At 60.1% G+C, this 57,671-nt stretch carries 49 protein-coding genes (2 of these 49 running past the window's edge); 39 read left to right on the top strand and 10 right to left on the bottom strand.

Going from position 1 to position 57,671, the window contains the following annotated elements; translation table 11 throughout:
• From vasI to KW824_RS02185, 13 genes are all read left to right on the top strand, one after another.
• Positions 1 to 279 carry the 3' end of a type VI secretion system-associated protein VasI gene (gene vasI, locus KW824_RS02245; RefSeq protein WP_218408770.1) on the top strand. It extends 327 nt beyond the left edge of the window, so 279 of the gene's 606 nt are visible here — the last part of the coding sequence; its start codon lies beyond the left edge, outside the window; it ends in the stop codon at positions 277 to 279.
• Positions 280 to 287: 8 nt separating this feature from the next.
• Positions 288 to 1,733, top strand: coding sequence for a type VI secretion system protein TssA (gene tssA / locus KW824_RS02240; protein ID WP_218408769.1), 1,446 nt, complete (start codon positions 288 to 290; stop codon positions 1,731 to 1,733).
• A gap of 41 nt (positions 1,734 to 1,774) precedes the next feature.
• Positions 1,775 to 5,260 carry a type VI secretion system membrane subunit TssM gene (tssM, locus tag KW824_RS02235; protein WP_218408768.1) on the top strand — a complete coding sequence of 1,162 codons (3,486 nt, stop codon included), beginning with the start codon at positions 1,775 to 1,777 and terminating at the stop codon, positions 5,258 to 5,260.
• A gap of 46 nt (positions 5,261 to 5,306) precedes the next feature.
• A complete protein-coding gene (locus KW824_RS02230) occupies positions 5,307 to 6,737 on the top strand; it encodes a VasL domain-containing protein (RefSeq protein WP_218408767.1) in 1,431 nt (476 codons plus the stop codon).
• Between the two features lie 257 nt (positions 6,738 to 6,994).
• Complete coding sequence (locus KW824_RS02225; RefSeq protein ID WP_017411057.1) at positions 6,995 to 7,282, top strand: type VI secretion system PAAR protein; 288 nt, start codon at positions 6,995 to 6,997, stop codon at positions 7,280 to 7,282.
• Positions 7,283 to 7,292: 10 nt separating this feature from the next.
• Positions 7,293 to 9,341: a type VI secretion system tip protein TssI/VgrG gene (tssI, locus tag KW824_RS02220; RefSeq protein WP_218408766.1), complete on the top strand. Its 2,049-nt coding sequence runs from the start codon at positions 7,293 to 7,295 to the stop codon at positions 9,339 to 9,341.
• A 38-nt stretch (positions 9,342 to 9,379) separates the two neighbouring features.
• Positions 9,380 to 11,815 (top strand): pesticin C-terminus-like muramidase, encoded by a 2,436-nt coding sequence (locus tag KW824_RS02215; RefSeq protein WP_218408765.1) that lies wholly within the window; start codon positions 9,380 to 9,382, stop codon positions 11,813 to 11,815.
• Complete coding sequence (locus tag KW824_RS02210; protein ID WP_218408764.1) at positions 11,812 to 12,222, top strand: hypothetical protein; 411 nt, start codon at positions 11,812 to 11,814, stop codon at positions 12,220 to 12,222. Before KW824_RS02215 ends, KW824_RS02210 begins: the two co-directional genes overlap by 4 nt.
• A 415-nt stretch (positions 12,223 to 12,637) precedes the next feature.
• Complete coding sequence (locus KW824_RS02205) at positions 12,638 to 13,852, top strand: hypothetical protein (RefSeq protein ID WP_218408763.1); 1,215 nt, start codon at positions 12,638 to 12,640, stop codon at positions 13,850 to 13,852.
• Entirely contained in the window at positions 13,849 to 14,313 is a 465-nt protein-coding gene (locus tag KW824_RS02200; RefSeq protein ID WP_218408762.1) for a hypothetical protein, read from the top strand. The genes KW824_RS02205 and KW824_RS02200 overlap by 4 nt, the downstream gene beginning before the upstream one ends.
• Positions 14,314 to 14,488: 175 nt before the next feature.
• Positions 14,489 to 15,562 carry an N-acetylmuramidase family protein gene (locus KW824_RS02195; protein ID WP_218408761.1) on the top strand — a complete coding sequence of 358 codons (1,074 nt, stop codon included), beginning with the start codon at positions 14,489 to 14,491 and terminating at the stop codon, positions 15,560 to 15,562.
• A complete protein-coding gene (locus KW824_RS02190; protein ID WP_218408760.1) occupies positions 15,552 to 16,001 on the top strand; it encodes a hypothetical protein in 450 nt (149 codons plus the stop codon). Before KW824_RS02195 ends, KW824_RS02190 begins: the two co-directional genes overlap by 11 nt.
• Before the next feature lie 198 nt (positions 16,002 to 16,199).
• Entirely contained in the window at positions 16,200 to 16,847 is a 648-nt protein-coding gene (locus KW824_RS02185; RefSeq protein WP_218408759.1) for a hypothetical protein, read from the top strand.
• Between the two features lie 5 nt (positions 16,848 to 16,852).
• On the opposite strand, the gene KW824_RS02180 is transcribed toward KW824_RS02185, so the two are convergent.
• Positions 16,853 to 17,182, bottom strand: coding sequence for a hypothetical protein (locus KW824_RS02180; RefSeq protein WP_218408758.1), 330 nt, complete (start codon positions 17,180 to 17,182; stop codon positions 16,853 to 16,855).
• A 308-nt stretch (positions 17,183 to 17,490) separates the two neighbouring features.
• On the opposite strand from KW824_RS02180, the gene hybO reads away from it, so the two are divergent.
• The 11 genes from hybO (at position 17,491) to KW824_RS02125 (ending at position 28,532) form a co-directional block, all read left to right on the top strand.
• Entirely contained in the window at positions 17,491 to 18,624 is a 1,134-nt protein-coding gene (hybO, locus tag KW824_RS02175) for a hydrogenase 2 small subunit (protein WP_218408757.1), read from the top strand.
• Between the two features lie 2 nt (positions 18,625 to 18,626).
• Entirely contained in the window at positions 18,627 to 19,676 is a 1,050-nt protein-coding gene (gene hybA / locus KW824_RS02170) for a hydrogenase 2 operon protein HybA (RefSeq protein WP_218408756.1), read from the top strand.
• Positions 19,669 to 20,856, top strand: a complete 1,188-nt coding sequence (hybB, locus tag KW824_RS02165; RefSeq protein WP_218408755.1) for a Ni/Fe-hydrogenase cytochrome b subunit — start codon at positions 19,669 to 19,671, stop codon at positions 20,854 to 20,856. Before hybA ends, hybB begins: the two co-directional genes overlap by 8 nt.
• A complete protein-coding gene (gene hybC / locus KW824_RS02160; protein WP_218408754.1) occupies positions 20,853 to 22,556 on the top strand; it encodes a hydrogenase 2 large subunit in 1,704 nt (567 codons plus the stop codon). The genes hybB and hybC overlap by 4 nt, the downstream gene beginning before the upstream one ends.
• On the top strand, positions 22,556 to 23,086 hold the full coding sequence (locus tag KW824_RS02155) for a HyaD/HybD family hydrogenase maturation endopeptidase (RefSeq protein ID WP_182785669.1): 531 nt from the start codon (positions 22,556 to 22,558) through the stop codon (positions 23,084 to 23,086). The genes hybC and KW824_RS02155 overlap by 1 nt, the downstream gene beginning before the upstream one ends.
• Entirely contained in the window at positions 23,068 to 23,586 is a 519-nt protein-coding gene (gene hybE / locus KW824_RS02150) for a hydrogenase-2 assembly chaperone (RefSeq protein WP_218408753.1), read from the top strand. Before KW824_RS02155 ends, hybE begins: the two co-directional genes overlap by 19 nt.
• 115 nt (positions 23,587 to 23,701) lie before the next feature.
• Complete coding sequence (locus KW824_RS02145; RefSeq protein ID WP_218408752.1) at positions 23,702 to 25,318, top strand: ABC transporter substrate-binding protein; 1,617 nt, start codon at positions 23,702 to 23,704, stop codon at positions 25,316 to 25,318.
• On the top strand, positions 25,303 to 26,307 hold the full coding sequence (locus tag KW824_RS02140) for an ABC transporter permease (RefSeq protein WP_371316569.1): 1,005 nt from the start codon (positions 25,303 to 25,305) through the stop codon (positions 26,305 to 26,307). Before KW824_RS02145 ends, KW824_RS02140 begins: the two co-directional genes overlap by 16 nt.
• Entirely contained in the window at positions 26,297 to 27,109 is an 813-nt protein-coding gene (locus tag KW824_RS02135; protein WP_218408750.1) for an ABC transporter permease, read from the top strand. The genes KW824_RS02140 and KW824_RS02135 overlap by 11 nt, the downstream gene beginning before the upstream one ends.
• Positions 27,103 to 27,891, top strand: coding sequence for an ATP-binding cassette domain-containing protein (locus KW824_RS02130; RefSeq protein WP_218408749.1), 789 nt, complete (start codon positions 27,103 to 27,105; stop codon positions 27,889 to 27,891). Before KW824_RS02135 ends, KW824_RS02130 begins: the two co-directional genes overlap by 7 nt.
• Entirely contained in the window at positions 27,891 to 28,532 is a 642-nt protein-coding gene (locus tag KW824_RS02125; protein WP_218408748.1) for an ATP-binding cassette domain-containing protein, read from the top strand. The genes KW824_RS02130 and KW824_RS02125 overlap by 1 nt, the downstream gene beginning before the upstream one ends.
• 384 nt (positions 28,533 to 28,916) lie before the next feature.
• Here KW824_RS02125 and hypB read toward each other — a convergent pair whose 3' ends face one another.
• Entirely contained in the window at positions 28,917 to 29,789 is an 873-nt protein-coding gene (gene hypB / locus KW824_RS02120) for a hydrogenase nickel incorporation protein HypB (protein ID WP_218408747.1), read from the bottom strand.
• On the opposite strand from hypB, the gene KW824_RS20925 reads away from it, so the two are divergent.
• Positions 29,676 to 30,050: a hypothetical protein gene (locus tag KW824_RS20925; RefSeq protein ID WP_256351226.1), complete on the top strand. Its 375-nt coding sequence runs from the start codon at positions 29,676 to 29,678 to the stop codon at positions 30,048 to 30,050. The genes hypB and KW824_RS20925 overlap by 114 nt on opposite strands.
• Here KW824_RS20925 and hypA read toward each other — a convergent pair.
• The 5 genes from hypA to hypF form a co-directional block, all read right to left on the bottom strand.
• Positions 30,028 to 30,369: a hydrogenase maturation nickel metallochaperone HypA gene (gene hypA / locus KW824_RS02110; protein WP_005301911.1), complete on the bottom strand. Its 342-nt coding sequence runs from the start codon at positions 30,367 to 30,369 to the stop codon at positions 30,028 to 30,030. The genes KW824_RS20925 and hypA overlap by 23 nt on opposite strands.
• Positions 30,370 to 30,453: 84 nt before the next feature.
• The gene (gene hypE, locus KW824_RS02105; RefSeq protein ID WP_218408745.1) at positions 30,454 to 31,458 is read right to left on the bottom strand and encodes a hydrogenase expression/formation protein HypE; all 1,005 of its coding nucleotides are present in this window, start codon (positions 31,456 to 31,458) and stop codon (positions 30,454 to 30,456) included.
• Between the two features lie 85 nt (positions 31,459 to 31,543).
• Positions 31,544 to 32,656, bottom strand: a complete 1,113-nt coding sequence (gene hypD / locus KW824_RS02100) for a hydrogenase formation protein HypD (protein ID WP_218408744.1) — start codon at positions 32,654 to 32,656, stop codon at positions 31,544 to 31,546.
• A complete protein-coding gene (locus KW824_RS02095; RefSeq protein ID WP_043133618.1) occupies positions 32,650 to 32,901 on the bottom strand; it encodes a HypC/HybG/HupF family hydrogenase formation chaperone in 252 nt (83 codons plus the stop codon). The genes hypD and KW824_RS02095 overlap by 7 nt, the downstream gene beginning before the upstream one ends.
• 5 nt (positions 32,902 to 32,906) lie before the next feature.
• On the bottom strand, positions 32,907 to 35,324 hold the full coding sequence (gene hypF / locus KW824_RS02090; RefSeq protein WP_218408743.1) for a carbamoyltransferase HypF: 2,418 nt from the start codon (positions 35,322 to 35,324) through the stop codon (positions 32,907 to 32,909).
• 798 nt (positions 35,325 to 36,122) lie between these two features.
• On the opposite strand from hypF, the gene recR reads away from it, so the two are divergent.
• The 9 genes from recR (at position 36,123) to KW824_RS02045 (ending at position 45,797) form a co-directional block, all read left to right on the top strand.
• Complete coding sequence (gene recR / locus KW824_RS02085) at positions 36,123 to 36,722, top strand: recombination mediator RecR (RefSeq protein ID WP_025326665.1); 600 nt, start codon at positions 36,123 to 36,125, stop codon at positions 36,720 to 36,722.
• A gap of 294 nt (positions 36,723 to 37,016) precedes the next feature.
• Positions 37,017 to 38,930, top strand: a complete 1,914-nt coding sequence (gene htpG, locus KW824_RS02080) for a molecular chaperone HtpG (RefSeq protein WP_218408742.1) — start codon at positions 37,017 to 37,019, stop codon at positions 38,928 to 38,930.
• 253 nt (positions 38,931 to 39,183) lie between these two features.
• The gene (adk, locus tag KW824_RS02075; RefSeq protein ID WP_042648493.1) at positions 39,184 to 39,828 is read left to right on the top strand and encodes an adenylate kinase; all 645 of its coding nucleotides are present in this window, start codon (positions 39,184 to 39,186) and stop codon (positions 39,826 to 39,828) included.
• Between the two features lie 114 nt (positions 39,829 to 39,942).
• Positions 39,943 to 40,917, top strand: coding sequence for a ferrochelatase (gene hemH / locus KW824_RS02070; RefSeq protein WP_171269675.1), 975 nt, complete (start codon positions 39,943 to 39,945; stop codon positions 40,915 to 40,917).
• 64 nt (positions 40,918 to 40,981) lie between these two features.
• Positions 40,982 to 41,374 carry an MAPEG family protein gene (locus KW824_RS02065; RefSeq protein WP_171269676.1) on the top strand — a complete coding sequence of 131 codons (393 nt, stop codon included), beginning with the start codon at positions 40,982 to 40,984 and terminating at the stop codon, positions 41,372 to 41,374.
• Positions 41,375 to 41,560: 186 nt separating this feature from the next.
• The gene (locus KW824_RS02060; protein ID WP_043132330.1) at positions 41,561 to 42,865 is read left to right on the top strand and encodes an inosine/guanosine kinase; all 1,305 of its coding nucleotides are present in this window, start codon (positions 41,561 to 41,563) and stop codon (positions 42,863 to 42,865) included.
• A 161-nt stretch (positions 42,866 to 43,026) separates the two neighbouring features.
• Positions 43,027 to 44,655, top strand: a complete 1,629-nt coding sequence (locus KW824_RS02055; RefSeq protein WP_256351224.1) for a methyl-accepting chemotaxis protein — start codon at positions 43,027 to 43,029, stop codon at positions 44,653 to 44,655.
• A gap of 113 nt (positions 44,656 to 44,768) precedes the next feature.
• Positions 44,769 to 45,131: a DUF2750 domain-containing protein gene (locus KW824_RS02050; protein ID WP_010674427.1), complete on the top strand. Its 363-nt coding sequence runs from the start codon at positions 44,769 to 44,771 to the stop codon at positions 45,129 to 45,131.
• A gap of 171 nt (positions 45,132 to 45,302) precedes the next feature.
• Positions 45,303 to 45,797, top strand: coding sequence for a hypothetical protein (locus KW824_RS02045; RefSeq protein ID WP_041205505.1), 495 nt, complete (start codon positions 45,303 to 45,305; stop codon positions 45,795 to 45,797).
• Here the strand turns inward: KW824_RS02045 and KW824_RS02040 are convergent.
• Positions 45,760 to 47,397 carry an EAL domain-containing protein gene (locus KW824_RS02040; RefSeq protein ID WP_161507309.1) on the bottom strand — a complete coding sequence of 546 codons (1,638 nt, stop codon included), beginning with the start codon at positions 47,395 to 47,397 and terminating at the stop codon, positions 45,760 to 45,762. The genes KW824_RS02045 and KW824_RS02040 overlap by 38 nt on opposite strands.
• A 187-nt stretch (positions 47,398 to 47,584) precedes the next feature.
• Between KW824_RS02040 and glgC the strand changes: the two genes are divergently transcribed.
• Complete coding sequence (glgC, locus tag KW824_RS02035; RefSeq protein ID WP_042648499.1) at positions 47,585 to 48,859, top strand: glucose-1-phosphate adenylyltransferase; 1,275 nt, start codon at positions 47,585 to 47,587, stop codon at positions 48,857 to 48,859.
• A gap of 78 nt (positions 48,860 to 48,937) precedes the next feature.
• Here glgC and KW824_RS02030 read toward each other — a convergent pair whose 3' ends face one another.
• Both KW824_RS02030 and KW824_RS02025 read right to left on the bottom strand, forming a co-directional pair.
• On the bottom strand, positions 48,938 to 50,938 hold the full coding sequence (locus KW824_RS02030; protein ID WP_218408741.1) for a hypothetical protein: 2,001 nt from the start codon (positions 50,936 to 50,938) through the stop codon (positions 48,938 to 48,940).
• Positions 50,939 to 51,073: 135 nt separating this feature from the next.
• Entirely contained in the window at positions 51,074 to 51,625 is a 552-nt protein-coding gene (locus KW824_RS02025; protein WP_042648500.1) for a lipoprotein, read from the bottom strand.
• 322 nt (positions 51,626 to 51,947) lie between these two features.
• Here KW824_RS02025 and KW824_RS02020 point away from each other — a divergent pair, with 322 nt between their 5' ends.
• The 4 genes in view from KW824_RS02020 to amoF are tightly spaced (at most 17 nt apart) and all read left to right on the top strand, a layout consistent with a single transcriptional unit that may run on beyond the window.
• Positions 51,948 to 53,141, top strand: coding sequence for an isochorismate synthase (locus KW824_RS02020; protein ID WP_218408740.1), 1,194 nt, complete (start codon positions 51,948 to 51,950; stop codon positions 53,139 to 53,141).
• Positions 53,138 to 54,802: an amonabactin biosynthesis (2,3-dihydroxybenzoyl)adenylate synthase AmoE gene (gene amoE, locus KW824_RS02015; protein ID WP_218408739.1), complete on the top strand. Its 1,665-nt coding sequence runs from the start codon at positions 53,138 to 53,140 to the stop codon at positions 54,800 to 54,802. The genes KW824_RS02020 and amoE overlap by 4 nt, the downstream gene beginning before the upstream one ends.
• 17 nt (positions 54,803 to 54,819) lie before the next feature.
• A complete protein-coding gene (amoB, locus tag KW824_RS02010; RefSeq protein ID WP_218408738.1) occupies positions 54,820 to 55,752 on the top strand; it encodes an amonabactin biosynthesis bifunctional protein AmoB in 933 nt (310 codons plus the stop codon).
• A protein-coding gene (gene amoF, locus KW824_RS02005) for an amonabactin biosynthesis non-ribosomal peptide synthetase AmoF (RefSeq protein ID WP_218408737.1) crosses the window boundary here: on the top strand, positions 55,749 to 57,671 show its 5' portion. Its footprint extends 1,191 nt past the window's final position; the window shows 1,923 of its 3,114 coding nt (coding positions 1-1,923); its start codon is at positions 55,749 to 55,751; its stop codon lies beyond the right edge, outside the window. The genes amoB and amoF overlap by 4 nt, the downstream gene beginning before the upstream one ends.

Below are 57,671 nucleotides of genomic sequence, written 5' to 3'. Positions count from 1 at the left end.
ATCACCCATATCCGGCTGCGGCTGGATCAGCCCTGGAGCGGCGAAAAAGTGCAGGTCGAGCTAGATGGTCAGCCGAGTGCCGGCTCCCAGAGCTGGTTTATCCGGGATCAGGGGCTGTTGCTGGAATATGGCCGCGGTCTGCCCGCCATCGAGGAGCTAAAGCGCTGGCAGGGCTATCGCGAGCTGCAGGTGCGGGCCGACAACGGCGCCCTCTTGCGGGTTGACTTGAGTGGCCTGAAAGAGGCGCTGGCACCGCTGCGTCAGCAGTGCCGCTGGTAGGAGGGGCGATGAGCTATCAACACCCCTGGTGTGCACGCCTGCTCACCAGCCTGCCGGATGAACAGATAAGAGGCGCCGTGCTGGCCGACGAGCCGCGCTGGGACTACGTGGAGACCGAGCTGGTCAAGCTGGGATCCCTCGCTCACAGCCAGGTGGATCTCAATGCGGTGGCCGAGGCCTGCCTCGGCTTGCTGGAGAGCCGCACCAAGGACATGCGGGTGCTGGCCCAGCTGCTGCGTTGTCTGCAGCACCCGGCCAAGGCGACCCCGCTGGGGGCGGCGATCAGTCTGCTGGAGGCCTGGATCCAGGCTTACTGGCTGCTGGCCTGGCCTAGCAATGCCAGCCAGAAGCAGCGGCTGATGGTGCAAATCGTCAAGCGCTTCGAGGGGGCTCTGCCGCGCATTTGCGAGAGCGCTTCGGCGGCCGAACTGGCCCAGTTGCTGGCCCAGGCCGAGCAGCTGGAGCGGGTCTGGCTGGCGCAGTGTCCCGACAAGGGGGAGCTGCTCGACCCGTTGGTGATGGGGCTGAAGCGGGCCCAGCGCCAGCAGGTGGCACAGGCCGAGGCCAATGCCGCAGGGCAGCCCCAGAGCAGCGGCGCGGCGGCAGCGGGCTCCCCGGCCTCGGTGGCATCGACCGCCAGCGGTGCCGGCGCCATGGTGCTCAGCGGCGGTGGCGGCAGTGTCGGCGTCGACGTCGACAGTTCCAACGATCGTGCCTGGCGTCAGGCCCAGCTCAAGGTGGCGGAGCTCCTGATCGAGCGCCAACCGGAGGCGGCGGTGGGCTATCGACTGCGCCGTCACGCCGTCTGGGCCGGGATCACGGCGGTCCCCATGAGCGGGGCGGGTAATAAAACCCCGCTGGCGCCCATGTCGGCGGACATGGTGGATGAGTACCGCGCTGCCATGAATGCCCCTGATCAGGGGCTCTGGCAGCGTATCGAGCAGAGTCTGACCTTGGCGCCCTATTGGTTCGAGGGACACAGGCTCTCGGCCGAGGTGGCCCAGAAGCTCGGCTTTGGGGCGGTGGCCCAGGCGATCGCCGAGGAACTCGGGACTTTTCTGCAGCGCCTGCCGGCCCTGCGGGAGCTCGCCTTTAGCGACGGCTCGCCATTTCTCTCCCCCGAGTGCAGCCGCTGGCTGCAACCGGCCAAGGGCGGCAGTACGGGCAGTGGCGAAGCTGGGCTGGCCGAGGAGGTCGCCCAGCGCCACGGCGAGCAGGGGGTCGCGGCGGCGCTCGCCCTGCTCGATGAGCGGATTGCGCAGTTGAAAGAGCCAAGAGATCGCTTCCACGCCTTGCTGGTGCAGGCGGAGCTGTTGGCGCAGGAAGGCATGGAGGCGCTTGCGCGCCAGCACTATCAACACTTGTGGCAAGAGGCCAGTCGCCTCGGGTTGTCGCACTGGGAGCCCGGGCTGGTCAACCGCCTGGAGAGCCTGGCAGCGCCGTTGTCGAAATGAATGCCGAAATGAGTCATTGAGTCGGAGTTGGATCACATTTTATGTTCAAAACCATATTTACCTGGTCAAGGCAGCAACTGCCGAAACTGAAACCCTCCTGGCCCCTGCTCGGTGCTGTGCTCTGGGTGCTCGCCCTCATCCTGGTGTGGTGGCTGGGGCCTCGTCTCGAGATCCGTGACGCCAAGCCGTTGGCGCCGCTGTGGGGGCGGGTGGTGTTCACCCTGCTCTGGCTCTGGCTGCTGCTGGGGGTTCTCTCCTGGCGGGTGTGGCGCAAGATGCAGCAGCTCAAGGCCGAGCGCCAGCATGAGGTGGTGCTGGAGCAGGATCCGGTCAAGGGGCTGCTCGACCGGCAGGCGCTGTTCCTCGATCGCTGGCTGCAGGCGTTGAATACCCATCTGGGCAAGGGGGCGCTCTACGCCATGCCCTGGTATCTGGTGCTGGGCCTGCCCGGCAGCGGTAAGAGCAGCCTCATTCACCGCGCCAACCCGGCCAACAAGCTCAACCCGAGACTCGACACCGAGCTGCGCGACGTGGCGCAGGATCAGCTGGTGGATTGCTGGCTGGGGGAACAGGCAGTAATGTTGGATCCCGCCGGGGTGCTGCTCTCCCAGAGCGAAGCCGAACTGGATCCGCAGGCGCGCAAGCATGAGCGGCTCTGGCTGCACCTGCTCGGCTGGCTCAATGAACACCGCCGTCGCCAGCCCCTCAACGGCCTGGTGCTGACCGTGGATCTGGCCTGGCTCTCCCACGCCAGCGTGGCCGAGCGCAAGGCTTATGCCCAGCTGATGCGCTCGCGCCTACAGGAGGTGTCGGCCACCATGAATACCCGGTTGCCGCTCTATGTCACCTTTACCAAGCTCGATCTGCTGCGCGGCTTTGACGTGATCTACCAGCAGCTCGACAAGGAGGCCCGCGAGGCCGTGCTGGGAGTGACCTTCAAGCCGGGCGCCGACTGGCAGCAGGATCTGGCCCTGTTCTGGGATCAGTGGGTGGACAACCTCAACCAGAATCTGCCCGAACTGATGCTGAGCCGGCTCGATGCCGCCCAGCGCAACGCGCTGTTCTCGTTCGTGCGCCAGCTGGCGGGCCTCAAGGATTACGTGACCAGCCTGCTGGCCGAGACCCTGGCCATCGAGGAGAGCAAGCCGCTGCTGGTGCGCGGGGTCTATGTCAGCTCCGTCTATCAGCAGGGGGTGCCGTTCGATGCGTTTGCCCAGGCGGCCTCCCGCCGCTACAACTTGCCAGAGCCCATCCACTCGGCCCTGCGCGGGGAGTCCAACACCTATTTCGTGCGCCAGCTCTTCTCCTCCATCATCTTCCCGGAGGCCCATCTGGCTGGCGAAAACCGGCTGCACACCCTCTATCGCCGTCGCCGCATGGCCATCGGCCTCAGCTGCCTGTCACTCTTCTCGGCCGCCCTCATCGGTGGCTGGCACTACTTCTACCGGGTCAACGAGGAGGCGGGTCGCAACGTATTGACCAAGGCTCAGGCCTTCATGGAGACCAACGAGGTGGCGGATGCCCACGCCTTTGGCGTGAGCCAGCTGCCGCGCCTGAACCTCATTCGCGAGGCGACCCTCTCCTTTGGCAACTACCGTGAGCGGATGCCGCTGGTGGCGGATCTCGGCCTCTACCAGGGCGACGAGATTGGCCCTTATGTGGAGGGCTCCTACCTGCAGTTGCTGAGCCTGCGCTTCCTGCCGGCCCAGATGCAGGGATTGCTGGCGGATCTCAACCAGGCACCTGCCGGCAGCGAGGAGAAGCTCGCCATCCTGCGGGTGATGCGGATGTTGGACGATGCGTCCGGTCGCAACAAGGAGCTGGTGGCGCAGTACATGGCGAGCCGCTGGCAGAAGGCCTTCCCGGGGCAGGGGGCGGTACAGGAGCAGCTGATGGGGCACCTGGATTATGCCCTCGATCACACCAACTGGTATGGCGCCAGAGCCGAGCGGGATCAGGCCGCCATCACCGCCTTTGTGCCGTTCAAGGAGCCGGTCTACGGTGCCCAGCGCGAGCTCGGCAAGCTGCCCATGTATCAGCGGGTCTACCAGAACCTGGTGGTGAAGGCGGGCGATGTGCTGCCGCCGGATCTCAACGTGCGCGACGAAGTGGGCCCCACCTTCGACACCGTGTTTGTCCTGCGCAGCGACAACGCAGGCCAGGTGCCGCGGTTGCTCACCTGGCCCGGTTTCAACGACTTCTTCCTGAAACAAGACAAGGCGCTCATCGATCTCACCGCGATGGATGCCTGGGTGCTGGGCCAGCGCAAGCTGAGTCAGTTGAGCGAGGCGGATCGCAAGGAGATCACCCGTCAGGTCAACGACCGTTACGTCACCGATTACGTCAACCAGTGGCAAAAACTGCTGACCAATCTGGACGTGCAGACCCTGGAGAGCCCGGAGCAGGCGCTGGACGTGCTCGCTGCCATCACCGGCAACGATCAGCCGTTCCAGCGGGTACTGGCCTCGCTGGATGACAACACCCGCATTCGCAAGATCTCCGATGTGGAAGGGGACCCGGCCCAGGCCATCAGCGCCCGCATCGGTCGTCCCTTCATGGCCACCAATGCGGCGCTCAGCGGTCGCGGTGAACAGGGGCCGCTCATCTCCGAGGTCAACCAGAAGCTGGTGGAACTGCAGCACTACCTGGAGCTCATCGTCAACGCCACCGAGCCGGGCCAGTCCGCCTTGAAAGCGGTGCAGCTGCGCATGACCAACAAGTACGCCGATCCGGTGTTCGCCCTGCAGCAATATGCCCGCAGCCTGCCGGCCCCGCTCGATCGCTGGGTGGGTCAGCTCTCCGAGCAGAGCTCGCGGCTGGTGATCGACCTGGCCATGTCTTCCCTCAATCAGGAGTGGCAGGACAAGGTGCTGGCTCCCTTCAACAGCCAGCTGGCCGGTCGTTATCCGTTTGATCCGAGCTCGAGCAAGGATGTGCCCCTCTCCGAGATGGAGCGCTTCTTCGCGCCGGGCGGGACGCTGGACAGCTTCTATCAGGTCAACCTCAAACCCATGGTGGAGAGTGGCCTGATGGAAGGGGAGTTCAGCTCGCCCATCCAGGCCGAGCTGGTCAAGCAGCTGGACCGTGCGGCCCGCATCCGTCAGATCTTCTTCAGTCAGCAGGGCAACCTGGAGGTGCAGTTCGCCCTCGAGCCCATCGAGCTCACCGCCAACAAGCGGCGCAGCGTGCTGAACCTGGACGGTCAGCTGCTGGAATACGCCCATGGCCGTCGTACCAAGATCCCGTTGGTGTGGCCCAACACCATGCGCGACGGGGCCGAGAGCAAGATCACCCTGGTGCCGGCCGCCCGCGAGCGCTCACCGCGCAGCGAAGGCTTCGTCGGCCCCTGGGCCATGTTCCGCCTGATGGACAAGGGGGAGCTGACCCAGGTCAATGACGCCACCTTCGATGTGCGCTTCCCGGTGGATCAGGGGGCCATGACCTATCGCGTCTACACCGACAGCGCGCAAAACCCCTTCACCGGCGGCCTGTTCAGCCAGTTCAGACTGCCCGAATCCCTCTATTGATCGCGTCGGGGGCACGTTGTGCCCCCTTCCTGCGTTGGAAGTTCATATGTCACAGAATCAGCAAGGTCAGCAGGCCCTGAAAGTGGGGCGCGACCCCAGGATGTTGCCGGAGTACGAGGCGCTGCGGGCCGAGATCAACAAGCTCAGCCACGCTTCGCGCCCCGAGGTGGACTGGCAGCGGATCCATCAGCTCGCCAGTCTTATCTTCGAAAAACACGGGGTGGATCTGCAGACCGCCATCTACTTCACCCTGGCCCGTTCGCGCCTGCAGGGGCTGAGCGGTTTTACCGAAGGGTGCGAGTTTCTCGCCAATCTCATCGTCACCCAGTGGGAGAGCTTCTGGCCGCCTGTCCATCAGGAGCGGGCCCGCATCGAGATGCTCGACTGGTTCATTGCACGCATCAGCGACGTCATTCGCCAGTACCAGATCAGCCACGAGGACAAGCGGCTGATCTATCGCTGCGAGCGGGCGCTGCAGCTCATCAGCGAGAAGCTGCACAATGCGGGTCTGAGCCGCATTCCCCGGGTCGAGAATCTGGTGCACTTCATCGAGGGGTATACCCACCTGTTCGATGAGACCGAGATCGTCATCGTCTCCGACGAGCCGGGCCTCAAGGAGGATCTGCAGATCCCGCCCATGGTGTTCTTCAAGTCCGACATGGAGAGTGATCACGGCGGCACGGTCTCGGCATCGACCCCGTACCTGCCCCAGGGCAGCATTCTGGTGGGGCGCGAGAAGGGGCAGGTCAAGCCCACCGTGCTCAAGATAGAGCAGCACCGCCGGCAGCGTCCGGCCTGGTTCTGGTTTGGTTGCGGCCTGCTCAGCTGCGCCCTGCCGGTGATGGGGTGGCTCGGCTGGCAGCAGCATCAGCAGGAGAAAACCGTGGCGGCCCAGCGTCTGGTGCAGCCGGCCGCCGAGCTGCCTCGAGCCCTCAGCTATGACGACATTCGCCAGGCGCGCATCGTGCTGGGGGAGCAGACCCTGCAGAACATGGAGAGCGATCTGGTGGCCCGCTACCAGAACCAGTTGACCCGGCTCGAGCAGACGTCGCCGCTCTACTGGTATCGCTACGGCGAGGGGCTGCGCAACTCGCTCTTGATGCTCTATCCCGACTCGCTGGCGGTCAAGGCGCTGGACAAGCAGTGGCAGGCGCAGCTTGGTAGCCAGCAGGGGGACGTCATCAGCGTGCCCACCTATCTGGATGCCCGCGCCGGGGTGGATGCCCTGCTCGATCAGCTGTTGGAGCTGGAGCGCCAGCGCAAGACGGTGACCATCTCCTACCTCAAATCCCAGCTCTACGAAGTACAGAAGAACCTGATGCAGAACATCCCGTTCAGTCTGCGCCTCGGTGAACTGGAGGCGAGAAAAGCCTCCCAGGAGCCCATCACGGCTGCCGAGCTCAAGAGCCTGGAAAATGATCTGAAAGCGCTCAACATCCGCCTCTATCAGCTGCAACAGGGCACTTCTGGTAGCTGAAAGTACTGCCTTGAGCAAAGAGTTGCGCAAGGTGTGGTGGGTTTGACTGGCAAGGCAAGGTTTGCCGGGAAACTTGCCCTGTCTTGCGCAATGGATTGCAGCAGATTGGTCAGATGCAGCGAGCTTGAATCGTAATTGACTGATTTTTAATGTGATTGTGGGCGACTTTGCCATGGCATGGAGGCTGCTGGGTCGCCGTTCCAACTGTCTCTGCACCAGGCTGCGCTTGCACCATGGTTGCCCCACGGAGAATCCAGATGTGTCCTTCTATTGCATTGCTCGGTGATATCGGCACCGACCACGATGGTTTCCACCCATCCCCCGTGATTGCCGCCAGCCCCGATGTGTTCCTCGATGGCAAGCCGGTGGCCCGCCAGGGCGATCCGCTGGCCCCTCATGATAAACCCAACAATCCACCCCATCCGCGCAGCATCTCGGGCGGGGTCGGCTCTGTGCTGGTCAACGGCAAGCCCATCGCCGTGACCGGCACTGCCGTCGGCTGCGGCGGCGTGGTGATTGGTTCAGGCAGCGGACAAGCAGGTTAAGGAGCGCTTCATGGCAGACAGCACAGGATTACAATTTACCGTCAAGGTGGGGGCCCTGCCCGAGGGCACCTTGGTGGTGGCCGAGTTTGCGCTGGAAGAGGCGCTGAACGGGCCGTTCCAGCTGCGCTTGGAATTGGCGAGCCCAGAGCCCGACGTCGACTTCGGTGCCGTGCTGGACCAGCCGTGCGAGCTGCTGGTGTGGTACAACGGCGAGCTGCAGCGGCGGGTGTGCGGGGTCGTGAGTGATTTTGCGCAGGGTGACAGCGGTTTTCGCCGCACCCGCTATCAGCTCATGGTGCAGCCGGCGCTGTGGCGGCTCTCCCTTCGCCAGAATTCGCGCATCTTCCAGGCACAAAAGCCCGATGAAATCCTCAGCATCCTGTTGCAAGAGCACGGCATCACCGATTACGCCTTTGCGCTCAAGAACGAGCACGCCAAGCGGGAATACTGCGTTCAGTACCGGGAGACTGACCTCGATTTCGTGAACCGGCTCGCCGCCGAAGAGGGGATGTTCTATTTCCACGAGTTTGAAACGGGCAAGCACCGCATCGTGTTTGCCGACGACGCGGCCGCCCTGACCGCCGGCCCCGAGCTCTTCTTCAACCTCGGCAACCGTTCCCTTGAGCAAGGCCCCTATGTGCGCCAGTTCCACTACCGCGAGGCCGTGCGCCCCTCGGATGTGGAGCTCAAGGATTACAGCTTCAAGACCCCGGCTTATGGCCTCTCCCACAAGAAGGTGGGGGCGGAGCTCGAGCACCAGCGCGACACCTACCAGCACTTCGACTATCCGGGTCGCTACAAAGCGGACCCGAGCGGCAAGGCCTTTGCCCAGCACCGGCTCGATGCGCTGCGCAGTGATGCGGTGGCGGGCCAGGCTAAGTCCAACTGCGCCGCCTTGCAGCCGGGGCAGAGCTTCTCGCTCACTGAACACCCCAACGGCAACCTCAACACCGACTGGCAAATCGTGCGCATCCAGCATACCGGCTTGCAGCCGCAGGCGCTGGAAGAGGAGGGGGGCAGCGGCCCCACCGTCTATCACAACGAATTCGGGGTGGTGAAAGCCAGCACCACCTGGCGGGCGCGCATCGGCAGCCCGGAGGCTCCTCACAAGCCGATGGTGGATGGCCCGCAAATCGCCATGGTGGTGGGTCCCGAAGGGGAGGAGATTTACTGCGACGAGCATGGTCGGGTCAAGCTGCAGTTTCCGTGGGACAGGTATGGCAGCTCCAACGACCAGAGCTCCTGCTGGGTGCGGGTTAGCCAGGGCTGGGCGGGCGGTCAATACGGCATGATGGCCATCCCGCGCATCGGCCACGAGGTCATCGTCTCGTTTCTGGAAGGGGACCCAGACCAGCCCATCGTCACCGGTCGCACCTATCACGCCACCAACCGGCCGCCGTACGAGTTGCCGGCCAACAAGACCCGCACTGTGCTGCGCACCGAGACCCATCAGGGCGAGGGCTTCAACGAGCTGCGCTTTGAAGACCAGGCTGGCAAGGAAGAGATTTACATCCACGGTCAGAAAGACCTGAACGTGCTTATCGAGAACGATGCCGCCTGGCACATCAAACACGACCAGCACACCGATATCGACAACGAGCGGGTGACCCGCATCAAGGCCAACGACCACCTGACGGTGGAGGGTGAGAAGCGCGACCAGGTAAAAGCCGATTACTCGCTGACGGTGGATGCCAGTTTGCACCAGAAGCTGGGGCAGTCCCTGCTGGTGGAAGCCGGTCAGGAAGTGCATATCAAGGTGGGCGACAAGCTGGTGCTGGAGGCGGGTTCTGAAATAACCCTCAAGGGAGGCGGCAGCTTTGTGAAAGTTGATCCTAGCGGCATCAAGCTGGTGGGCCCCGCCATCAAACTCAATGCCGGTGGCAGCGCTGGGTCTGGCTCTGGCTGGGCAGGTCAGCCTCCCATCATCCCCAAAGGCGTAGAAGTGGTGAAAGCTCCTGACTTGGTTGAACTGGTCAAGGCCATCCCCACCGAGAAGGCGATGGAGGCACTGCTCAAGGAGCAAGGGCCTGCGCAGACCTTCTTTGTGCCATCCCGCTAAGGGCCATAGTTCGTACGATTACGAGTGAAAAGAAGAAGATGAAAATCTTATATCCAATGCAAGTGGGCGGCGGTGATGCTCCCAAAGAAGCTGCCTCACTTGAAGAGTTCATCGGCATGCTCAATGGTGAGCCGGGCGGCACTTTCCTGCTAGGTGGCAACCGTATCTGGCATGGCGGTATTCATTTAAGCGACAAGGGAGGTTGGCATCCAGGGGGCGCAGTGCGAGCTATTGCCGATGGAGAGATAGTGGCCTACCGCATCGCGTCCGATCCCGTTGCCGTGACGTTGGAGCCGGAAGAGGGAAAGCCAGGTGAGCCAATTACTCTGCATACCTCCCCTTCATTTTGCTTGGTCCGGCATCGTTATGAGGCTACCGAAGAAGTTTCCGGACAGCAGCAGCCAAAGCGCAATACCCTTACCTTCTACTGCCTCTATATGCATATTGCTTGCAAAAACGCTTATCAGGGTGAGCCTGAACGTCATGTGCTGACAGGGAGCGGTGTCGCTATATACAAGGCCACTGCAAGTCTACAGTTTCAGAAAGAGGACAAACTGGGTACGGCTCGCAAGGGGGCCGAAGTTATCTTGATTGGGGCGCCATCAGAGCGGATGAATCTGAATAATGAACCTTATTCTTACCAGCTAGTCAGCTATGCGACTTCAAAGGACGATGATCCGTCAGCGTTTTATGTGGCTTCACAATTTATCAAGGAAGAACGCAAGATTGAGTCCGATTGGATGATGGCCAAGCAAGATATTCCTTCTCTCTATCCGATCAGTCGCAACAGCTATCTGCGTAAAAGTAAAGATCAGGGTGAAGCTGTGACAGCGGGATTGCCAAAAACAAGCAAAGTAGCACGAACCACAACTCAGCCAGTCGTATTTTCCAATATGAAAGAGTATCTCGAGATTGAGGTCTGGGAGGTTGCCCAAGGCAAGCTGACCGATGGTAAAGGGAATGTTGTCCCCAATGCCTCAAAGGGTGATCGTTATTGGGTTGCTAAAGAGATGCTGGGTCAACCCAGCGATGCCGTTCGGCATACCCCCATTGTTTACGACAAAGTGGAGCTGCGACATACCAATCCCATTCCGGTCAAGGGTGGTGAGGTGGTCGGGCATTGGGGGGAGCATGAGACACCGAAACCAATGGCCAATGGCTTTGTGCTCAATGAAGATCGTAAAGCCATACATATGGAAATATTTGTCGCAGAGAGTGACAAGGAGGCTCTCGGTAAATGCATCAGCAATGAAGGAAAGTTAACCAAGGGACAAGAGTATTTGCTGCTCAAAGAGGGGGAGCAGGCAGATACTTATAAGTTGACCAAGGAGAATAATAAAATCGGTTTCAGCAAGGTGGGAGCCTTTGGCCCGCTGGAGGCTCCCAAACCGATAAACACTCAGGATATCGTGACCCATGGTGCCGACAAATTTGTGAAGGTGGCCGAGGATCAGCATGTGCTTATCAGTGGTGACACTCGCTTGGTGAGCCAACATGAGTGGGCCAGACTGGGTGTGACATTGGTTGATGGCGGCTCTGATCCCGACGGATTTCTGGACAAGGCTGACACTGACGGCAAAGAAGGAGGAGACTTTTTCAGCGCTGTCTACGAAGAGCTGGTGACAGATCGGGATGGTGATGGCAGTATCAGTGCCGATGAAATCAAGGCTGCGATGGCGAAGGAAATGGTCGCAGACAAAGTGCGTAACCTCTTTATCAAGCACGAAAGCGAATGGGTAAAGCGCGATACGTGGCCAAGGCTAGAGCAAGAGCTGAAAAACATGCCCAACCTGTACAAATACGTGCTGGAAGTCACCAATAAGATGGCCTGGATAGAGCAGGCTGCTGCTGTGGTGGGGGATGCTAAACCTTGGTTTATTCATCCGGCAGGGATGATGGAATTGATAGGGGAGAGCGAGAATGAGTCATCACTAAAAATAGATTATGACTTCATTCATAGCCTAGAGGGGGGGATGATTTTAAATGGCTATGTACCTGAGCCAGAAACTAGCCAAAGTGGTGTGACAATATCTGTTGGTTTTGACTTAGGTGCTAGAAATTTGTCTGACCTTAATCGACTTGGTTTAAATACTTCTTTGGTATCTAAGTTGACACCCTATTTAGGGAAGAAAAAATCTGAGGCGGATCGTTTTGTTAGAAACAATCCATTATCAGTTACTTTAGATGAAGCAAATGAAATTTATTTGGCCGTTAAAAAACAAAGCACAGAGGAGTTGATTAGAAAATATAATGCTGAAAGCTCAGTTGATTTTGAATCACTGCCTAAGGAAGCTCAGACAGTTATTGCCTCTGTTGAGTATCAGTACGGCTCTCTAAAAGTTAGTACACCAGCACTTTGGGAACAAGTTGTAAATCAAGAATGGCAGGATGCATATGAAAATCTCTTGGATTTTGGAGATGCTTACATTACAAGAAGACGCAAAGAAGCTGAATATTTAAAGGGTATGCTATGAAAGTCTTTATTGTTATTTTTTTGTTTTTTTCATTCTCTGTCGTGGCTAACGTTCAGACATTTACGCAATCAGAACTGCAAGTTATATATGATAAATTAAATATATCAACATTCCGAAGTTCTTTGATGCCAAAAAGAACAAAGGATAAAATTTATCTAAGTCAAATGGGGTTTTCTAAACCTGGCTATTTCAAGGATGGTTTTTTGATAGATAATAAGGACTGGGTTTATACATTTACCGTTATAGAAAAAAAAGATAAAAATAGAGATGGGACGACTGATTACACCATATGTTTTTCGGATAAATCGAAAGCAGGGACATATAGCTCAGTCCAACCAATGTTGATTTCACCATTAGGTGTTGATGGTCAATATATAGCTCTGTCATTCACTGTTGATGGATGCTGACTTTAAGTAGGGTGCTAGGTCTTGATCTAGCACCCCCCCTTTAGTGTTCAGTAAATCATAGCCATTCATTATTTTGATAATTTATTTTCATGCATCATCTTTTTCTCCTTTTGATGTAAGCCAATGTAATAAGATTGTATAATCTCTATCAGGAGAGGATAGGCTACAAGGTGTGTGACTTCACCAAGATGACCATCTATGTGACGCCGAGTGTGGTGCTACTTGGGTGTGCGTTGAAGACGATATATCAAGGCCAATACGCTTCCCCCTCCCATCTCGGTGAACTCTATGTGTTGCTATCCCCCGTGGCTATCGCGGCCTAGTAGAAACGCCGGGTTCCCTTATCGGGGGCAAGAAGAGCAAGCATCAAGTCCATCTTGAAGTCTTCACCCAGGATCCCAGACTGGATGATGTATTGGCCAACAAGGCGGGGACTAAAGGCGGTGCTATTTATGCCAAGGTGCCGGCCGATCTCGTCTTGCATGAGAAGAAAAAGCAGGATGGTAAATATTTCTGGGTCGCGACGGGTGACAAGAGTCTGGAAGAGCTGGTTGAATTACCCAAGCTGGAAAAAGACGCAGCCAAGCAGGAATGGGTTTGCATCTCGTCAGAAAAATATGTCAAGAAAGAGCAAGTCGAGCTGCTGAGTCAACATGACTGGCTCAAGATCGGTTTTATAAAGATCGATGGCTCTGGATCCGATGGCTATCTGGATCCCGATGCACCGCCTGCATTCTTTACGAATCTGGTAAAAAGTTTTGATACGGATGGCGATGGTGAGCTTAGCAGTGAAGAGATTCAAGTTGCCCTGCAAAATAGCGGTAATGCCGATCAACTTCATAAGCTAATCGTCAAGCATCCCAGCGAGTGGTATGAAAAATCTTCGGCCAGCAGTTACATATGGCTTGATAAATTGATGGCCAAGGTTGGTCTGCCCGACTTTGACAAGTTGGTGGATCACGAAAAGCAGCGGATCGATAAGCTGGAGTGGATGCAGAGTGCTACCAAGTTAAAGCTTGGGAAGGCGATTTGGCATTTCTACCCATTACATTTTAAATTTAAAGAATCGCGTACGACAGTGGGTATCAACTGGGCAAGAAGTGTCTTTGGTGATTATCTAGCCAGTGTTGAATCAGGCGGGGATTACTCTGCATACAATAATATAGTCCATGGTAAAGCATCGTCATTCTATGGAACTAGTCTAACATCTATGTCCATAAGTGAGGTTATGGTTTCTCAATCTCAACCTGGTCGAAAGATGTTTGCTGTAGGACGGTATCAACTAATACCTAGTACTCTTATTAGTGCAGTAAATTATCTAAAAATAGATAAAAACTTACTCTTTAATGAGGAGGTTCAAGACTATATTTTCAATAACTATCTGATAGCAATAAAAAGGCCTGAAATTATTGAGTTCCTTGAAAAAGACGGCAGTGTCGAGGACGCTATATACTCATGGGCTAAAGAGTTTGCTTCAGCAGGCGTGAGGAAAGGTCGGGCAATAAGTAATAATAGGGTGGCTTTAGGTGGAGAATCGTATTATGCTGGCGACGGTTTAAACAAAGCACATATAACACCTGATAAGATGGTGGATGTTCTGGTGAAAGCTAAAAAGGATGCTTTAAAATGAAGTTTTTAACTGGGGCTATTTTTTTTGTTATTAGCTTTTCTTGTTTTTCTAACTCATTAAGTTTCAATGACTTCCCGAGTAAGTCTGTTAGTAGTGCTTACGTTAATAAATTAATTGCAGGCAGTAGTGATTACAGTGAACTTTATATAAAAGATGCTAATCGTTCCCTATTAGAAGGGAAAGTTAACTTTAATGGGCATTATGTTGTCTTTGTCACTTCGTGTGGAGGTGGATGTATCTATGGAGGAATAGTAGATAAAACCTCTGGGAAGTTAATAGATTTCCCTGATGCATTTTCACCTGGCGATGATGATGATCAATTTGAATTGAAATATAAAAAAGAGAGTAGTCTTATCTGTTTTGATGGTATTAGTCTTGATAGTGGAGAATCTGGTCAGAAATGCTATGCCGTATATGGAGACGGGCTTGAGAGAGTTGCGGGCCTATTGAGGGAGGAATAGAGAGTCATTAACTCAACTATCTCGTTCTTATAGTTATTATCTGACACCGATGTCAAGTCGGTGTTTTTTAATTGGTGGTTATAGATGATAGTTAAACGAGCTTTAGTAGCATTATTTATCTTTATATGTCTTAATCTTCGTATTAATTAATTGTTGGCAGTGCACTGTAGTGCTATTGAGTCAACATGACTGGCTGAAGATCGGTTTTAAAAAGATCGATGGCTCTGGCTCTGGCTCTGACGGTTATCTGGACCCGGATGCACCGCCTACCTTCTTTACCGAATTGGTAAACAGTTTCGACACTGACAAGAGCGGTGAACTCAGCAGTGAAGAGATACAGGCAGCGCTGCAAAATAGCAGTAATGCAGAGCAACTTCACAAGCTTATCGTCAAACATCCCAGCGAATGGTATGAAAAATCCTCGGCCAGTACTTATCTGTGGCTGGACAAGCTGATGGCTAAAATTGGCCTACCCGATTTTGACAAGCTGGTAGATCACGAAAAACAGCGTATCGATAAGCTGGAATGGATGCAGAGTGCAACTAAGTTAACACTTGAGAAAGATAGCTGGCACTTTTCGCCTGTCGGAATCATGGCGTTAGCAATAAAGGCCCAAAATGGGCATCCTAAAACGTATATAAGTGACACTTTAAACGAAATTGAATTTTTGTCTTTCTATAATGGTGAAGTAGTTGAAGAGTCAGATTATGTCAATGCTGCTTCTGAGCTTGGTTGTGAGGTAAATGCTATAAAAGCAGTAGCATTAACTGAAACCGGTAGTACAGGCAGTTATTATAAGTTCTCAGATCAGGATGATGCAGTGCTTTCTATTTTGTTTGAAAGGCATAAATTTAGTAATATGACGAGTGGGAAATATGATAAATCTCACCCTGAAATATCTAACCCTGTGGGGGGCGGATATGGGGCATATAAAGTTCAGTATAGGAAACTTATGCTGGCCTACTCGTTGGATAAGAATGCTGCATTAAAAGCAGCATCTTGGGGGAAGTTCCAGATATTAGGTTCCAACCACTTGAGTGCTGGATATAAAGATGTAAATGAATTCGTTAGTTCGCTCAGTGTTTCAGAAAAAAACCATCTTAAAGCTTTTGTTGATTTTATAAAAGCTGATAATAAATTGCTAAAAGCTATTCGAGCAAAGGATTGGTTAGCATTTGCACTAGTGTACAATGGTCCTAGGCAGAAAGGGTATGATAAACGAATGAAGGATAATTATAATGCGCTCTAATATTTATATTTTCATGTTGCTTTATTTAATTTCAGCATCTTCGTATAGCAGCGAAAATGTGTATTTTTCTTGTGAGACTGATAAAGGTGACGTTAAGTTATTCGTTGATGGAAATATATTGAGTTATGAGTTCTCGAAAGATGATAAGACTGAGCTTTCTTATCACTCATTGGGAGATGGGTTTAGTGGATTCAGTCATAATTATTACTATAGATACCAGACTGAATATGGAAAGGTTTCTTTCAGTAAAGGGAAATACAAGTATGCGATTTTTAGTAACTACGAAGGAAATGAAGAAATGTCAGGTGTAATAGTAACTATATCCGGAAAAGAATATAACATCCCTTGTAGAAAAACAATTACAAACAAACTTGTGGATCTTATCCCCTTGCTACAATGTGATAAAGAAGATGCATTGGGATGCTATCCTGAAAGATAATATCTTTAATGTTGATTCTGGTACAGATTAATGAGTCTTTTTTCAAAAAGGTTGTACATCGCTTTTTATAGTGTTATTCCTATGTACACATATGCCTATAGTACCTGCGATGATGATATATTGTATTATATTACCACTAAGACTTCAGATGGTGAACCAAGTAGCACCTTATCGATAATGCATAGCGGGAAAGGGCAGGTGTTCACAGTTCCATTTCCTTCTGGAAATAGCTCATGCAAGAAAGTAAATAATGATGGACTTATAAAAATAACTGTCTCTGCCGATAGGCCAAGACTGAACGCTGTATATTATTTTGATGTTGCTGGTAAGTTTAATTATATAGGTAGTGCATCTATCTCAACAAGCTCTGGTGAGGAACGTGTAAGTGGTGTTGGCGAAATAAATAAAGGTAATGAAATTCCTTTCGTTAATTTGGATGGAGTGGTAAGCGAGGATGCAGCCATCATAAGCAAGATCATCAATGCTTCTTATATTTTCGCGAGTGATGAAAAAGTGTCAGACTTATACCGTGACATGAGATACATCGTGATAGATGCATTGTCAGAGAGTACTGGGAACAAAATTTGTGATAGTGACGAGAGCGTGTTCTATTACTGTAAGACAAAATCGGGGAAAAATCTGAACTTATGTTACTCTCCTTTCTCAGGAGACATAACATATAATTATGGCAGGCAGGGAAAGGAGCTATCACTTAATGATTTTTCATTGATGGGTGAGATATTTAGCTTTAAGAATAAAAACACGATGTACAATGTGTCACCTGATAAAGATGAGATATCAGTGATCCAGAATGGCAAGATATTATCTGTTATTTCATGCGCATGAAATATTTATTTTTGTATAGATTCTATTATATTCCGACACCGGCTTAAGGCCGGTGTTTTTATATCCAGGATCGCGTAGTTACGGCTCTCAGGTTCGTTCTCTTTTATCTGAGCATCGAGATCAGCTGTGTTCGTTTTTGTCGGGGATGTTGCCTGAAAGGCTCCCATTGAAGCTTTTTTGTGTGGCATTAACAAGTCGGATGTAGGCAGCAGTGGCAGGTCCTGATGATTAGCAATCCAGGTTTGATTAATTAATCGGTCTTGTACTGTTTTTTCCAAGCTTTCTTTGCGTGCCCCACTTGGAAAAATTGCGGTCCCAGTATCGATAACAGCCAATATCACTCGTAGGAGAATGATACTGTGACAACGCTTTCATTTTCTTTAATGGATGGCCGGAATGGATCGATAATTTATATGATTATAATTGTATTGGATCTTGAAATGCCTATTTATGGGTATTCTGTGCCATGATTATGAAGCAATAAGTGCATGTTATATATAGCTTTTTATTTTCATTTCATGGGGTCTCGAGCGCATTAAAGTGTGGTGACTTGATAAAGATCAACATAAAGGGGGAGGGGGAGGCATAGCATTCCCGCCATTAAGCATTTGTCAAACAATGCTCACTGACGGGAATAAAAAGAATGGTCGAGGATAATTTTTTATCGGCTCATGGAATTAATCGCCGTGATTTTATGAAGTTGTGCGCCGGGATGGCCGCAACCCTGGGATTAAGTCAGCATGCCGTCGCCAAGATGGCCAGCGCGCTCACCAACCCCGAGCGGCCGCCGGTGATCTGGATTGGGGCGCAGGAGTGCACCGGCTGTACCGAGTCACTGCTGCGCGCCACTCACCCCACCATCGAGAACCTGATCCTCAACACCATTTCGCTGGAGTACCACGAGGTGCTCTCGGCGGCCTTTGGTCATCAGGCGGAAGAGAACAAGCACAACGCCATCAAGCGTTATAAAGGCAAGTATGTGCTGGTGGTGGATGGCTCCATTCCGCTCAAAGATGGCGGCGTCTACTGCATGGTGGCCGGTGAGCCCATCGTCGACCATATTCGCCGCGCCGCCGCCGATGCGGCTGCGGTCATCGCCATCGGCTCCTGCTCCGCCTGGGGCGGTGTGCCTGCCAGCGGCGGCAACCCGACCGGCGCTGTCAGCCTTGAAGAGGCGCTCGGCAATATCGGTACCCCCATCATCAATATCCCGGGCTGCCCGCCCAATCCCCACAACTTCCTCACCACGGTCGCCTACTACATCACCTACGGCAAGCTGCCGGCGCTGGATAGCAAGAAGCGTCCGCTGTTTGCCTATGAGCGGCTGATCCACGAGAACTGCGAGCGTCGTCCGCACTTCGACGCAGGTCGTTTTGCCAAGGAGTTTGGCGACGAGGGCCACCGTCAGGGCTGGTGTCTCTACCATCTGGGCTGCAAGGGGCCGGAGACCTATGGCAACTGCTCGACCCTGGAGTTCTGCGATGTGGGCGGTGGCATCTGGCCGGTCGGCATCGGCCACCCTTGCTATGGCTGCAACGAGCAGGGTGTTGGCTTCAGCAAGGGGATCTTCCAGCTTGCCAAGGTAGAGAACCCGACTCCGCGGGTGGATAAACCCGATGTAAAGATCCAGGAGGGGGGCTATACCTCGCCCACCGCGACGGGCCTTATCGGTGGCGCCCTCGGGGTGCTGGTGGGGGTGAGTCTGATGACGGTGCGTGAACTCGGTCGCCAGCAGAAGCGCCACGAAGCCGGGCAGCACCCATCACGGGAGGAATAACCGTGAACAGACGCAATTTCCTCAAATTCGCCTCTGCCAGTGCGCTGGCGGCAGGGGCTGCCGTGCCCGGCACCGCCATGGCGGTGGCCAAGAACAAGCCGCCCATTCCCGGGTCGCTCGGTATGTTGTATGACTCCACCCTCTGCGTCGGCTGTCAGGCCTGCGTGGCGGAGTGTCAGCGTTTGAATGGCAACCCGTCCAATCCGGAGGGAGCCCAGACCTGGTCCACCAACGACAAGCTGACGCCCTACACCAACAACATCATTCAGGTGTGGAAGAGCGGCACGGGCGAGCACAAGGATCAGCTAGTGGATGGCTACGCCTACATCAAGAAGCAGTGCATGCACTGCGTCGATCCCAACTGTGTCTCGGTCTGTCCGGTGCAGGCCCTTACCAAAGATCCCAAGACCGGCATCGTTCACTACAATCCGGACGTCTGCACTGGCTGCCGTTACTGCATGGTGGGCTGCCCGTTCGATGTGCCCAAATATGACTACGACAACCCGCTGGGAGCGATCCACAAGTGCGAGCTCTGCAACCAGAAGGGGCTTGAGCGGATCGATCAGGGCAAACTGCCCGGCTGTGTCGAGGTGTGCCCGACCGGCGCCGTGATTTTCGGCACCCGCGAGGAGCTGATGGCCGAAGCCAAGCGCCGCCTGCTGGCGACCCCGGGCAGTGAATATGCCTACCCACGCCAGACCTTCAGCGCCAACGACCCTTACCTGCACGAGGTGCCCAACTACCAGCCTTACGTCTATGGCGAGAAGGAGGGGGGCGGCACCCAGGTGCTGGTGCTGGCCGGGGTGCCCTACACCAAGCTCGACATGCCCGACTTGCCGGAGCTCTCCTCCGGTGCTCGCTCCGAGCATATCCAGCACACCCTCTACAAGGGGATGGTGCTGCCCATGGTGGTGCTGACCGGTCTTTCTGTGCTCATTCGTCGCAATAGCAAGAAGAACAGTCACGATCACCATCACGATGATGGCCATGAGCAGGGGAGTACTCAGGTAAACGATCAGAGTTCAGCAAAGGGGGGCAAGGATCATGAGTAATCACAAGGCGCATCCTCTCGGCGGCAAGCTGGTCAGCTGGCCGGTGCTGGTGCTGGCCCCCTTTGCCGTGCTGTGCGGCATGTTGATCTTGAAACGCCTCTTCTTCGGGCTGGGTTCGGTCACCGACTTGAACGGGGGTTACCCCTGGGGGTTGTGGATCTCCTTTGACCTGCTGATCGGCACCGGTTTCGCCTGTGGCGGCTGGGCGCTGGCCTGGGCGGTCTATGTGTTCAACCGGGGCGAGTATCACCCGCTGGTGCGACCGGCGCTCTTGGCGAGCCTGTTCGGCTACTCGCTCGGTGGTCTCTCCATCACCATCGACGTGGGCCGTTACTGGAACCTGCCCTACTTCTACCTGCCCGGTCACTTCAACACCTCCTCGGTGCTGTTCGAGACGGCGGTCTGCATGACCATCTATATCGGGGTGATGGCGCTGGAGTTTGCGCCCGTGCTGCTGGAGAAGTTCGGCTGGAAGGCGTCACTCATTCGCCTCAACAAGATCATGTTCTTCGTGCTAGCGCTGGGGGCACTGCTGCCCACCATGCACCAATCCTCCATGGGCTCGTTGATGATCGTCGCGGGGGAGAAGATCCATCCGCTCTGGCAAAGCTACGAGCTGCTGCCGGTCTTCTCGCTTCTGACCGCATTCATCATGGGCTTTTCCATCGTGGTGTTTGAGGGCTCTCTGGTACAGGCGGGACTGGCGGGGCGGGGCCCCAACGAGAAGTCGCTCTTCTACAAGCTGACCCAGGTGATCGACATCTTCCTGATCCTGTTTGTGGCGCTGCGCTTTGCCGAGATCGTCATCAACGACAAGTCGGAGTACCTCTCCCAGTGGAACCGCTTCTCCATCATGTTCTGGAGCGAGATCGCGCTGATGATCTTCCCGCTGCTGGTGTTCCACTGGGACAAGAGCCGCCGGGATTCGCGCATGTTGTTCCTGGGGGCCCTCAGCATGCTGCTGGGCGCCGCCCTCTGGCGACTGGACTACTCCCTGCTCGCCTTCAACCCCGGCAATGGCTACCACTACTTCCCCTCCGCGACGGAAGTGCTGATCTCCTTGGGCTTCGTCGCCATCGAGGTGTGTGCCTATTTGCTGCTGATCCGGCTGCTGCCGGTACTGCCATCACTTGAACGTGTTCACCAAGATTATCAGGCCCGAGGGAAAGCCAACGTATGAGCCAACGTATCACCATAGACCCCATCACCCGCATTGAGGGGCACCTGCGTATCGACTGCGAAATCGAAGGCGGCAAAGTGACCAAAGCCTGGTCGTCCGGCACCATGTGGCGCGGGATGGAGGAGATCGTCAAGGGCTGCGATCCACGCGATGCCTGGATGATAGTGCAGCGCATCTGCGGGGTATGTACCTCCATTCACGCCATCGCCTCGGTGCGGGCGGTGGAGAACGCCATCGGCGCCAAGGTACCGGTCAACGCCCAGTACATCCGCAACCTTATTATCGCGGCCCACAACATCCACGATCACATAGTCCACTTCTATCAGCTCTCCGCGCTGGACTGGGTGGACATCACGGCCGCACTGCAGGCCAATCCGCAAAAAGCGGCCGACCTGCTCAAGGGGGTATCGACCTGGTCCCTCAACAGTGCCGATGAGCTGACCAAGGTGCAGGACAAGATCCGCGCCCTGGTGGCTAGCGGCCAGCTCGGCATCTTTGCCAACGGCTATTGGGGTCACAAGGCGATGAAGCTGAGCGCGGAGGTGAATCTGATCGCCGTGGCCCACTACCTGCAGGCACTGGAGTGTCAGCGCGATGCCAACCGCATCGTCGCCATCCTCGGTGGCAAGACCCCCCACATCCAGAATCTGGCGGTGGGCGGGGTGGCCAACCCCATCAACCTGGATGCGCCGAGCGTGCTCAACCTGGAGCGGCTGCTCTACGTGAAGAGCTTCATCGATCGGCTCGGCGAGTTTATCGAGCAGGTCTACAAGGTGGATGCCGCCATCATAGCTGCCCACTATCCCGAGTGGCTGAACCTGGGGCAGGGGGCCAAGCACTACCTGAGCGTGCCTGAGCTGCCTACCGACGGTGACGGTGGCAGCTTCCTGATGCCCGGTGGCTACATCGAGAATGGCGATCTGGCCGGCTATCGTCCCATCGAGAGCCATCAGGATGCCTGGCTGATGGATGGCATCGCCGAGAGCAACAAGCACGCCTGGTACAAGGATGACGCCCCCCTCAAACCCTGGGAGGGCAAGACCGAGCCCAACTACACCGGCTGGCAGGATGACGGCAAGTACTCCTGGGTCAAATCTCCCACCTTCTACGGCAAGGTGGTGGAGGTGGGGCCGCTTGCCGACTTGCTGGTGAAGCTGGCCGCCAAGCACCCGGAGACGGTGGCGCACTTCGATCAGCTGAACGGCCTCTATAAAACGCTCACCGGTTCAGCCATCAAGACTGAACAGCTGCACTCCACCCTGGGCCGCATCATCGGCCGGGCGGTGCGCTGCTGCGTGCTGAAAGACACCTTGTCTCATCAGTGGAAGGCGCTGGTGGACAACATCGGCAAGGGAGATTTCAGCGCCTACATCAAGACCGAGATCCCGGCGGACAAGGAGTTTCGAGGGGTGGGCTTTGAAGAGGCGCCGCGCGGCATGCTCTCCCACTGGATCGTCATCAAGGGCGGCAAGATCGAGAACTATCAGGCGGTGGTGCCATCGACCTGGAACTCGGGCCCGCGCAACTTCAATGACGAGCCCGGTCCCTACGAGCAGGCGCTGGTGGGCACCCCGGTGGCGGATCCCGCCAAACCGCTGGAGGTGGTGCGCACCATCCATTCGTTCGACCCCTGCATGTCCTGCGCGGTCCACGTGGTGGATACCCAGAATGGCGAAACGACTCAGGTGAAGGTGCTGTGATGAACACCCTGATCCTGGGAGTTGGCAACCTGCTGCTCAGCGACGAGGCGGTGGGCGTGCGCATCGTCGAGGGGCTGGGGCGCGAATACCGTTTCGCTCCCGGCATCGAGCTGCTGGACGGCGGTACCGCCGGTATGGAGCTGCTCGAAGCGATGGCCAGTCGCGACCACATCATTCTGGCGGATGCGGTGCGCAGCGGTAATCCGCCGGGTACCGTGGTGACCCTGAAGGATGAGGAGATCCCGACCCTGTTTGGCCGCAAGATCTCCCCGCACCAGCTGGGGCTGGCGGACGTGCTCTCGGCGCTGCATATGACGGGGGAGTCGCCCAAGCGGCTCACCCTGATCGGGGTCGAGCCCGAATCCCTGGAGCCCCGCATCGGCCTCACCCCCGTGGTGGCGGCTGCCATGGGGGAGGCGACGGATCGGATTTTGACCCTGCTGGCTGCCGTTGGTGCGCCCGCCATTGCGCTCTCTGAGCAGGAGAAAGCTGAACAAGCGCGGGAGGGCCTATGGCGCAGTCCCATTTAAGCGAGCTTGATGCCGTGCAAGAACGCGTGCAGGAGTTTGCCGGTTTTACAAGCGATCCCGCACCTCTGCTGGTATCCCAGTACGAGCGGATCGCTCGCGAAGAGATGCAGGCCCTGCCGTTCTATCACCCGGCCATGCCCATCCTGGTCGAGTGCACCCTGTTTGAAGGGCAGTGGCTTGGCTGCGTGCTCACCCCCTGGATGTTGAGCGTGGTGGTGCTGCCGGGGCCGGATCAGCTCTGGCCGGTGCGCAGCAGTAGCGATCGGCTCGCCCTGCAGCTCCCCTGCGGCAACATGACCTTTATGGTGGGCGAACTGCCCGAGACGGGGCAGTTGCTGGCCTGCTCCCTGATGTCGCCGCTGGATCCGCACCTTGGTGCCGAGGAGGGGCGCTCACTGGTGAGCAGCACCCTCAAGATGCTGCACTCCTTGCCTGTGCAGCAGGGGGAGGGACGTGTCGATCTCGGCTGGCGACGGCTGTTTGGTGCGCGCGGGCGTTAGCCTGCCTGCGTTGGTAAAAAAAGATGGGGCCCTTATCGGCCCCTCATTCGCTTCTATCGGTGCCACCTTTTCTCGCGCTCTCGCGCCCGGTGGCAACAGATGAAAAAGGAATGCTATGACCCTCCGAACGTATGATGCACGCGCCGCCGGGGCTTTGCTGGCCCTACTATTGGGCGCCAGCCCCTTGGCGCAGGCCGCCCTCGCCACTGAGACCACCCCAGTTACCCAGCCGGTGCCAGCCGAACTCAAGCTCGCCATCGGAGCCGAACCCACCGAAGGGTTCGACCCGCTGCTGGGCTGGAGCCACGGCAGCTACCTGCTGCTGCACAGCCCGCTGCTCAAGCAGAACGCGGATCTCGGTTGGCAGAATGTGCTGACCCAGGCGGTGGCCCCGAACCAGGATGGCAAGGGGTGGCTTATCACCCTCAAGCCCGGCCTGAAATTCTCCAACGGCGCGCCGCTCACCGCCGAGGATGTGGCCTTTACCTACAACAGCGCGGCCAAGGGCGGCGGCAAGATCGACATGGGTAACTTTGTCTCTGCCAAGGTGGTCTCGCCCACCGACGTTGCCATCAGCTTGAGCGCCCCCCAGAATACCTTCGTCAACGTGCTGGGATCGCTCGGGATAGTGTCGAAGCAGGATTACGATCCCAAGCGCTATGCCCGCGAGCCGGTCGGCGCGGGCCCTTACCGGCTGGTGAACTTCCTGCCCGGCCAGCAGCTGGTGGTGGAGGCGAACCCCTATTACGCCGGTGGCAACAACGACTTCAAACGGCTGGTGTTTGTCTTTATCGACGAAGAGAGCGCCTACGCCGCCGCCCAGAGCAATCAACTCGATCTGGTGCGCATCGCCCCCTCGCTGGCGCCCACCGTACCCGACACCCTCAAACTTTGGGTGCGTCCGAGTGTGGAGAACCGCGGCATCGTCTTTCCCATTCCGCCAGCGGGCGGCAAGGATGCCAAGGGTTATCCCATCGGAAACGACGTGACTGCCGATGTGGCGGTGCGTCGCGCCATCAACTACGCCATCGACCGCAAGCTGCTGGCCGATCAGCTGCTGGAAGGGCATGCCATCCCTGCCTACAGCGCGGTGGAAGGCTTGCCCTGGTTGAACAAAGCCACCGCCTTCAAGGACGGCGATGCCGCCCATGCCAACGCCCTGCTCGACGAGGCGGGCTGGAAGATGGGTAGCGATGGCATTCGCCACAAGGGCGATCTGCGCGCGGCCTTCACCCTCTGGTACACCAGTGGCGACAGCACTCGCCGGGATCTGGCTGAAGCGGTGCGGGCCATGCTCAAACCCATAGGTCTGGAGGTGAGCCTCAAGTCCGGCAGCTGGGAGCAGGTGGAGCGTGAGATGCACGCCAATCCGGTGCTGATGGGGTGGGGGAGTCTGGATCCCATGGAGCTCTATCACCACTACCAGAGCGGTTCCGCCGGCGTTGAGTTCTACAACCCGGGCTATTACCAGAATCCGGTGGTGGATGGCCACCTCAAGCAGGCGCTGGATGCCCCCGATTGGCAGACGGCCGTACCCTTCTGGCTGCAAGTGGAGTGGGATGGCAAGAGTGGCGCTGGGGTACAGGGGGATGCGGCTTGGGCCTGGCTGCTCAACGTGCAGCACACTTATCTGGCCAACCGCTGCATCGACCTTGGCAAGGGGGCGCCGGAAATTCACGGTAGCTGGTCACTGCTCAACAACCTGCAGGATTGGCGGTGGACGTGCCGCTAAGTTCGTCCACCATGATGACTGCAACACTGAAAGCCCTGCTGCGTTTGGCTGGGCTGCTCTGTCTGGTCTCTGTTGCCACCTTTGTGCTGCTGAGCTATTCCCCAATCGACCCTATCAAGGCCTATATCGGCAACGATCTGCTCCATGTCCCCCCCGAGCAGTACGCCCGCATCGCCGCCCGCTGGGGGCTGGATCAGCCGCTCTGGCTGCGCTACTGGCACTGGTTCACCCAGGTGCTGCGGGGGGATCTCGGCTACTCCATGCTCTACAACGCGCCTGTGAGCGAGGTCATTGGCCAACGCTTTGCCGCCTCCTTCCTGCTGCTGGCGGGCGCATGGCTGCTCTCCGGCTTTTTCGGCATTCTGCTGGGGCTGTGCGCCGGTCGCTATCTCAACCGCTGGCCCGATCGCCTGATCTGCCGCTTTGCCTACCTGCTCGCCTCCTTGCCCACCTTCTGGGTCGGCCTCTTGCTGCTCGCCCTGTTTGCGGTGCACTGGCCGCTACTGCCAGTCTGCTGCGCCTGGACGCCGGGCCTCTCTGCCGATGAGGCGGATTGGACTATGCGAGTGCGCCATCTGCTGTTGCCGGTCACCACGCTCGCCCTGCTCGGGGTAGGCAACATTGCCCTGCATACCCGGGGGCGGGTAGCCGAGGTGCTGGAGAGCGACTTTATCCGCTACGCCCGCGCCCAGGGGGATGGCGGCTGGCCCATGCTGCGTTTTCACGTGCTGCGCCACGCCCTGACCCCGGCGCTCTGCCTGCAGTTTGCCTCGCTGGGTGAGCTGATTGGCGGATCGCTCTTGGCAGAGAAGGTCTTCTCCTACCCGGGGCTCGGGCAGGCGACCGTGGATGCGGGGCTTAGGGGGGATATTCCCCTGCTGATGGGCATAGTGCTCTTCTGCACCCTGTTGGTCTTTTTGGGCAACACGGCGGCGCGGGTGCTGCTGGCCCGCATCAACCGGGGCTGGGAGGGTGTGGATGCTGTTTAATCCGCTTCCCTCCATAGTGCGCCTGGCCGTGGCTCTGATCGGATTGGCGCTGCTGGCCGCTTACGGCTGGAGCTTGTCGGCTCAGGATGTGCCGATGGATCTGCTGGCGCGCCAGCAGCCCCCCTCGCTGATTCACTGGTTCGGTACCGATCAGATGGGGCGGGATCTCTGGCTGCGGGCCTTTCAGGGCACCCTCACCAGTCTGGAGCTGGGTATCAGCACGGCGCTCTGCAGTGGGCTGCTGGCCATGGTGGCGGCGAGCCTCTCGCTGGTTCACCCCAGATGTGATGCGGCGGTGCGGCTGGTGATCGATGCCATGCTGGCGCTGCCCCATATGCTGCTGTTGATCCTGATCTGCTTTACCGCAGGGGGCGGCATGCGCGGGGTGATCCTGGCTGTGGCCCTGACCCACTGGCCCAAGCTGGCGCTCATTCTCTGCGCAGAAGCGCGGCGGATCGCCTGTAGCGACTATGTGGTGCTGGCCCGCTGTCAGGGGATGGGAGCGCTGCGCCGCTGGCGTACCCACCTGCTGCCGGGGCTGTTGCCCCAGTGGTTTATCGGCACCCTGCTGATGTTCCCCCACGCGGTGCTGCACAGCGCGGCGCTGAGCTTCCTCGGCTTTGGCTTGGCGGCCCACGAGGCCTCCCTTGGCCTGCTGCTGGCCGATGCCCTGCGCTATCTGGCCGGGGGCGGCTGGTGGCTGGCCCTCTTCCCCGGCCTGATGCTGCTGACGTTGGTTTTACTGTTTGATCAGGCCACTCGCGCCCTGCAACAACTCTGGTTTGGGAGTGAACAATGCTGAGCTTCGACCATGTGACCATAGAGGCGGCCCACTACTCCTGGCTGGGGCGGCGCAGCTGGCAGCCTTTGCTGACCGATATCAGCCTCCAACTGGCGCCGGGGGAAATCGTGGCGCTGGTGGGGGGGAGCGGCGAGGGCAAGAGCCTACTGCTGCAAAGCGCCTTGACCCTGCTGCCAGACAACCTGCGGATGCGCGGCGCCATCTCCCTTGATGGCACGCCTCTGTGCGATGCCAGCCGAGCCCGTCTGCGCGGTCACACCCTCTGCTATGTGCCGCAGGGGGTGAGCGCCCTCAATCCGCTACTGACGGTGGAGCGCCAACTGGGGCGCGCGGCGCGTCTCTGCGGCCAGAACGGTTCCCGCGAGCGGCTTGGTGAGCAGCTGCTGCGCTACCAGTTGCCCGCTGCCACCTTGGACAGATTCCCGAGCCAGCTCTCCGGTGGTATGGCCAAGCGCATTCTGGCCTGCACCGCGGCCCTTGGCGGCGCTCGCTACATTCTGGCGGACGAGATCACCGCCTGGCTCGATGAAGGACTGGCCTGTCTGCTGCTCGGCCAGTTGCGTGAATTGGCCAATCAGGGCAGCGGTATCCTCTGGGTCACCCACGATCTGGCGCTGGCGGCCCGTTTTGCCGATCGCATCGTGGCGCTGCATCAGGGGCAGGTGAGCGATACCTTGAGTAGCCACCATCTGCGCCAAGGGCTGGGGAGCGAGATGCTCCGTGCCCATTGGCAGGCACTGCCGGAGTTCAACACGCTCTTCTCTGTACCGGAGGTTTCCTGATGTTTGAAGTACGGGATCTCACCATCGCCCAAGGGGAACGCCCCCTCTGGCAGGGGTTGTCGCTGACGGTGAAAGCGGGCGAACGGCTAGGGATATCTGCGCCAAGCGGCCACGGCAAAACCACGCTGGGGCGGGTATTGGCCGGTTGGCAACCGGTTCGGGCTGGCGGGCAGATCCTGCTGGATGGGCAGCCTTTGCCTAAGCAGGTGAAAGGCTACAATCCCATCCAGCTGGTGCCCCAGCACCCCGAACTCACCTTCAATCCCTATCGCACCACTGGCCAGGCGCTGTGGGATGTATGGCGCCCCGATGACACCATGCTGGCCCGCTTTATGGTCAAACCCGAATGGCTCAGTCGCAAGCCGGGTCAGCTCTCCGGTGGCGAGCTGGCACGCATCGCGCTGCTGCGCGCCCTCGATCCCCGCACCCGTCTGCTGATTGCCGACGAGGTGACCGCCCAGCTGGATCCGCAAATTCAGCGCCAGCTCTGGCGGGAGCTGATGATTGAGTGCGAGCAGCGCGGGCTTGGCATGGTGATATTCAGTCACCAGCAGGCGCTGCTGCGCCAGATCTGCCATCGGGTGCTGCGTTTTGGTGAGGTGCCGGGTGCGCAGGAGCAGCTAGCCCGCAGCGTGGCCTGAGGGTTGGTGTTCCCCCTCATCCCCAGCCCTTCTCCCGCAAGGGGAGAAGGGGGCAGACGGTGCCATCTCGCCAGGCTCGGGGTTTGGGAAACAGGGGCTGGTTGTATGCTCGCAGACCCTCTCAGGGGGCGACTATTTCGAGCATATTGCCAGCATCCACGCATAGGTTTCCCTTTCCATGTTGAGACAGAAGAGAAGAATGCGATATCCACGAACCGGTTCCCTCTCCCTGGGGAGAGGGCCAGGGTGAGGGGACGCGAGTGTGGGACGCTGGCCAGTCTGGACAGACAGAACGGCTGGCAAGATTCGCAGATAAAAGAGAGGGAGGCATCAGCCTCCCTCTCTTTTATCTGCCGTTAGCAACGACGTTTAACCGGTTCAGGTTCAAGCACTGGCCAGCCAGTTGAGCCAGGCATCCATCCCTTCGCCAGTGGTAGCGCTGACCTGGATCACCTGGATATAGGGGTTGACCCGTTTGGCGTTCTCGATGCAGCGGGCCACGTCAAAACTGACGTAGGGCAGCAGATCGATCTTGTTGATCACCATCAGCTGGGCGGCGGCGAACATGTCCGGGTACTTGAGGGGCTTCTCTTCCCCCTCGGTGACGGAGAGGATCGCCACCTTGTACTTCTCGCCGAGATCGAAGCTGGCGGGGCAGACCAGATTGCCCACGTTCTCGATAAAGAGGATGCCCCCTTCATTGGCGGGCAGCTGGTGGCAGGCGTCGTGGACCATCTTGGCGTCCAGATGGCAGCCCTTGCCGGTGTTGATCTGCACGGCAGGGACACCGGTGGCACGAATGCGATCCGCATCGGCGCTGGTCTGCTGATCTCCTTCGATCACCGCGCAAGGGCGCTTGTCAGCCAGCTGGCGCAGGGTTTCGCACAGCAAGGTGGTCTTGCCTGAACCCGGGCTCGATACCAGATTGAGAACCAGCTGGGCCGCTTCGTCGAAGTATTCGCGGTTGTGGGCCGCCAGCGCGTTGTTCTTGGCCAGCACATCCATCTCGATGGCGATCAGCTGGCGCTGCCCCATGCCGGGCACTGACAATCCCGCTTCCCCTTTGCCATAGTGCAGATCACCCTGCTCATGCTCATGCTCATGCTCATGCTCATGCTCATGCTCATGCTCATGGCTGTGATCATGGGGATGTGCATGGGAATGGCCGTGGTCATGAGAGTGGGCATGATCATGATGATGGTCATGGGGGTAATCATGGTGGTGCTCGTTTGGGTGATCATGACCCTCGTGGCTCATCGGTGCCCGTACACCATGGTAGTGGTGATGGACATTCCCCTGATGGTGATAGTGGTGGTGAATGATCAGGGTGCGCGGCGCACTCTGCTCGTGGTCATGATGGTGATGCGCGTCATGAGCATGATGATGGTCGTGCTTATGGCCATGTTCATGGTGATGTTCATGTTCGTGATGATGCTCATGATCGTGCTCATGGCCGGCGATCCGCGCCTGGCCGCATCCGCATACGCTACACATATCAACTTACCTCGATGTCGGTGATGCGCAGGCTATCACCCTGCGCGACTCGTAATTTGTACCCGCCACACTCGGGACAGGCCTGCCCGCGCTCGGTGAGGGTGACCGTCTGGTTGCAGTCGTAACACCAGGCTTCTGCCGCCTGGTGCTGAAAGTGGAGCTGAGCCCCTTCGACGGCAGTGCCCTTGGCGGCCGCCTCGAAACAGAAGGCAATGGTGTCCGGGTCGACGCAGGAGAAGCTGCCGACCTCGAGCCAGAGGGCGGTCACCTTGTTAAAGCCCCGCTGGGTGGCCTGTTCGGCCGCCAGATCGATGGCAGCCATGGCCAGAGACATTTCGTGCATGGTGGCTCCTTAACCGATATGGGGAGGAGCAGTGACTCCTCCCCCTAATTGGGAAAACGGCATATGGGTGAACGGCATGGCCGCTCAACAGATCCGCGGCAGCAGCTCCCCTTGCGGTAGCTCCAGATAACGGCGGCTGCCCCAGGGGTTGTTCAAGATCACCTTGTGGCGATCGCTTGCCTGCACCACGCCGATCTGACTGGCGGCGGGGTTGAATTGCCGCAAGATGCCCAGTGCGTCCTGCGCCTGTTCCGTAGGCAGGGCCAGCACCATGGTCCCCTCGTTGGCGAGATCATGGGGCTCGAAACCGTAGAGCTCGCACAGGCCGCGCACTGGGTCGCACACCGGAATGGCGGACTCCTCCAGCTCGATGGCAACGCCGGAGGCGCTGCTCCACTCGTTGAGCACGGCGGCAAGGCCGCCACGGGTGGCGTCGCGCAGGGCGTGAGGGGTAATGCCCGCCTGCAGCAGCGCTTCTACCTGTGGCCAGAGGGTAGTGCAGTCGCTCTTGAGATCAGATCCCAGTTGCAGGGCGTCGCGGGCCATCAGGATGCAGGCGCCGTGGCTGCCGATATCCCGCGACACCAGAATGGCGTCACTGGCTTTGAGGTTGCGTACCGAGATGCCCCGGCTCTGCTCAGGCAGCGGGAAGGTGCCGACCCCGCTGGTGTTGATAAAGATCTTGTCGGCTGCCCCCTTGGGCACCACCTTGGTGTCGCCGCAAACGATGCGGGCACCGCTGTTGGCAAGCTCCGCCGCCATCGACTCGACGATGCGGGCCAGATCGGCGTAGGGGAACCCCTCTTCGATGATAAAGCTGGCGCTCAGATACTCGGGCTTGGCCCCCATCATGGCGAGATCATTGACCGTGCCGGCGATGGCCAGCTTGCCGATATCGCCCCCCTCGAAGAAGAGCGGCGAGACGGTAAAGCTGTCGGTGGTGAAGGCAACGGGGCCCTCTACCGGCAGCAGGGCGGCATCTTCCCCGCGCAGCAGGATCTCGTTGCCAAAGTGGCGAAAGAAGAGCTGGTTGATCAGCTGGTTCATCTCCACGCCGCCGCCGCCGTGGCTAAGTTGGATTTCTCTCATCGTGATTGGATCTCCACAAGGTTGCCGAAGCAGACTGATTCATCTCCACTCATCACCCGACCGCCGTGGCTTAACTGAATTTCTCTCATTGGATCCCCATATATCGGTAGTAGGCATTGCATGCCCCTTCGGAGCTGACCATGCAGCTGCCCATGGGCTGGGTCGGGGTGCAACCCCGGCCAAAGACTTTGCACTGGTTCGGCTTGGCCAAGCCGCGCAGGATATCGGCGCACTGGCACGCCTTGTGGTCATCGATGGGAGTCTGATCAAGCTGGAAGTGGCGCTCCGCATCGCGCTTGGCGAAGGTATCCCGCAGGCGCAGGGCGGAGGCGCTGATATCCCCAAGGCCTCGCCAGCGAAAGTGCTCGCGGGTCTCGAAAAAGCGCTCGACCAGCCGCTGAGCGGCTTTATTGCCGCTGGCGGTGACCGCGCGGCTGTACTGCACCTCCAGCGCGTAGCGACCCTCTACCTTCTGGCGCACCATCATCAAGAGCGCCTCCATCACATCCACCGGCTCGAAGCCGCTCACCACCACCGGCACCTGATAACGATCGACGATGGGCAGGTAGATATCGGCGCCGGTAATGACGCTGACGTGGGAGGGGCCGATAAAGGCGTTCACCTTGGCAACCCCGTCGGCCATCACCGCGTGAATGGCAGGGGGCACCAGCACATGGTTGATATGAAACAGCAGGTTATCGATCCCTTGATCTTCAGCGGCAGCTAAAAGCGCGGCAGTCATTGGGGTAGAGGTTTCGAAGCCGATGGCGAAGAAGACCACGGTTTTGTCCGGGTTCTCGCGGGCGATGCGCAGGGCATCGAGGGGGTCATAGACGGGGCGGATATCGCTCCCCTTGGCGCGCTGTTGGGCCAGCGTGCCTTGGGAGCCCGGCACCCGGATCATGTCCCCCAGAGTGACCAGAATGACGTTGGGTTTATGCGCCAGCTCGATGGCCTGATCAATGCGCTCTTTGGGCATGATGCAGACCGGGCAGCCGGGGCCGTGGACGAACTCTATGCTGGCCGGCAGCAGCTGGTGCAGGCCGTACTTCATGATGGTGTGGGTATGGCCGCCACACACCTCCATCACCCGCAGCGGCTCGGGCAGATCCTTTGCCAATTCGGTAATTTGGGCGGCGAGGGCACGGATCACCTCGGGCTGGCGAAAGCCCTGAAAGAGATCATTCAAGGTCAGCATGGCAAGATATCCTGGTTGGGCATCAGGGCCACCATCTGGCGGAAGCTCTCTAGGCTGGCCTGCGCCTCCTCTTCGTCAATCTTGCTCATCACAAAGCCGATGTGGAGCAGCACATAATCGCCAATGTTGAGAGGCTCTTCGAGCAGCATGCAGCTGACGCGTCGCTGCACCCCCAGGGTATCGACGGTGACGCAGTTATCTTCGGGGTGCAGTTGCACCACCTGAGAGGGGATGGATAGACACATGGATTTCAGGACTCCGACAAGGTGGCACAACCGGCTGTGGCAGGCTGGTGCGTGGCAAGATGGTGGATGGCAAACCAGAGCTGACCTGCGGCGATGCCACCGTCATTGAGCGGCAGGGTTTCGCTGGTCAATACCTGCCGGCCGGTCGCTTCGAGTGCGGGCACAAGCTGATCCATCAGCACCCGGTTTTGAAAGACGCCGCCCCCGAGCGCCACCGGATAGCCGGGGAAGCGCTCGGCCAGGGCAACCACCAGCTTGCTGATGGCGTGGATAAAACCGGCGGCCAGGCTGGCGGTGGAGGTACCTTGGCGCCGCTCGTTGATGAGGGCATTGAGCAGCTCGGTCCACTCGATATGCAGTAGCCCCTCCGCTGATTGGCTGAGATCAAAGGCGAGGGGGAAGGGCGTTTCATCGGGAAGCAGCTGCAAGGCGGATGCCTCCAGCAGGAGCCCCGCTTCGCCCTCGTAATCCGGGGTATCGATCACCCCCAAGAGCGCCGCCACCGCATCGAACAGCCGCCCGATGGAGCTGGTGTAAGGGGCGTTGCGACCCAAGCGCCAGAGCTGATGCAGATTGCTGATCCGCTCAGGCGGCAACTTGTTGATCAACGGAATATCGAGGGCGCTGATCGCCTCCACGCCATAGGATTCGAACAGCAGCCCCAGCAGCTGGCGCACCGGTTCGCGAATCGCCGCCTCGCCGCCAATAAGCTTGAAGGGCTGGAGGTGGGCAACGCGCTCAAATCCCTGAACGTTTGCGATCAGCAGCTCGCCGCCCCAGAGGGTGCCGTCATCCCCAAGGCCGGTGCCATCGAAGGCAACCCCCAGCACCGGGCCCGTGATGTCATGTTCGGCCATCACCCCCAGCAGATGGGCGTGATGGTGCTGCACTTCAAGGTGGGTTGCCCCCTGATTCTGGCAATAGCTTTTGGCCCACTGGTGGCTGAGGTAGCCTGGGTGTCGGTCCGAGACCAGCAGTTGGGGTTTGAGATCGTAGAGATCGCGAAAGGTGGCCAGGGTCTGCTCGAAGTGACCCTGCATCGGCAGGCTGTGCAGATCGCCGATATAGGGGCTGTAGATGCGCTGACGACCGAAGGCCAGCGCCAGCTGGTTCTTCTGCTGCGCCCCGACCGCCAGCAGCGGCACCTTGACCGCCTCTTGCAGGCTGGGGGTGCAGGGGGCATAGCCCCGGGCGAGGCGCAACGTCTGGCGCCGCCCGCCCGCCCACTGCACCAGACTGTCGTCGCACGGGTGCAGGATGGGGCGGTTGTGATCCAGGATGCCGTCAATCTCGCCCCCGAGTTCCCTGACCACCGGCTTGCACTCGATAAGGATCGGGCTGCCGCGACCATTGGCGCTGGTGGCCACCAGCGGGATGGCGCAGGCATCCAGCAACAGCTGGTGGAGCGGGGTATAGGGGAGCATGACCCCAAGGTAGGGGATGCCGGGGGCGATCCCCTCGGCCAGCGGCGCGGTTGTCAGTAGGGATTCTGACGGCAGATCATCGTTTTTGCGCTTGCGCAGCAAGGTGATGGGTCTGGCCTGAGAGGCGAGCAGCGTCCACTCAGCCTCGCAGCCGGTGACATGCAATTTGGCCTCGGCAAGGGAGCCCATCATCACCGCCAGCGGCTTGCGCGCGCGCCGCTTGAGCGTTCGTAATCTGGCGACACTCTGTTCATTGCGGGCATCACATATCAGGTGATAGCCCCCCATTCCCTTGACCGCAATCAGCGCCCCCGCTTGCAGGGCGCGGGCAGCCATTTGCAGGGCATTCTCACGCTCGGCCAGCACATCGCCATTGCCGCTGCGCCAGCTGAGGTGTGGCCCGCACTCGGGGCAGCTCACCGGTTGTGCGTGGTAGCGCCGATCCAGCGGATCTTCATAGGCCGCCGCGCAGCGCGGGCACATGGCAAAGCCCGCCATGGCGGTATGGGGGCGATCGTAGGGGAGGCGGCGGATGATGGTGTAGCGCGGGCCGCAGTGGGTGCAGTTGGTAAAGGGGTAGTGGTGATGGCGATCCGCGGGGTTGGCCACGTCCGTGGCACACGCCTCACACATTCCCTGATCCGGCGAGATGGCGACCGTAGCCGCGCTTTGCTGCTGGCTCGCTTTAATTCGAAACTGGCTATGAAGTTGGCCATCGAAGTCGGGATCATGAGCGCAGGGCAGTTCCCGTTCGCTGAAATGATCGATTCGGCTTAAGGGAGGCGCCAATTCCCGCAGTTCGCGGGCAAAGCTGGCCAGCTGCTCGGGGGAACCCTCGGCGCCGATAGTGACGCCGTTGGCATCGTTCAAGACATAACCGGCAAGGCCGTGGCGCAGCGCCAGCCCATAGACGAAGGGGCGAAAGCCCACCCCCTGTACGATACCGTCGATATGAAATTCGCGGCGCAGCCGGGAAAATGTCGGGGTTTGGGCCGTCATGACGCCACCCTGAGGGGTGCGGGTGCTCTTCCTTGATAACAAGGGGGCAGAGGGCCCTCCCCGACGACAAGAGGGCAGGGGAGGGCCGGCCATCCGGCGATCATCCTGGGGAATGTCATGCGATATCGAACTCCCGTCTGCTGGCCTACCGCCACGGCACGGCCTCAGGGTGCAACGAACAGGGTTGCAATGGGCGCCGCGAGGGAAGGGGCCTTGGCGTGGCAGGGAAAGGAGGAAAGTGGCCCCTGCCGCGGGGGCCAAGTTTATCGGGTCAGTGGCCCCCATTACCTTGATCTCGCACCGGTTTGAGTGCCAGACGCGGCGCTTCTTTGCGATCCTGCGAGACGGGCCCGCTCGTTATTGAGAGGAGCATCGGGCGGGGCAATCGACGGGGTAGTGACGGCACAGCGCATCGGGCGATCTGATAACGCCCTTGCAGAGTGCTGCGGCCAGGGGCGCTGGCCTCGGGAAAGATTTTTGTTTGGTTTTATTTGACGATGCTCATTAACCGAATAGAAAAACTAAACATCCCGGGTGCTTTTTATCGCCTTGTGAGCCCTGGGTGGCCCTTTTGGGGTTTGCACTGGAGCGTAAAGCGGAGCGCAGCCCGGTTTCCCCGGTGTACCGGAAATCTGTGTGGCAAGGGGGAGGGGCCATTTGGCGGGATCGGCCATTGGCGCTCGGGGCCGGCTCGGGTATAGTCCTGCGCCAACAAGATAGGTTCGGATGGAGGAGTCGGCGCCGCGTCAGGCAAGCGGGCCGAATCACTCCTTCGGCGCGGCTTTAAAGGATATCCCCATGAAATTCAGTCCCCTGCTCGATGAGATGATGAAGGCGCTGCAGGTCTTGCCGGGCGTGGGCCCGAAATCGGCCCAGCGCATGGCGTTCACCCTGCTGGAGCGCGAGCGCAGCGGCGGCCTGCGCCTCGCCTCCCTGCTCAATAGGGCGCTGACCGAGATCGGTCATTGCAGCCACTGCCGCACCTTTACCGAGAACGATCGCTGCGAGATCTGCGCCAATCCCAAGCGCGAGGAGAACGGTCTGCTCTGCGTGGTGGAGAGTCCGGCGGACGTGGCGGCCATCGAGCAGACCGGCCAGTTCTCCGGCCGCTACTTCGTGCTGATGGGCCATCTGTCGCCCCTGGACGGCATAGGCCCGGAGGAGCTGGGGCTGGAGATCCTGGAGCGGCGCCTCAAGGATGAGCACATCAAGGAGCTGATCCTCGCCACCAATCCCACCATAGAGGGGGATGCCACCGCCTGGTACATCGCCGACATGGCCCGCGCCGCCGGGGTGGAGGTGAGTCGCATCGCCCACGGGGTGCCGGTGGGCGGGGAGCTGGAGCTGGTGGATGGCACTACCCTGTCGCACTCCCTGATGGGACGCCAACGCATCTAAACCTGCTCATAATCCTGCTGCGAAGCCGTGATCAAGGCTCATGTGCTGCTCGCTTATGTGAAACCAGGGGCTCACGTATGCCTATAAGTTCCGCTTCCTGCGCGGATCGACACCTTGCTGACGGCTTCTCGCGACGGCCCATCAACAGGTTTGGCTGGATGGTACAAAAAGTGGGCAACTGAGCCTGTGACGAGGGGCGACTGTGCAAGTTTGCACAGTCGCCCCTTGATATTTGAAAGGCCAGCCCCATCTAGGTTGGGAATCTGTTCAACCCGACGTTTTGAGGACTGGTCGATGACCCAAAGTGTTCACGCCGAAACCCACGGCTTTCAGACTGAAGTCAAACAACTGCTGAGCCTGATGGCTCACAGCCTCTACTCCAACAAAGAAGTATTCCTGCGCGAGCTTATCTCCAACGCCTCCGATGCGGCGGACAAGCTGCGCTTCAAGGCGCTTTCCGATGCCTCTTTGTTCGAAAACGACGGCCAGCTGCGCGTGCGCCTGGTGGTGGACAAAGAGAACAAGACTCTGACCATCTCGGACAACGGCATCGGCATGACCCGGGATCAGGTGATCGAGCACCTGGGCACCATCGCGAAATCCGGTACCGCCGAGTTCTTCAAGCACCTCTCAGGTGATCAAGGCAAGGACTCCCAGCTGATCGGTCAGTTCGGGGTGGGCTTCTACTCCGCCTTCATCGTCGCCGACAAGGTGACCGTCATCTCCCGCGCCGCCGGCACCGAGCCGGGCCAGGGCGTGCAGTGGGAATCACAAGGGGAAGGCTCCTTCACCGTGGCTGACGTGACCAAAGAGGGTCGCGGTACCGACGTCATCCTGCACCTGCGAGCCGAGGAAGAGGAGTTCCTAGACGACTGGCGCCTGCGCGCCGTGGTCGCCAAGTATTCCGACCACATCAGCGTGCCGGTGGAGATGTACAAGGAGGGCACCCCGGATCGCGAAGAAGACGGTGAGACCATAGTCGGCACCCCTGGCGAGTGGGAGCAGGTCAACCGCGCCACCGCGCTCTGGACCCGCAACCCCAAAGACATCAAGGACGAGGAGTATCAGGAGTTCTACAAGCACGTCGCTCACGACTTCGAAGACCCCCTGCTGTGGGGCCACAACCGGGTGGAAGGGGCGCAGGAGTACACCAGCCTGCTCTATATCCCGGCCCGCGCACCGTTCGATCTCTACAACCGCGAGCAGAAGCACGGCCTCAAGCTCTACGTGCAGCGCGTCTTCATCATGGACGACGCCGAGCAGTTTATGCCGACGTATCTCCGGTTTGTAAAAGGGGTGCTGGACTCCAACGATCTGCCGCTCAACGTCAGCCGCGAGATCCTGCAGGACAACAAGGTGACCGCCTCCCTGCGCAAGGCCTGCTCCAAACGGGTGCTGACCATGCTGAACAAGCTGGCCAAGGACGACAGCGAGAAGTACGCCAAGTTCTGGAGCGAGTTCGGCAATGTGCTCAAAGAGGGCCCAGCCGAGGATTACGCGAACCGCGAAGAGATCGCCAAGCTGCTGCGCTTTGCCAGCACCGCCGGCGAGGGCGAAGCCCAGACTGTGTCGCTGGAAGACTACGTTGGCCGCATGAAGGAAGGTCAGCAGAAGATTTACTACATCACCGCCGACTCCTATGCCGCGGCCAAGAACAGCCCGCACCTCGAGATCTTCCGCAAGAAGGGCGTCGAAGTGCTGCTGATGTGGGAGCGGGTGGACGAGTGGCTGATGAGCCACCTGACCGAGTTCGACGGCAAGCAGCTGGTCTCCGTCACTCGTGGCGAGCTGGATCTCGGCGAGCTGGAGGACGAGGCGTCCAAGCAGGCCCAGGAGGAGGCTGAAAAGGCCAACGCCGGTCTGGTGGCGCGGGTCAAGCAGAGCCTGGCCGATGCGGTGAAAGAGGTGCGTGTCACCCACCGTCTGACCGACTCCCCCTCTTGCATCGTCACCGATGACCACGGCATGAGCACCCAGATGATCAAGCTGATGCGCGCCGCCGGTCAGCCGGTGCCGGAGCAGAAGTACATCCTGGAGCTCAACCCTGACCACGCCCTGGTGAAGAAGCTCGACACCATAGAGGATGAGGCGCTGTTCGGTGAGTGGGTCGCCCTCTTGCACGAGCAGGCCCAGCTGGCGGAGCAGGGCGGCCTCAATGATCCGGCGAGCTTCGTCTCCCGTATCAACCGTCTGCTACTCCAGGCGTGATGTGATTGGCCCACTGCAAGGCAGTGGGCTTTTTTTTGGTCGACGCCGCCCTCGGGGCGGCGTTGTCCGCCCTGCTGGTTGCTGCATTTTCAATCATTTTTGATGGCAATGGCCTGCGTCTTTGGTCGCAGAGACGGCGCCAGGGGGTGGTGATAATCTGGCCACTCACACGGGGTGAGCTTGTTAATATGGGCGAAAACGTGTAGTTTTTTGCCTTCTCAAGAATTGAATAACCAATCAATTAGGAGCGTGTATGCGCATTGTTCTGTTGGGAGCACCGGGTGCCGGCAAGGGTACCCAGGCTCAGTTCATCATGGAAAAACACGGTATTCCGCAGATCTCCACCGGCGACATGCTGCGTGCGGCGATCAAGGCGGGCACCGAGCTGGGCCTCAAGGCCAAGGCCGTGATGGACGCAGGTCAGCTCGTCTCCGACGACATCATCATCGGCCTGGTCAAAGAACGTATCGCGCAACCGGATTGCGCCAACGGCTTCCTGCTGGACGGCTTCCCCCGCACCATTCCCCAGGCGCAAGCCATGAAGGATGCCGGTGTGGTAGTGGACTTCGTGCTGGAGTTCGACGTGCCGGACGAAGAGATCGTCAAGCGCATGAGCGGCCGCCGCGTGCACTCCGGCTCCGGCCGTACCTACCACGTGGTGTTCAACCCGCCGAAAGTGGAAGGCAAGGATGACGTGACCGGTGAAGATCTGGTGATCCGTGCCGATGACGAAGAGACCACGGTGCGCAAGCGTCTGGATGTCTACCATCAACAAACCGCGCCGCTCATCGGTTTCTACGGCAAGGAAGCGGAAGCGGGCAACACCCGTTACGTCAAGATCGACGGCACCCAGCCGGTGGATCAGGTCAGCCAGCAGCTGGCGACCATCCTGGGCTGAGCCCGCCATTGCCAACGTTCCTGAGGGGCCAGCGGCAATGTGCCATTGAGACAAGGGCCCGGCATGGGCCCTTTCTTGCATTCAGACATAACAACAGAAAGACAGGAAGCAAACGTGACCACGAAAACCGGGATCTTGCTGGTCAATCTGGGGACCCCAGCCGCGCCAACCACGGCCGCCGTCAAGGCGTTTCTCAGCCAGTTTCTGCACGATCAGCGGGTCGTTGACCTGCCGCGTTATCTCTGGTGTCCACTGCTCCACTTCATCATATTGCCGACGCGCTCCCCCAGGGTAGCCAAGCTCTACCAGCAGGTGTGGACCGAACAGGGCTCACCCCTGATGGTGATAAGCCTGCAGCAGCGCGCGGCGCTGGAGCAGGAGCTCAAGCGTGAAGGGGTCGAGGTGCCGGTGGAGCTGGCCATGACTTATGGCTCACCCTCCATGGAGGATGGCTGGCAGGCGCTCAAGGCCAAGGGGGTCAACCGGGTGATCCTGCTGCCGCTCTATCCGCAATATTCGGTCAGCACCACGGCCTCGGTGTTCGATGCCTGGGCCAAGGCGATGAAGAAAGAGCGCAACCTGCCGGTGGTGCGGCTCATTCGTGATTACCATGCCCACCCCGAATACATCCAGGCGCTGGCCATGAGCGTGCGTCGCCATTGGGAGCAGCACGGCCAGGGCGAGCACCTGCTGATGTCGTTCCACGGTATTCCGGAGCGTTACGAGAACGAAGGCGACCCTTATGGTCATCAGTGTCGGCGCACCGCGGCCCTGCTGGCAGAAGCCCTGGGCCTGGCCCCCGAGCAGTGGACCGCGAGCTTCCAGTCCCGCTTTGGCAAGGAGGAGTGGCTTAAACCCTACACGGACGTGACCGTGGAAGGATTGCCGACCCGTGGTGTCAAGCGACTCGATGTGATCTGTCCGGCCTTCTCGGCGGATTGCCTCGAGACCCTGGAGGAGATCCAGGTACAGAACCGCGAGATCTTCATGGACGCCGGGGGTGAGCAGTTCGAATACATACCGGCCCTCAACAGCGATCAGGCCCATATCCGCATGATGGTGTCGCTGATCTGTCGCGAGCTGGCGTGAGGGGTCTTTACGGCCGCGACGGTGCGCGCTGGCTGTTCGGGTTCAACGATAAAGGAGTGTCTCGATGATGCATATCACGCTGATCTATGGCGGCTTGCTGGGGCTCTTGTTCCTGCTGCTCTCGTTCTGGGTGGTCAAGCGCCGCGCCCAGTTCAAGGTGATGATAGGGGAAGGGGAGGCGCCCGAAATGCTCTCCGCCATCCGTGCCCACGGCAACTTCGCCGAGTACGTGCCGCTTACTCTCTTGCTGATGGCCCTGTGCGAACTGGCCGGGGTGGGGGCACTCTGGCTGCACCTGGGTGGGGGGCTGCTGCTGGCGGGGCGCATCCTGCACGCCATCGGCATCCAGATCCCCAGGGCGCCGAACAAGCCACGGCTGTTCGGCACCCTGTTTTTCTGGCTGTCCCTGGGGCTCTTCTCGGTGCTGGCGCTGGTGCAGGGGCTGTCATTCGGCTGAGACCAGACGTCACTTGAGTGCGAAAAACCACCTCACCGCGAGGTGGTTTTTTGAGGGAGAAAGATCAAACGTTTTCCTCGCAACCCCTTGCCTATACTGACCTCAAAATTTAATCGTGCGACTTTTCGGCGGGGTGGATTGTGTTAAAATCCCGCCCCTCTTTCCCCCAGAGCACAGAAGATTGCCATGAAATTTCCCGGTCAGCGCAAGTCCAAACACTACTTCCCGGTCGACAGGCGTGATCCCCTGATCCCGCAAAATCCGTTGCTCACCGAACTGGGCAAGGCCTATGTGGTGGGCATAGATCAGACTCTGGTGGATATCGAAGCCCATGTGGACGAGGACTTCCTGAACCGGTACGGCCTGAGCAAGGGTCACTCCATGCTCATCTCCGATGATGTGGCCGAGCGGGTCTATGAAGAGCTCAAGGCCAACAACATGGTGGTGAGCGAGTTTGCCGGCGGCACCATCGGCAACACCATGCACAACTACTCTGTGCTGGCGGATTCCCACTCCATCCTGCTCGGGGTGATGAGCCAGGACATCCGCATCGGCAGCTACGCCTACCGCTATCTGTGCAACACCTCGTCCCGCGTCAACCTCGACTACCTGCAGCCGGTGGACGGCCCTGTCGGTCGCTGCTTCACCTTCATCACCGAAGGGGGCGAGCGCAGTTTTGGCATCAACGCCGGCAAGATGGATCATCTGGACGTGGCGCACATCCCCGAGGCCATCATCAAGGAGTCCTCCGCTCTGGTGATCACCGCCTACCTGGTGCGCGGCGCCGACGGCACCCCCATGAAGGAGGCGGCCATGGCTGCCGTGCGTTATGCCCGCGAGGCCGGTGTGCCCGTGGTGCTGACCCTGGGCACCCGTTTCGTCATCGACGAGAACCCCCAGTGGTGGCGTGACTTCATCAGCGAGAACGTGACCGTGCTCGCCATGAACGAGGACGAAGCCGAGGCCCTGACCGGGATCAAAGACCCGCTCGGTGCCGCCGACAAGGCGCTGGACTGGGCCGACATGGTGCTCTGCACCGCCGGTCCCGTCGGCCTCTACATGGCGAGCTACACCGAGGAAGACTACAAGCGCGAGACCACCCATACCCTGCTGCCCGGCGTCATCCCCGAATTCAACATGTATGAGTTCAGCCGCCCTATGGCCCGCGACAAGTGCCGCAATCCGGCGCGGATCTACTCCCATATCTCCCCCTACATGGGCGGCCCGGAGAAGATCAAGAACACCAATGGTGCCGGGGATGGCGCCCTGTCTGCGGTGCTGCACGACATGGTGGCCAACGCCTATCACCGCATGAATGTGCCGAACTCCGCCAAGCATCTGTCCGAGTTCCTCACCTACTCCTCCCTGGCCCAGGTGTGCAAATACGCCAACCGGGTGAGCTACGAGGTGCTGGCCCAGAGCAGCCCGCGTCTCTCCCGCGGCCTGCCGGAGAAGGAAGACAGCCTGGAAGAGGTGTACTGGGAGCGGTGATACCGTCATCCGGTCGACAACAAGAAAGGGTGCCACTGGGCACCCTTTCTTGTTTTTGGGGCTGGATCATGTTTTTGGCACTGCTTTTGCTGTCATCGTGGACAGGCCGCGTCATGGCGACATACCTTGTTAACAACATGTGGCTGGTTCGGGACTAGGGTATGTTGAGACAATGGAGTATCGGCCGGCGCCTGTCGCTGGTGACCCTGATGGTGCTGGCGCTGCTGGGACTGTTGCTGTTCTTCTGCCTGCAGATCTATCAGCAGGGGCTGATGGGGGAGAAGAGCCGCCAGACCCAGGCCCAGGTCGAGACCGCTTACAGCCTGGTGGCGGGGCTGGAGGCCAGGGTGCGCAAGGGAGAGCTCGACGAGGCGAGTGCCAAGGCCGAGGCCCTCGCACTGATCAAGGGGCTGCGCTATGGCGCCGACGACTACTTCTGGATCAACGACAGCCACCCCACCATGGTGATGCACCCCATGAAACCCGAGCTGGACGGCAAGGATCTCTCCGGGGTGGAGGATAAACAAGGGCTCAGGCTGTTCGTGGCCTTCGCCGATCTGGCGCGGGCGCAGGGCGCGGGGGAGGTAGCCTATTACTGGCCAAAGCCCGGGGTGGAGGAGCCGGTACGCAAGATCTCCTACATCAAGCGCTTCGCCCCCTGGGACTGGATCATCGGCACCGGCGTCTATGTGGACGACGTCGAAGCCCAGTATCAGGAGGTGCTGCGCACCCTGCTCGGGGTAGGCCTGGTGCTGGCCATCCTGCTGTTTGCCGTGGTCGGCCTCATCGTGCGCAGCATAGTGGTGCCCCTCTCCCAGTCGGTATCGGCCCTCGGCAACATCGCCAGAGGTGAGGGGGATCTGCGTTTTCGGCTGCCGGAGTCGGGCCGGGACGAGTTGAGCCAGCTCTCGGTCAACTTCAACCTCTTCGCCGGTCAGATGGCACAGCTGGTGGGACGCAGCCAGCAGATCACGGCCCAGAACCGGGAGCAGGCGCACCAGCTGGCCCAGGTCGTCGATCGGACAGGCGCCATCGTCACCGGCCAGGAGCAGGATACCCTGCGTGTGGCCAGCGCCATGGAGCAGATGACGGTGAGCAGCCGCGAAGTGGGCCAGCACGCAGCCCAGGCCGCCGAGGCGGCGGACTCCGCGCTCAACCTCGCCCAGCACGGGCGCCAGGTGGTGGCCCAGACCCGGGAGACCATCAGCCAGCTGGCGGACGAGATGGTGGAGACGGTGCAGGCGGTGAGCCGGCTCGAGCAGGAGACCCAGCAGATTGGATCTGTGCTCGACGTGATCCGGGGAGTGGCGGAGCAGACCAACTTGCTGGCCCTCAACGCCGCCATCGAGGCGGCCCGGGCCGGGGAGCAGGGGCGTGGCTTTGCGGTGGTGGCCGACGAGGTGCGCACCCTGGCGACTCGCACCCACAGCTCCACCGACGAGATCCGGCAGATGATCCAGCGGTTGCAGGAGGGGGCGGGCCGGGTGGTCAGCAGCATCACCCAGTTGCAGCAACTCTCCCGTTCCACCGCCGAGCGGGCCGGTGATGCCGACGGTGCCATCCATGCCATCGATGGGTCTGTGCACACCATTACCGCCATGAATAGCCAGATAGCGACGGCGGCGGCCGAGCAGAGCCGGGCGGCCGAGGAGATCAACCAGCGACTGGTAGCCATCACCGGGCTGGCGGCGGATGCCCTGGCTCAGAACCGGTTGACCGAGCAGGCGGCAAGCCAGCTGGCGCTCTCCTGCGATGAGTTGGGGGCCCTGGTCGCCCAATATCGTACCTGATGGTGCTTATCCCTGCCTTTTTGGGGATAAGGCTTGAGTCTGGGGGGCTTTTGGGACACCATCAGCCCCATTATTGGCCAGCGTTGGCCAACCGCCTGCAAGAGAGAGACCCCATGAGCAAACTAACTGACAATCTTGACGCCAATTTCCAGCTGTTCATCGAAGAAGTCCGCGAGTCGGGTCAGGTGTGGGGTCTGCGCTACGGTGAAGACTGGGTAGTCTGCCGCTCCGCCGAGTTCGAGGATGCCGACGTCATGCCGCTCTGGTCTGCCGAGGGCGATGCCCGTCTGCACTGCGTGGACGAGTGGGCGGACTACGAGCCGGAAGTGATCGAACTGGAAGAGTTCCTCGACATCTGGATCAACGATCTGGACGAAGATGATGTGCTGGTCGGCCCGAACTGGAACGCCGATCTGGAAGGCCAGGAGCTCGAGCCCATCGAGCTGGCCAAGGCGCTGGTGGAACTGGACGCCTGAACTGTGCTGCATTGAGTGCCCCTCATCGGGCCCTCGTCGAGACCAGAACCGACGGCTGTGAGGCCGTCGGTTTTTTTATGCCCGCGGAAGCACCAACATCCGCGGGTGATTTGGCTTTGCACCCATCACCGAGATGGGTCATCATCAACCCTTTGCCGATCGGGAGGAGCCATGTTTGTCTTTGACGTGACCACGCGCGCGGGCGCACGGGCCCGGATCCGGGTGCAGGCACTGGATTGGGGCCAGAGCGGTCCCGTGACCTTCCAGTGTGACAGCGACGCGCTGGCCCTGGTGCTACTGACCGACTGTCGCTGCGATGCGGTGGGATATTTCGATCTGCTGGCCGGCTGCAAGCCGCTCTATGTGGAACAGTGGCTCGCCTATCTGCAGGAGAGCGGCCACCTAGACAAGCAGAGTTGCCAGTTGGAGAGCCCGTCCCAGGAGGACTATCTGACCCGGGCCGGGCTGGATGACGAAGAGCTCAATGCTCTGCTGGGACAGGTCTACAAGGTGGCCGGCTTCAATCGTTTGCAGATCAACCGTTACCTCAAGAACCGCCACAACCCGACCATGCTGGCGACCCGTTACGATCAGAAGGAGCTGGAGCGCTATCGCCAGCTCAATGACATCATTCTGACCCTGCTGAAGTTGAAACGCTCTCCGTAAAAAACGCCATCTGGCTCATCTCCGGTCCCAGCTCCTGGGGCCGTGCGATCAGGTACCCCTGCAACCCGTCTACGTACATGCCTTGCAGCATCTGCTTCTGCCCTATCTGCTCGACCCCTTCCGCTATCACCAGACTGCCCATGCGATGGGAAACGTCGACTATCATCCGCACGAATTGCTGGTTGGTCAGATCCTGCTCCAGCTCGGTGATGAGGCCGGGGTCCAGCTTGATGTAGTCGGGTTTGAGCTCACGAAACAGGCTGAAGGAGCCTATCCCCTTGCCAAAGTTGCAGATGGCCGAGCGGCTGCCGTGGCGCCTGAGCAACTCGAACAGCCGCCTCGCCCCCGTCAGGTTGCGCTCCAGATGTTCCTCATCTATCTCGAACACCAGGTTGGCGCTGATGTCGGGGTCTTTTTGCAACTGGTGATCGAGCCAGATGAGGAAGGCGCTGTTTTGCAGCAAGGTGCCCGGCAGGTTGAGGCCCCAGCGGCTGTTGTGACCACCGAAGGCGCGGTATTGACGGATAACGTGGCGGATCACCATTTGCGCCAGGCGAAGCACCATGTCCAGACGTTGGGCCATGGCGTGCAGGGTGTCGCTCGGCAGCGTGGTGCCGTCGCTGCTGCAAAAGCGGGGGTAGATCTCGTGATAGGCCTGCATGCCGCGATGCAGGGGCTGGATGGGCTGGCAGGTAAAGCTGACGCTCTCCTGCTCCAGCAGATCGGTCAGTACCTGGGTCCAGTGACGCTGCCCCTGCAACTCGACCACCTCGTCACTCTGCTGGATGGCCCAGCCGTTGACCGCTTCCGTCTGGGCACGGGCCAGCGCCAGATCGGCTCGGGCCAGGATGGCCTCTATCTTCTGTTCGCTGCTGAGCCGGGTCATGCCCGAGTAGGCGGCACTGTCCAGCTCGTGTTCGTGCTGATAGCGATCGAAGGCGAGTTTCAGATCCCGCCCCAGCAGGTGGGGGGGGATCTGGGCCAGTGGTGGCATCAGAACCGCGAAGTCGGCCCCCGAGATACGATAGACCTGATGGCCAGGGAAGCGGCTCACCGTGTGGGTGATGAGGCTGGCGATGTCCTTGATGTAGGCATCCCCCGACTGGAAGCCGCGCTGGGCGTTGAGCTTGCCAAGCTCGGTGGCACGGATCAGCACCAGGATGGCGGTCTGGGTATTCTCCTGTTGCAGCAGTTCGGTGAGATCGCGCCTGAACGCATGGCGGTTGCGCAGGCCCGTCATCTCGTCCCTGGTCGCCTGATTGTGCAGTTCGCTTATCTGGCGGTGTGCATCGAGTTCGGCTTCACTGAAGGAGGCGAGTAACTGGCGTAGCGCCGTTTGTGCCTGCGGGCTGTCCAGCATGGCGGGATCCCGCTGCTGCAGCGCCAGCAGCCAGCGCTGCTCCTGCCTCGCCCGTTCCCCCTTGCGCACGCTGTGGGTGAGAAAGAGCAGCATGGCAAAGCCAATGATGGTGGTCATCAGAACCAGCAGCAGGGTGAGGGGGGAGACCGGGGGCGCAAGCCAGAGCCCCTGCAGCAACAGCATGGGAATGCAGACCAGGGCGCTGACCAGCAGCAGATTTCCCTCGTGTTTATTCAACATCGTTTCATCCTTGATGATGTTCATGATGTAGAAATTCTAACCAAGCCGCCGGCACAAAGCATGAGTACTCACGCAACTCCATGAAAAGGACCGACGGAAAGCAACTAAATGTGAGTGAAAACACTTTCATAGTTTGTGAAAAAAGCGAAGATGGGTTGAAAACAGCCCCAACAGAGCAGAGGTAAATATGTTGCTAGAACCCGTAGACACAGCCAAAGCACGGCAACTATTGAATCAGAGTATGGCCTTGGTGCTCGCAGGGGGACGAGGCAGTCGCCTGAAGCAGTTGACCGACAACCGCGCCAAGCCCGCCGTCCATTTCGGCGGCAAGTTCCGCATCATCGATTTCGTGCTCTCCAACTGCATCAACTCCGGCATTCGCCGGGTGGGTGTGGTCACTCAGTACAAGTCCCACAGCCTGCTGCGCCACCTGCAATCGGGCTGGTCCTTCCTGCGCTATCAGATGAACGAGTTCATCGATCTGCTGCCTGCCCAGCAACGGGTGGACGAGGTGCACTGGTATCGCGGCACCGCCGATGCCATCTACCAGAACGTCGACATCATTCGCGACTACGGCCCCAAATACATAGTGGTGCTGGCGGGGGATCACATCTACAAGATGGACTATGCCGCCATGCTGCTCGATCACGTGCGCCTCGGCGCCAAGGTGACGGTGGCCTGCATCGAGGTGCCGCGTGCGGAGGCGTCCGCCTTCGGGGTGATGGACATCGACGAGCAGCGCAAGATCCGCGCCTTCGTCGAGAAACCGGCCAACCCGCCTGCCATGCCGGGCAATGACCAGGTCTCCCTGGCTTCCATGGGGATCTACATCTTTGATGCGGAATATCTCTATCAGCTGCTGGAGGAGGACATCCACAACCTGGAGTCCAAACACGACTTCGGCATGGACGTGATCCCGCGCATCGTGGGAGAGGGCAAGGCCTTTGCGCACCCCTTCACCATCTCCTGCGTCGGGGCCAAGGAGGGACAGAAACCCTACTGGCGCGACGTGGGCACCCTGGACTCCTTCTGGGAGGCGAACATGGATCTCGCCTCCGTGGTGCCCGAGCTCGATATCTATGACGAGAACTGGCCCATCTGGACCAGCCAGAACATGTCGCCTCCCGCCAAATTCGTGCAGGACAGAAACGGCCAGCATGGCATGACCATCAACTCCATGTTCGCGGGGGGATCGATCGTCAGCGGCTCCTTCGTGCTGAACTCGGTGCTCTTCACCAATGTGCGGGTGCACTCCTTCTGCACCCTGGATCAGGCGGTGATCTTCCCCGGGGTCGAAGTGGGGGCGGGCTGCCGCCTGCGCCGGGTGGTGGTGGACAAGGGCTGCAAGCTGCCCGATGGTCTGGTGGTGGGGGAGAACGCGGACGAGGATAGCCGCCGCTTCTACCGCTCCGAGCAGGGCATAGTGCTGGTAACCAAGGAGATGCTGGCCAAGCTGGGGTGACACCATTGCCAACGTCAGACGTCACAAGTAAAAAGGGAGCCGATATGGCTCCCTTTGTCTGTTCAGCCGGGCTGCTGATTATTTTTCGGTGATCAGGGCCTTGGCGGCCATCACCATGGCGGTGCCGTGCTTGCCGCCGGCGGCGGTCACTTGCGGCACGCCATCTTCGTCGGTGTCACCACCGGCGCCGTCGATGACGTTCTCGCCGGAGTCGCCTACCCACTCGGCCATCTGCATGCCGCCGTTGACGGTGCCACGGAACCAGCTCACGTACTGACCGGTCAGCTTGGCCAGCTCCAGCTCGGGTGCCTTCTCGGCCCCTTCGTTGCGCAGGTTCAGCATGGCGGAGCGCAGTGCGCCGGAGATGGCGGCCTGGGTCCAGGGGGTGTATTCACCCTGCTTGCCCGCCAGCCAGGTACCCGCCTTGGCATTGAAGTAAGCCTTGTCGGTGGCGATGAAGAGCTCGCGCGCCGCAGTGCGGTACTTGGCATCCGAGGTGGCCAGGAAGGCGGCGGTCAGGCCGCGGATGGCGGCAAACTGCGCGTCGATGGACTGGCCGGCGTCAAGCTTGCCACCCAGGGTCAGACCGTCATGGACCAGGCCGTTCGTGCCCACCAGCTTGCCGAGGATGAAGTCAGCCTGCTTGCGCACCAGCTCCAGCGCCTGTTGACCTTGCTGAGTCTTGAGGTTCAGCTCGCCATTGTCACCGGCGGCGTAGCCGACCGGCAGCGCATCCTGGGCGCGCTGGAAGATCTGCAGGGCGACCAGGGCGTAGGCGGCGTCAAAGGTGGTGACGTGCTTGCCCTGCTTGCCTGCTTGCCAGCTGTCGACCAGGGTGCCGGCCTTGGGCTCGAAGTGCAGGGCAGCCAGGTTCTTGAAGGTCAAGTTGGAGAGATTCAGCGCCAGGGAGAAGGCATCGCTGCCCGCCACCGCCTTGCCTAGATCGTTGGTCTGGTTGGCGGCCGGGGCGGCGGCGAACGGGGCGCCGTCAAACACGGCGTGGAAGGCCGGGTTCTGGTTGGTGTTGGCGCCGCGCTGATCGGTGAAGGCGTAGAATTCGGAGAGCGGCCACAGCAGCATCCAGGCGTCACGCAACTGGGCGGAGCCGTCTACCACCTCGAGCTTGCCGATGGCACCGACGTCATTCTTGCCGGCCTCGGTCACCTTCACCTGATGGGGGAAATAGACCACACCCTTGGCCGGATCGTACTGGGGGGTGATCTTGGCGCCCAGCTGCTTGCCATCGAAGCCGATCTGGCCCTGCAGGATGGCCAGCTTGTCGATGGACTGCTCGGTCAGCATCATGCCGTTGAAGCCGTCGGCGGCAGAAACGCCCAGCTTGTGCTTGCCGTCCTGATCCATGGTGGCGGACGCGGCTTCCACCTCTTCATCGCTCTCGGCCACGTGCATGCCGCCCAGGAAGTCCTGGGACCACAACACCTCCTTGAGCAGGATGCCGCCCACGGCTGCGGGGACCAGCAGGTTGTCACTGCCGCTCCAGCGCAGGGTGGCGTAGTCGCGGAAGTAGGCGGGGACCTGGGTCTTGACGCTCTTCTCGTTGCCCTTGGCGGTCTTGATGGTGATCTGGTCGCCGTTGACCGGGGTGGCGTTCACGGCTTGTGCGAACTCCGGGTTGGCGGAGGCGTAGGGCAGGGAGAGGGGATACATGCCCTGGGGAATTTCATCGGCCGGGAAGCCGACGGCCTCGGCCATGGCCAGCACCCGCTTGCCCAAGTCGGCCAGGGTGCCACCGCGCGCCTGGTTTTGTGGTCCGTTCACCAGATGGGGGCCCATGCCGGACTGGTAGTTCAGCGCGTACATGGCCTCTTCGGAGTATTCATAGGATTCGATGCCGGCGGCGAAGTCGAACGGGGTGGGCTCGTCGGCGCGGTTGGCGTCCAGCACGTCCAGATCCAGCCCCAGCGCCTCGGCCAGCGGCTCGCCGGAGAGTTCGAATTCGGTGTAGGCCAGCATGTTGGCGGCGGTGTTGAAGGTCTTGTCTTCCACCTTGACGGCAGCGTGCGCGGCGCTGCTGAGCAATGCACAGGCGATCGCCTGCACCAGTACGGTCTTTCTCATGTCCTTTTCACCCATATGTTTGATTTTATTATGACGCTTCTCATGAATCTAAATGAGAATGGTGTGCATTATGAGGCAAAGGGGGTGTCTTGAGAAGAAAAAACCGCGCCCTTAAGGAGGGCGCGGCGGCAGGCGTTACATCAGCTTGAAGGGGATCACCAGGCGACCCGGCTCTACCTTGAGGGCCTCGACCTTCTCCTTGATCCTGGCCTCGTTCTTGCGACTGCCGTCGAGCCGATAGACGGGGGTCTGGGAGAGGAAGAGGGAGAGCGACTGGTTGAAGGTGGGCAGCAGCGGTGTGAGGGCGGCGCCCACGTCGGCCGGCTCGGTCTTGACCGAGATGAGCTCGAGGTCTCGCAGGTAGATGGCGCCCTGCTCCGCCACATAGTCCGGGCGGGCGCTCAGGGAGAGGCGCACCTTCATCTGCTGGCTGCCAAGGGGGCTGGCCACTTCCAGATCGCCGGCGGCATCCAGCTCGACCCGGTCGGTCTGGCGGCGGCCGATGCGGCTTTGCATGTCATCGAGGCGGATCTTGCTCGACATGATGCCGGGGATCCCCAGCTGTTTCTCGAAGGCGACTCGCTCCTTGAGGTACTGGTTTATCTCCCCCTCGCTGACGCTGTACTGGGTGAGAGAGCAGGCCGCCAGCAGCAGGGCGAAGGGGAGCAGAAGCAGGTGCTTTAACATGGGAAGGTTCCATCAAATGGGTGGCAACAACGGATGGCGCCATCTTAGGGGCAAAGCGGGTCGGCCGCCAGTGGGGGCGGGCTGACCCCGTTTCTGTCGCATCCCCCATATGGGGATGGCAATCCGTGTTCATTCGAGTAGCGTTGTCATCCCCTGCGCCAACAGGCCCGCCGTGCCGCTGTCCCCGCAATACCCACAGACAAGCTCCTGTTTTATCGATTCAAAATCCCATTGACCCCGTGATTTCAAAGCGAGTATTTTACCGCCGCACAAAATCAAATTGATAATCATTATCATTTTGAATCTTCTTTGAGGGTGTAACGTGAAGACTCGAGTAATGGAAAATGGCGCACCTGCCGAGGCGAAGATGTTGCCTGATTTCTTGTTTACCTCGGGTCAGGGCACGATCAGTGCCACTGACCTGGGGCAACCCATCACCACCCCCGCCTGCGAGTGGCCCCTGCTGGCGCAGCAGATAACCTTGGCCCTCGATGCCGCCAGGGTTGCCGGTCAGACCAACCCTCTGCTTATCGGTGCCTTCGCCTTCGACCCGGCGGAAGCCTCCTGCCTCTATGTGCCCGGCCGCTATGAGCGGGGCGATCGTCCTGTCCCGTTGGCACAGGCGCCGGCGATAGACGCTGTGGCAGAGCAGGCTGTCGAGGCCAACCGGGTCATCTCGGTGCAGAGCACCCCGGCGTCTGGCGAATTCCAGGCCTCGGTGAGTGCTGCGCTGGATGCGTTTGCCCAAGGCAAGCTCGCCAAGGTGGTGCTGTCGCGCAAACTCACTCTTACCCTGCACCAGCCCGCCGACCCTAAGCAGGTGATGGCCCGTTTGATGGCCCAGAATCCCCACGCCTTCCACTTCTCCCTGCCGCTCGGTCAGGGCCGCCGCCTGCTGGGCGCCAGCCCCGAGCTGCTGCTGCGGGTCAGCGGGGGAGAGGTGTTCACCCATCCGTTGGCGGGATCCGCCAGACGGGCGAGTGAACCGGCGCAAGACGAGGCGGTGGCCCGGGATCTGCTGGCTTCTCGCAAGGATCAGCATGAACACAAGTTGGTGATCGACGAGATCCGCCGGGTGCTGACGCCTCACTGCCGCGAGCTGGCGATCCCCTCTCATCCTTCGCTGATGAGCACGGATACCCTCTGGCATCTGGGCACCCCCATAGCCGGGCTGCTCAATGGTGGTGAGGCGTCGGTACTCTCCTTGGCCTGCCAGCTTCATCCCACCCCGGCCCTGTGCGGCTATCCCACCGATCTCGCGCGCCAGTTCATCCGCGAGCAGGAGCCCTTCCGGCGAGCCCTGTTCAGCGGCATCGTCGGCTGGTGTGACAGCCAGGGCAACGGCGAGTGGGCAGTGGTGATCCGCTGCGGCGTGCTCGATGGGCATCAGGTGGAGCTGTTCGCCGGCGCCGGCATCGTCGCGGGCTCGGATCCCGCCATGGAGTGGGCCGAGACCGGCACCAAACTGGGGACCATGCTCAAGGCCCTGGGCCTGAGTCCGGAGGTGGCGCAATGACCCAGTCCAACCGCTTCCTGCCCTATACCCGCTGGCCTGATGCCTTGGCCCAGCAGTACCGCGCCAAGGGCTATTGGCGCGGCGAGCCCCTGACCGCCATGCTGGCGCGCCAGTGCGAGCTGGCCCCCGACGCCGAGGCCATTCTCTGCGGCGATCGCCGCTTCAGCTATGGCGAGCTGGACGCCGCTTCGAGCCAGCTGGCCGGGCGTCTGGCCCGCCACGGCCTGGGGGTGGGGGACACCGCGCTGGTGCAGCTCCCCAACGTGGCCGAGTTCTATCTGGTGTTCTTCGCCCTGCTCAAGGCCGGCATCGCGCCAGTCAACGCGCTCTTTAGCCACAACCGGCTGGAGCTCATCTCTTATGCCGAGCAGATCACTCCGCGCCTCTTTATCGGCTCGCTGGCTCATCCGCAGTTTGCGAACAAGGGTTGCGAGAGCGAGCTGCTGACAACCATCGGCGTCGAACTGGTGCTGCTGGATGGCGATGGGGGGGAGCTGGGGCTGACCCGCTGGTTGGCGAAGGGGGCTGAGAGTGAGCCGGTGAAATCTGGCCCGACCCCGGCGGACGAGGTGGCCTTCTTCCAGCTCTCCGGCGGCAGCACCGGCACACCCAAGCTCATCCCGCGCACCCACGATGACTACCTGTATAGCGTGCGCCGCAGCAACGAGATTTGCGGCCTCGGCCCCCATACCCGCTATCTGTGCGCCCTGCCGGCGCCCCACAACTTCCCCCTGAGCTCCCCGGGCGCCCTGGGGGTGTTCGAGGCGGGCGGTACCGTGGTGCTCGCACCCGATTCCAGCCCCATCAGCTGTTTCCCGCTCATCGCCCGCCACCGGGTCAATCTCACCTCGCTGGTGCCGCCGGCGGTCTCGCTCTGGCTGCAGGCAGCGGAAGCGGATCCCACCGCGTGCACCCAGCTCGAGAGCCTCGATTTGCTGCAAGTGGGCGGCGCCAAGCTGGGGGAGGCGGTGGCCAGCAAGATTGGGCCGCTGCTCGGCTGCCGGCTGCAGCAGGTGTTCGGCATGGCGGAAGGGCTGGTGAACTACACCCGGCTGGACGACCCCGACGAGAAGGTCATTCACACCCAGGGCCGCCCCATGAGCCCGGATGACGAGGTGCGCATCCTCGATGAGGCGGGCAATCCGGTCGCCCCCGGCGAGCCTGGCGCCCTGCACACCCGCGGCCCCTACACCTTCCGCGGTTACTACCAGAGCCCGGCCCACAACGCCCGGGTGTTCGATGCCGAGGGCTTCTACTGCTCCGGCGATCTGGTGGTACAGGATGCCGATGGTTACCTCACCGTGGTCGGGCGGCAGAAGGATCAGATCAACCGGGGCGGCGAGAAGATCGCGGCGGAAGAGGTGGAAAACCAGCTGCTGCACCACCCGGCCATCACCCATGCGGCCCTGGTCTCCATGCCCGACAGCGCCATGGGGGAGAAGAGCTGCGCCTTCATCGTCAGCACGGATCCCGCCTTGAAGCCGCTGGCCTTGCGCAAGTTTCTGCGCGAGCGCGGGGTGGCGGACTTCAAGCTGCCCGACCGTTTCGAAACCCTGGACGCCCTGCCCATGACGGCGGTGGGCAAGATTGACAAGCAGGGGCTGCGGGCGCGCATTGCGCACGCCATCGCCGCCAACCAGCCTCTACAGCATAAAAACTAGTAAGGAATCATGACGTTATGGCTATCCCAACCCTGAACAATTACGCCATGCCCAGCCAGTGGAAGGCCAACAAGGTCAACTGGTCTCTGGAACCCAAACGCGCCGCCCTGCTGATCCACGACATGCAGGAGTACTTCACCGCCTTCTATGGCGAAAACAGCCCGCTGATCGCGGCCCTCACCGAGCGCCTGGCCGCCGTGCGCAAGCAGTGCAAGGCCCTCGGCATTCCGGTCTTCTACACCGCCCAGCCCAAGGATCAATCCCCTGAAGATCGCGCCCTGCTGAGCGACATGTGGGGTCCGGGTCTCAACAAGAGCCCCGAGCTGCAGCAGGTGGTGGCGGCGCTCTGCCCAGAGAGGGACGACACCGTGCTGGTCAAGTGGCGCTACAGCGCCTTCCAGCGCTCCGAGCTGGAGCAGATGCTCAAAGCGCTGGGGCGGGATCAGCTGATCATCGGCGGCATTTACGGCCATATCGGCTGCATGATGACCGCCTGCGACGCCTTCATGCGTGACATCCAGCCCTTCTTCCTGGCGGACGGGGTGGCGGACTTCTCCCTGGCCGACCACCAGATGGCGCTGGACTACGTGGCGACCCGCTGCGGCAAGGTGATCCCCTGCGAGGAGGTGCTGGCCCTCGCCCCGGCTTCTGCCGCCCAGAGCAATCTGTTGCTGACCAATCCGCTCCTGACCAATCCGTTGCTGACGTATGAGGGGCTCAAGGCGCGGCTGCTGAGCCACATCGACGAGGACGAAGGGGAGTTTGACCCCGACGAGAACCTCATCGACTACGGTCTGGATTCGGTGCGGATCATGGCCCTGCTCACCGAGTGGCGCGCCGCCGGGGTGGAGCTGGGCTTCGTGGATCTCGCCAAGCTGCCGACCCTCAATGGCTGGTGGCGCCTCATCGAGGCCAAGCTGGCAGCCCAGGCGCTCGAGGTGACCCCATGAACCGCTTCCCCTTGACCATCCCCCAGCAGGGGCTCTGGTCCGGACATCTGCTCAACGACGACAAGGCGATGTTCAACACCGCCGAGTGCATCGCCTTCGACGGCAAGGTCGAGGCGGCCGTGCTGGTCGCAGCCCTTGCCAAGGCGGTGGGGGAGTGCGAGGCGCTCAAGGGCCATTTCGAAGACGATAAGGAGGCGGTCTGCTTCGTCCCGGCCGAGCTGCCCCTGGCCTATGCAGAGGTCTCCCTTGAGCGCGATGACGAGACGCTGGCCCGCGCCTGGGCCTGGGCCGATCTGCGCCGCCCGTTCGAGCTGAGCCAAGAGGCGCCCTGCCGTTTCGCCCTGCTGCGCGGCCCTGGCCGCGATTATCTCTACAGCTGCGTGCACCACATCGCCCTCGACGGCTTTGGCACCACCTTGCTGTTCCAGCGCATCGCCGAGCTGTATGCAGAGGGGCTGACCGGTGAGATGAACTCCCCATCCCCCTTCGGCTCTTTGACGGAGGTGCTGGCCGAAGAGGCGAGCCGCGAGCAGAGCGGCAAGAACGCCGCCGCTCGCGCCTTCTGGCAGGAGCAGCTGCAAGCCTGGCCCGAGGTGACATCCTTTGGGTCGTTACGGGCGCCGATTGCCGCCGACTTTATTCGCGAGAGCCGTCCGCTGCCGGCGGCGCTGTGGCAATCTCTGACCGGCTTTGCCGACGAGCACAAGCTGGGCTGGCCCGATCTGCTGCTGGCCGGCCTCTCGGCCCAGCTCTCCCTGGCAAGTGGTCAGCGCCAAACCCTGCTCGGCCTGATGATGATGAACCGCATCGGCTCGGCATCGTTGACCGTGCCCTGCATGCAGATGAACATCACCCCTCTTGCTCTGGAGCTCGAAGAGGGGATGGATCTGGCGGGAGCTGCCGGCGCCGTGGCCAAGGCCAAACGCGGGGTGCGCAAACACCAGCACTACCGCTACGAACTGCTGCGTCGCGACCTTGGCCTGGTGGGGGGCGACAAGCGCCTGTTCGGCCCGCTGGTCAACATCATGCCATTCGATCACGCTCGCCGCTTTGGGCCGCTATCTGCCCATATTCTCAACATCAGCGCCGGCCCGGTGGAGGATCTCACCATCGAGGTGCAGGTCGGCGTCGATGGCCAGCCACGCCTGGATCTGGACGCCAACCCCGGCTGCTACCAGCAGGGGGATCTGGCTGCCATCGCCGATACCCTGTTTGCCCTGCTGGGCCGCTGGCTGGCCGAGCCCGCCCAGACCCTGGGAGCGCTCAAAGCCGACTGGCTGGCCGAGCAGCGGGCCAGAGCCCTGATCGCCGGCCCCGCCCATGAAGTGATCAAGGCACGGCCGGTGCTGGAGGCGCTCTGCCACTTCGCCGCCCAGACCCCGGACAAGATCGCGCTGGAGCAGGGAGAGGCCCGCTTCAGCTATGAGGCGCTGCTGGCCAGAGCCGAACAGATGGCGGCCGCCCTGCAGGCCGCAGGCGTCGCCCCCGGCGACAAGGTGGGGGTCATGCTGGCCCGCACCCCCCAGGCCATCTTCGCCCAGCTGGCGGTACTGCTGGCGGGCGCCGTCTACGTGCCGCTCGACCCTGAGCAGCCGCTGGAGCGTCAGGGCCATATTCTGCGGCTGGGGGAGGTCAAGACCCTGATCACCCAGGCCGAGTACCGCCACAAGCTGGCCAGCCTGTTTGAGGGGCGCACGCTGCTGGCGGGGGATCTGGTGAGCGATGATCGGCTCAACCAGCCGGCCGCCGGCCGCGCCGTCGCCTACCTGATGTTCACCTCGGGCTCCACCGGTCTGCCCAAGGGGGTGGCGGTCAGTCACGGCGCGCTGGATCACTTCGCCGCCGCCGCCCGCTGCCGTTATCACCTGGATGAAGACGCGCGGATGCTGCAATTCGCCCCCTTCAACTTCGACGCCAGC

The organism is Aeromonas sp. sif0611 (genome assembly GCF_019218845.1).
GTDB lineage: Bacteria > Pseudomonadota > Gammaproteobacteria > Enterobacterales > Aeromonadaceae > Aeromonas > Aeromonas media.
The sequence above is the reverse complement of the archived record's forward strand: the minus strand, read 5'-3'. Positions and strand labels throughout refer to the sequence as shown.

Bases quoted from the DNA above. Each gene is read 5' to 3' on its own strand.
- tssA (WP_218408769.1), top strand. From the start codon at position 288: ATGAGCTATCAACACCCCTGGTGTGCACGCCTGCTCACCAGCCTGCCG.
- tssM (WP_218408768.1), top strand. From the start codon at position 1,775: ATGTTCAAAACCATATTTACCTGGTCAAGGCAGCAACTGCCGAAACTG.
- KW824_RS02230 (WP_218408767.1), top strand. From the start codon at position 5,307: ATGTCACAGAATCAGCAAGGTCAGCAGGCCCTGAAAGTGGGGCGCGAC.
- KW824_RS02225 (WP_017411057.1), top strand. From the start codon at position 6,995: ATGTGTCCTTCTATTGCATTGCTCGGTGATATCGGCACCGACCACGAT.
- tssI (WP_218408766.1), top strand. From the start codon at position 7,293: ATGGCAGACAGCACAGGATTACAATTTACCGTCAAGGTGGGGGCCCTG.
- KW824_RS02215 (WP_218408765.1), top strand. From the start codon at position 9,380: ATGAAAATCTTATATCCAATGCAAGTGGGCGGCGGTGATGCTCCCAAA.
- KW824_RS02210 (WP_218408764.1), top strand. From the start codon at position 11,812: ATGAAAGTCTTTATTGTTATTTTTTTGTTTTTTTCATTCTCTGTCGTG.
- KW824_RS02200 (WP_218408762.1), top strand. From the start codon at position 13,849: ATGAAGTTTTTAACTGGGGCTATTTTTTTTGTTATTAGCTTTTCTTGT.
- KW824_RS02190 (WP_218408760.1), top strand. From the start codon at position 15,552: ATGCGCTCTAATATTTATATTTTCATGTTGCTTTATTTAATTTCAGCA.
- hybO (WP_218408757.1), top strand. From the start codon at position 17,491: ATGGTCGAGGATAATTTTTTATCGGCTCATGGAATTAATCGCCGTGAT.
- hybB (WP_218408755.1), top strand. From the start codon at position 19,669: ATGAGTAATCACAAGGCGCATCCTCTCGGCGGCAAGCTGGTCAGCTGG.
- hybC (WP_218408754.1), top strand. From the start codon at position 20,853: ATGAGCCAACGTATCACCATAGACCCCATCACCCGCATTGAGGGGCAC.
- KW824_RS02155 (WP_182785669.1), top strand. From the start codon at position 22,556: ATGAACACCCTGATCCTGGGAGTTGGCAACCTGCTGCTCAGCGACGAG.
- hybE (WP_218408753.1), top strand. From the start codon at position 23,068: ATGGCGCAGTCCCATTTAAGCGAGCTTGATGCCGTGCAAGAACGCGTG.
- KW824_RS02145 (WP_218408752.1), top strand. From the start codon at position 23,702: ATGACCCTCCGAACGTATGATGCACGCGCCGCCGGGGCTTTGCTGGCC.
- KW824_RS02135 (WP_218408750.1), top strand. From the start codon at position 26,297: ATGCTGTTTAATCCGCTTCCCTCCATAGTGCGCCTGGCCGTGGCTCTG.
- KW824_RS02130 (WP_218408749.1), top strand. From the start codon at position 27,103: ATGCTGAGCTTCGACCATGTGACCATAGAGGCGGCCCACTACTCCTGG.
- KW824_RS02125 (WP_218408748.1), top strand. From the start codon at position 27,891: ATGTTTGAAGTACGGGATCTCACCATCGCCCAAGGGGAACGCCCCCTC.
- KW824_RS20925 (WP_256351226.1), top strand. From the start codon at position 29,676: ATGGGGATGTGCATGGGAATGGCCGTGGTCATGAGAGTGGGCATGATC.
- hypB (WP_218408747.1), bottom strand. From the start codon at position 29,789: ATGAGCCACGAGGGTCATGATCACCCAAACGAGCACCACCATGATTAC.
- hypA (WP_005301911.1), bottom strand. From the start codon at position 30,369: ATGCACGAAATGTCTCTGGCCATGGCTGCCATCGATCTGGCGGCCGAA.
- hypE (WP_218408745.1), bottom strand. From the start codon at position 31,458: ATGAGAGAAATCCAACTTAGCCACGGCGGCGGCGGCGTGGAGATGAAC.
- hypD (WP_218408744.1), bottom strand. From the start codon at position 32,656: ATGCTGACCTTGAATGATCTCTTTCAGGGCTTTCGCCAGCCCGAGGTG.
- KW824_RS02095 (WP_043133618.1), bottom strand. From the start codon at position 32,901: ATGTGTCTATCCATCCCCTCTCAGGTGGTGCAACTGCACCCCGAAGAT.
- hypF (WP_218408743.1), bottom strand. From the start codon at position 35,324: ATGACGGCCCAAACCCCGACATTTTCCCGGCTGCGCCGCGAATTTCAT.
- recR (WP_025326665.1), top strand. From the start codon at position 36,123: ATGAAATTCAGTCCCCTGCTCGATGAGATGATGAAGGCGCTGCAGGTC.
- htpG (WP_218408742.1), top strand. From the start codon at position 37,017: ATGACCCAAAGTGTTCACGCCGAAACCCACGGCTTTCAGACTGAAGTC.
- adk (WP_042648493.1), top strand. From the start codon at position 39,184: ATGCGCATTGTTCTGTTGGGAGCACCGGGTGCCGGCAAGGGTACCCAG.
- KW824_RS02065 (WP_171269676.1), top strand. From the start codon at position 40,982: ATGATGCATATCACGCTGATCTATGGCGGCTTGCTGGGGCTCTTGTTC.
- KW824_RS02060 (WP_043132330.1), top strand. From the start codon at position 41,561: ATGAAATTTCCCGGTCAGCGCAAGTCCAAACACTACTTCCCGGTCGAC.
- KW824_RS02055 (WP_256351224.1), top strand. From the start codon at position 43,027: ATGTTGAGACAATGGAGTATCGGCCGGCGCCTGTCGCTGGTGACCCTG.
- KW824_RS02050 (WP_010674427.1), top strand. From the start codon at position 44,769: ATGAGCAAACTAACTGACAATCTTGACGCCAATTTCCAGCTGTTCATC.
- KW824_RS02045 (WP_041205505.1), top strand. From the start codon at position 45,303: ATGTTTGTCTTTGACGTGACCACGCGCGCGGGCGCACGGGCCCGGATC.
- KW824_RS02040 (WP_161507309.1), bottom strand. From the start codon at position 47,397: ATGTTGAATAAACACGAGGGAAATCTGCTGCTGGTCAGCGCCCTGGTC.
- glgC (WP_042648499.1), top strand. From the start codon at position 47,585: ATGTTGCTAGAACCCGTAGACACAGCCAAAGCACGGCAACTATTGAAT.
- KW824_RS02030 (WP_218408741.1), bottom strand. From the start codon at position 50,938: ATGAGAAAGACCGTACTGGTGCAGGCGATCGCCTGTGCATTGCTCAGC.
- KW824_RS02025 (WP_042648500.1), bottom strand. From the start codon at position 51,625: ATGTTAAAGCACCTGCTTCTGCTCCCCTTCGCCCTGCTGCTGGCGGCC.
- amoE (WP_218408739.1), top strand. From the start codon at position 53,138: ATGACCCAGTCCAACCGCTTCCTGCCCTATACCCGCTGGCCTGATGCC.
- amoB (WP_218408738.1), top strand. From the start codon at position 54,820: ATGGCTATCCCAACCCTGAACAATTACGCCATGCCCAGCCAGTGGAAG.